Annotated in this window: 55 protein-coding genes and 1 pseudogene (1 of these 56 cut by a window edge); 18 read left to right on the forward strand and 38 right to left on the reverse strand. The window is 71.0% G+C overall.

The genetic code is table 11. The annotated features are described in order from the left end of the window. Positions 1-825: 825 nt before the first annotated feature. The 4 genes from ACFWXC_RS23360 to ACFWXC_RS23375 all read right to left on the reverse strand — a co-directional run bounded on the left by ACFWXC_RS23360 (position 826) and on the right by ACFWXC_RS23375 (position 4,954). Complete coding sequence (locus ACFWXC_RS23360) at positions 826-996, reverse strand: hypothetical protein (protein ID WP_384481553.1); 171 nt, start codon at positions 994-996, stop codon at positions 826-828. A gap of 42 nt (positions 997-1,038) precedes the next feature. After that, positions 1,039-1,587 (reverse strand): ester cyclase, encoded by a 549-nt coding sequence (locus ACFWXC_RS23365; protein WP_384481555.1) that lies wholly within the window; start codon positions 1,585-1,587, stop codon positions 1,039-1,041. Positions 1,588-1,742: 155 nt separating this feature from the next. After that, entirely contained in the window at positions 1,743-2,246 is a 504-nt protein-coding gene (locus ACFWXC_RS23370) for a YceI family protein (RefSeq protein WP_384481557.1), read from the reverse strand. 35 nt (positions 2,247-2,281) lie between these two features. Beyond that, complete coding sequence (locus tag ACFWXC_RS23375; RefSeq protein ID WP_384481559.1) at positions 2,282-4,954, reverse strand: ATP-binding protein; 2,673 nt, start codon at positions 4,952-4,954, stop codon at positions 2,282-2,284. 435 nt (positions 4,955-5,389) lie between these two features. Here ACFWXC_RS23375 and ACFWXC_RS23380 point away from each other — a divergent pair, with 435 nt between their 5' ends. Next, a complete protein-coding gene (locus ACFWXC_RS23380) occupies positions 5,390-5,953 on the forward strand; it encodes a DUF317 domain-containing protein (RefSeq protein ID WP_384481561.1) in 564 nt (187 codons plus the stop codon). A gap of 15 nt (positions 5,954-5,968) precedes the next feature. Continuing rightward, positions 5,969-6,202, forward strand: a complete 234-nt coding sequence (locus tag ACFWXC_RS23385) for a DUF317 domain-containing protein (protein ID WP_384481835.1) — start codon at positions 5,969-5,971, stop codon at positions 6,200-6,202. A gap of 154 nt (positions 6,203-6,356) precedes the next feature. On the opposite strand, the gene ACFWXC_RS23390 is transcribed toward ACFWXC_RS23385, so the two are convergent. The 3 genes from ACFWXC_RS23390 to ACFWXC_RS23400 all read right to left on the reverse strand — a co-directional run bounded on the left by ACFWXC_RS23390 (position 6,357) and on the right by ACFWXC_RS23400 (position 8,526). Beyond that, positions 6,357-6,959, reverse strand: a complete 603-nt coding sequence (locus ACFWXC_RS23390) for a DUF6308 family protein (RefSeq protein WP_384481563.1) — start codon at positions 6,957-6,959, stop codon at positions 6,357-6,359. A 346-nt stretch (positions 6,960-7,305) separates the two neighbouring features. After that, positions 7,306-8,310 carry a transposase gene (locus tag ACFWXC_RS23395; RefSeq protein WP_384481837.1) on the reverse strand — a complete coding sequence of 335 codons (1,005 nt, stop codon included), beginning with the start codon at positions 8,308-8,310 and terminating at the stop codon, positions 7,306-7,308. Between the two features lie 42 nt (positions 8,311-8,352). Continuing rightward, a complete protein-coding gene (locus ACFWXC_RS23400) occupies positions 8,353-8,526 on the reverse strand; it encodes a hypothetical protein (protein ID WP_384481565.1) in 174 nt (57 codons plus the stop codon). A 291-nt stretch (positions 8,527-8,817) separates the two neighbouring features. Here ACFWXC_RS23400 and ACFWXC_RS23405 point away from each other — a divergent pair, with 291 nt between their 5' ends. After that, entirely contained in the window at positions 8,818-9,726 is a 909-nt protein-coding gene (locus tag ACFWXC_RS23405; RefSeq protein WP_384481567.1) for an aminoglycoside phosphotransferase family protein, read from the forward strand. A 198-nt stretch (positions 9,727-9,924) separates the two neighbouring features. Then, a pseudogene (locus ACFWXC_RS23410) lies at positions 9,925-10,266 on the forward strand (hypothetical protein); the annotation flags it as partial. Between the two features lie 29 nt (positions 10,267-10,295). Here ACFWXC_RS23410 and ACFWXC_RS23415 read toward each other — a convergent pair. Then, positions 10,296-10,925 carry a TetR/AcrR family transcriptional regulator gene (locus ACFWXC_RS23415; protein ID WP_384481569.1) on the reverse strand — a complete coding sequence of 210 codons (630 nt, stop codon included), beginning with the start codon at positions 10,923-10,925 and terminating at the stop codon, positions 10,296-10,298. 70 nt (positions 10,926-10,995) lie between these two features. Here ACFWXC_RS23415 and ACFWXC_RS23420 point away from each other — a divergent pair, with 70 nt between their 5' ends. Next, complete coding sequence (locus ACFWXC_RS23420) at positions 10,996-11,865, forward strand: ketopantoate reductase family protein (RefSeq protein ID WP_384481571.1); 870 nt, start codon at positions 10,996-10,998, stop codon at positions 11,863-11,865. Between the two features lie 405 nt (positions 11,866-12,270). On the opposite strand, the gene ACFWXC_RS23425 is transcribed toward ACFWXC_RS23420, so the two are convergent. The 9 genes from ACFWXC_RS23425 to ACFWXC_RS23465 form a co-directional block, all read right to left on the reverse strand. Further along, on the reverse strand, positions 12,271-12,774 hold the full coding sequence (locus ACFWXC_RS23425; RefSeq protein ID WP_384481573.1) for an SRPBCC domain-containing protein: 504 nt from the start codon (positions 12,772-12,774) through the stop codon (positions 12,271-12,273). Continuing rightward, entirely contained in the window at positions 12,771-13,127 is a 357-nt protein-coding gene (locus ACFWXC_RS23430) for an ArsR/SmtB family transcription factor (RefSeq protein WP_384481575.1), read from the reverse strand. The genes ACFWXC_RS23425 and ACFWXC_RS23430 overlap by 4 nt, the downstream gene beginning before the upstream one ends. Before the next feature lie 5 nt (positions 13,128-13,132). Beyond that, positions 13,133-13,507 carry a VOC family protein gene (locus ACFWXC_RS23435; RefSeq protein WP_384481577.1) on the reverse strand — a complete coding sequence of 125 codons (375 nt, stop codon included), beginning with the start codon at positions 13,505-13,507 and terminating at the stop codon, positions 13,133-13,135. Positions 13,508-13,859: 352 nt separating this feature from the next. Continuing rightward, the gene (locus ACFWXC_RS23440; protein ID WP_384481579.1) at positions 13,860-14,708 is read right to left on the reverse strand and encodes a MaoC/PaaZ C-terminal domain-containing protein; all 849 of its coding nucleotides are present in this window, start codon (positions 14,706-14,708) and stop codon (positions 13,860-13,862) included. Next, on the reverse strand, positions 14,705-15,616 hold the full coding sequence (locus ACFWXC_RS23445; RefSeq protein WP_384481581.1) for an SDR family oxidoreductase: 912 nt from the start codon (positions 15,614-15,616) through the stop codon (positions 14,705-14,707). The genes ACFWXC_RS23440 and ACFWXC_RS23445 overlap by 4 nt, the downstream gene beginning before the upstream one ends. 28 nt (positions 15,617-15,644) lie before the next feature. Continuing rightward, entirely contained in the window at positions 15,645-17,222 is a 1,578-nt protein-coding gene (locus tag ACFWXC_RS23450) for an AMP-binding protein (protein ID WP_384481582.1), read from the reverse strand. Next, entirely contained in the window at positions 17,219-18,721 is a 1,503-nt protein-coding gene (locus ACFWXC_RS23455) for an MFS transporter (protein ID WP_384481584.1), read from the reverse strand. The genes ACFWXC_RS23450 and ACFWXC_RS23455 overlap by 4 nt, the downstream gene beginning before the upstream one ends. Before the next feature lie 2 nt (positions 18,722-18,723). Further along, positions 18,724-19,878, reverse strand: coding sequence for a thiolase (locus ACFWXC_RS23460; RefSeq protein ID WP_384481586.1), 1,155 nt, complete (start codon positions 19,876-19,878; stop codon positions 18,724-18,726). 5 nt (positions 19,879-19,883) lie between these two features. After that, positions 19,884-20,294, reverse strand: a complete 411-nt coding sequence (locus ACFWXC_RS23465) for a Zn-ribbon domain-containing OB-fold protein (RefSeq protein ID WP_384481588.1) — start codon at positions 20,292-20,294, stop codon at positions 19,884-19,886. 129 nt (positions 20,295-20,423) lie between these two features. On the opposite strand from ACFWXC_RS23465, the gene ACFWXC_RS23470 reads away from it, so the two are divergent. The 3 genes from ACFWXC_RS23470 (at position 20,424) to ACFWXC_RS23480 (ending at position 23,839) form a co-directional block, all read left to right on the forward strand. Then, positions 20,424-21,086 (forward strand): TetR/AcrR family transcriptional regulator, encoded by a 663-nt coding sequence (locus tag ACFWXC_RS23470; protein ID WP_384481590.1) that lies wholly within the window; start codon positions 20,424-20,426, stop codon positions 21,084-21,086. A 126-nt stretch (positions 21,087-21,212) separates the two neighbouring features. Further along, positions 21,213-22,724, forward strand: coding sequence for an MFS transporter (locus ACFWXC_RS23475; RefSeq protein WP_384481592.1), 1,512 nt, complete (start codon positions 21,213-21,215; stop codon positions 22,722-22,724). A gap of 56 nt (positions 22,725-22,780) precedes the next feature. Beyond that, a complete protein-coding gene (locus ACFWXC_RS23480; protein WP_384481594.1) occupies positions 22,781-23,839 on the forward strand; it encodes an alpha/beta hydrolase in 1,059 nt (352 codons plus the stop codon). 594 nt (positions 23,840-24,433) lie between these two features. Here the strand turns inward: ACFWXC_RS23480 and ACFWXC_RS23485 are convergent. Continuing rightward, entirely contained in the window at positions 24,434-24,790 is a 357-nt protein-coding gene (locus ACFWXC_RS23485) for a hypothetical protein (RefSeq protein ID WP_384481595.1), read from the reverse strand. 51 nt (positions 24,791-24,841) lie between these two features. On the opposite strand from ACFWXC_RS23485, the gene ACFWXC_RS23490 reads away from it, so the two are divergent. After that, entirely contained in the window at positions 24,842-25,645 is an 804-nt protein-coding gene (locus ACFWXC_RS23490) for an SDR family NAD(P)-dependent oxidoreductase (protein WP_384481597.1), read from the forward strand. 16 nt (positions 25,646-25,661) lie between these two features. After that, positions 25,662-26,411: an SDR family NAD(P)-dependent oxidoreductase gene (locus tag ACFWXC_RS23495; RefSeq protein WP_384481839.1), complete on the forward strand. Its 750-nt coding sequence runs from the start codon at positions 25,662-25,664 to the stop codon at positions 26,409-26,411. Here the strand turns inward: ACFWXC_RS23495 and ACFWXC_RS23500 are convergent. From ACFWXC_RS23500 to ACFWXC_RS23580, 17 genes are all read right to left on the reverse strand, one after another. Further along, a complete protein-coding gene (locus ACFWXC_RS23500; RefSeq protein ID WP_384481598.1) occupies positions 26,408-27,475 on the reverse strand; it encodes an MBL fold metallo-hydrolase in 1,068 nt (355 codons plus the stop codon). The genes ACFWXC_RS23495 and ACFWXC_RS23500 overlap by 4 nt on opposite strands. Beyond that, positions 27,472-29,022: a class I adenylate-forming enzyme family protein gene (locus tag ACFWXC_RS23505; protein WP_384481600.1), complete on the reverse strand. Its 1,551-nt coding sequence runs from the start codon at positions 29,020-29,022 to the stop codon at positions 27,472-27,474. The genes ACFWXC_RS23500 and ACFWXC_RS23505 overlap by 4 nt, the downstream gene beginning before the upstream one ends. A 63-nt stretch (positions 29,023-29,085) precedes the next feature. Next, positions 29,086-29,406: an EthD family reductase gene (locus tag ACFWXC_RS23510; protein ID WP_384481602.1), complete on the reverse strand. Its 321-nt coding sequence runs from the start codon at positions 29,404-29,406 to the stop codon at positions 29,086-29,088. A gap of 19 nt (positions 29,407-29,425) precedes the next feature. Further along, positions 29,426-29,809: a nuclear transport factor 2 family protein gene (locus tag ACFWXC_RS23515; protein WP_384481604.1), complete on the reverse strand. Its 384-nt coding sequence runs from the start codon at positions 29,807-29,809 to the stop codon at positions 29,426-29,428. Beyond that, positions 29,806-30,156: a nuclear transport factor 2 family protein gene (locus ACFWXC_RS23520; RefSeq protein WP_384481606.1), complete on the reverse strand. Its 351-nt coding sequence runs from the start codon at positions 30,154-30,156 to the stop codon at positions 29,806-29,808. Before ACFWXC_RS23520 ends, ACFWXC_RS23515 begins: the two co-directional genes overlap by 4 nt. Positions 30,157-30,261: 105 nt before the next feature. Further along, complete coding sequence (locus ACFWXC_RS23525; protein ID WP_384481608.1) at positions 30,262-30,888, reverse strand: TetR/AcrR family transcriptional regulator; 627 nt, start codon at positions 30,886-30,888, stop codon at positions 30,262-30,264. Positions 30,889-31,004: 116 nt separating this feature from the next. Next, positions 31,005-31,790, reverse strand: coding sequence for an enoyl-CoA hydratase/isomerase family protein (locus ACFWXC_RS23530; RefSeq protein WP_384481609.1), 786 nt, complete (start codon positions 31,788-31,790; stop codon positions 31,005-31,007). Further along, positions 31,787-32,542, reverse strand: coding sequence for an SDR family NAD(P)-dependent oxidoreductase (locus ACFWXC_RS23535; RefSeq protein WP_384481611.1), 756 nt, complete (start codon positions 32,540-32,542; stop codon positions 31,787-31,789). The genes ACFWXC_RS23530 and ACFWXC_RS23535 overlap by 4 nt, the downstream gene beginning before the upstream one ends. An 11-nt stretch (positions 32,543-32,553) precedes the next feature. After that, entirely contained in the window at positions 32,554-33,345 is a 792-nt protein-coding gene (locus ACFWXC_RS23540; RefSeq protein WP_384481613.1) for an SDR family oxidoreductase, read from the reverse strand. Beyond that, positions 33,342-34,556, reverse strand: coding sequence for an acyl-CoA dehydrogenase family protein (locus ACFWXC_RS23545; protein ID WP_384481615.1), 1,215 nt, complete (start codon positions 34,554-34,556; stop codon positions 33,342-33,344). The genes ACFWXC_RS23540 and ACFWXC_RS23545 overlap by 4 nt, the downstream gene beginning before the upstream one ends. Before the next feature lie 12 nt (positions 34,557-34,568). Then, positions 34,569-35,549 carry a phosphotransferase family protein gene (locus tag ACFWXC_RS23550; RefSeq protein WP_384481617.1) on the reverse strand — a complete coding sequence of 327 codons (981 nt, stop codon included), beginning with the start codon at positions 35,547-35,549 and terminating at the stop codon, positions 34,569-34,571. Next, entirely contained in the window at positions 35,546-36,757 is a 1,212-nt protein-coding gene (locus tag ACFWXC_RS23555) for an acyl-CoA dehydrogenase family protein (RefSeq protein WP_384481619.1), read from the reverse strand. The genes ACFWXC_RS23550 and ACFWXC_RS23555 overlap by 4 nt, the downstream gene beginning before the upstream one ends. 42 nt (positions 36,758-36,799) lie before the next feature. Further along, positions 36,800-37,948 (reverse strand): thiolase family protein, encoded by a 1,149-nt coding sequence (locus ACFWXC_RS23560; protein WP_384481620.1) that lies wholly within the window; start codon positions 37,946-37,948, stop codon positions 36,800-36,802. Beyond that, on the reverse strand, positions 37,945-38,316 hold the full coding sequence (locus ACFWXC_RS23565) for a Zn-ribbon domain-containing OB-fold protein (RefSeq protein WP_384481621.1): 372 nt from the start codon (positions 38,314-38,316) through the stop codon (positions 37,945-37,947). The genes ACFWXC_RS23560 and ACFWXC_RS23565 overlap by 4 nt, the downstream gene beginning before the upstream one ends. After that, a complete protein-coding gene (locus tag ACFWXC_RS23570) occupies positions 38,301-39,089 on the reverse strand; it encodes an enoyl-CoA hydratase/isomerase family protein (RefSeq protein WP_351492692.1) in 789 nt (262 codons plus the stop codon). The genes ACFWXC_RS23565 and ACFWXC_RS23570 overlap by 16 nt, the downstream gene beginning before the upstream one ends. A 91-nt stretch (positions 39,090-39,180) precedes the next feature. Beyond that, positions 39,181-40,314: an acyl-CoA dehydrogenase family protein gene (locus tag ACFWXC_RS23575; protein ID WP_384481623.1), complete on the reverse strand. Its 1,134-nt coding sequence runs from the start codon at positions 40,312-40,314 to the stop codon at positions 39,181-39,183. A gap of 11 nt (positions 40,315-40,325) precedes the next feature. Continuing rightward, positions 40,326-41,132 (reverse strand): SDR family NAD(P)-dependent oxidoreductase, encoded by an 807-nt coding sequence (locus ACFWXC_RS23580; RefSeq protein WP_384481625.1) that lies wholly within the window; start codon positions 41,130-41,132, stop codon positions 40,326-40,328. A gap of 64 nt (positions 41,133-41,196) precedes the next feature. Here ACFWXC_RS23580 and ACFWXC_RS23585 point away from each other — a divergent pair, with 64 nt between their 5' ends. The 5 genes from ACFWXC_RS23585 to ACFWXC_RS23605 all read left to right on the forward strand — a co-directional run bounded on the left by ACFWXC_RS23585 (position 41,197) and on the right by ACFWXC_RS23605 (position 48,667). Beyond that, entirely contained in the window at positions 41,197-42,288 is a 1,092-nt protein-coding gene (locus ACFWXC_RS23585) for an NAD(P)-dependent alcohol dehydrogenase (protein ID WP_384481627.1), read from the forward strand. A gap of 189 nt (positions 42,289-42,477) precedes the next feature. Beyond that, complete coding sequence (locus ACFWXC_RS23590) at positions 42,478-43,848, forward strand: FAD-dependent oxidoreductase (protein WP_384481628.1); 1,371 nt, start codon at positions 42,478-42,480, stop codon at positions 43,846-43,848. 163 nt (positions 43,849-44,011) lie between these two features. After that, a complete protein-coding gene (locus tag ACFWXC_RS23595) occupies positions 44,012-44,881 on the forward strand; it encodes a branched-chain amino acid ABC transporter permease (RefSeq protein WP_384481630.1) in 870 nt (289 codons plus the stop codon). A 12-nt stretch (positions 44,882-44,893) separates the two neighbouring features. Beyond that, complete coding sequence (locus ACFWXC_RS23600) at positions 44,894-47,425, forward strand: ATP-binding cassette domain-containing protein (RefSeq protein WP_384481632.1); 2,532 nt, start codon at positions 44,894-44,896, stop codon at positions 47,423-47,425. Positions 47,426-47,488: 63 nt separating this feature from the next. Continuing rightward, positions 47,489-48,667: an ABC transporter substrate-binding protein gene (locus ACFWXC_RS23605; protein WP_384481634.1), complete on the forward strand. Its 1,179-nt coding sequence runs from the start codon at positions 47,489-47,491 to the stop codon at positions 48,665-48,667. Between the two features lie 578 nt (positions 48,668-49,245). Here the strand turns inward: ACFWXC_RS23605 and ACFWXC_RS23610 are convergent. Beyond that, entirely contained in the window at positions 49,246-50,724 is a 1,479-nt protein-coding gene (locus ACFWXC_RS23610) for a DUF2079 domain-containing protein (protein WP_384481636.1), read from the reverse strand. Between the two features lie 174 nt (positions 50,725-50,898). Between ACFWXC_RS23610 and ACFWXC_RS23615 the strand changes: the two genes are divergently transcribed. From ACFWXC_RS23615 to ACFWXC_RS23625, 3 genes are all read left to right on the forward strand, one after another. Next, positions 50,899-51,645: a response regulator transcription factor gene (locus ACFWXC_RS23615; protein ID WP_384481637.1), complete on the forward strand. Its 747-nt coding sequence runs from the start codon at positions 50,899-50,901 to the stop codon at positions 51,643-51,645. Beyond that, positions 51,638-53,260, forward strand: a complete 1,623-nt coding sequence (locus ACFWXC_RS23620) for a sensor histidine kinase (protein ID WP_384481639.1) — start codon at positions 51,638-51,640, stop codon at positions 53,258-53,260. Before ACFWXC_RS23615 ends, ACFWXC_RS23620 begins: the two co-directional genes overlap by 8 nt. 230 nt (positions 53,261-53,490) lie before the next feature. After that, on the forward strand, positions 53,491-53,907 hold the full coding sequence (locus ACFWXC_RS23625; protein ID WP_384481641.1) for a hypothetical protein: 417 nt from the start codon (positions 53,491-53,493) through the stop codon (positions 53,905-53,907). 9 nt (positions 53,908-53,916) lie between these two features. On the opposite strand, the gene ACFWXC_RS23630 is transcribed toward ACFWXC_RS23625, so the two are convergent. Both ACFWXC_RS23630 and ACFWXC_RS23635 read right to left on the reverse strand, forming a co-directional pair. Continuing rightward, positions 53,917-54,618, reverse strand: coding sequence for an IS5 family transposase (locus ACFWXC_RS23630; protein WP_384481841.1), 702 nt, complete (start codon positions 54,616-54,618; stop codon positions 53,917-53,919). 9 nt (positions 54,619-54,627) lie between these two features. Beyond that, positions 54,628-55,771, reverse strand: partial view of an aldehyde dehydrogenase gene (locus tag ACFWXC_RS23635; protein WP_384481643.1) — the 3' portion only. It continues 305 nt past the right edge of the window; the window shows 1,144 of its 1,449 coding nt (coding positions 306-1,449); its start codon lies beyond the right edge, outside the window; the stop codon is at positions 54,628-54,630.

The raw sequence follows: 55,771 nt of genomic DNA on the forward strand, positions 1-55,771 counted from the left end.
CCGCTCATTTTCAGTTTGTACTAACTGACCAACAGGCCACCACACAGCTGCCTTGGCCCTCAACGGCTCACAAAACAGCAGGCGTTCCCGACCGGGAAACCCCGGCCGGGAACACCTGACGTATTTTCAGTAGCCGCCCCCACCCCAACCGTCGCCACCACCGCCGTGACCGCCGCCATGAGCCGAGTAGCCGACGTCGTGACTCTGCTCAGCCGCCGACGCCGCGCCGACCCCAATACCGGTGCAGACCAGGACGAATACAGCAGAGGCGACAGCAGCCAGGCGACCAATGCGGGAAATATGTGCGCTCATAACGTCTTCCTCTCAGAACTGAGTAACCAGCGGATACGGAGGCGACGTACCTTTGTCGACTACGCGTTCAGCCACGCGTCCATTACTTTCGCGAGGGTGGGTGTTCACGTAGCCGATGCCACAGAATCGTGGGTACATCCTCCGTGCTGTCCACCACGCTACGAACGGACGCGAGGCAATCCATCGGACGCAGAGCACGAGAAAGTCAAAACCGTTCGTATCCGGGACCCAGTACTTCTCCGGCAGGTGAACCCACTGGATTCCGGTCTGGAACTTGAACGCGATCGCGTCGATCATCTCCCGGTGATCACGCCACCGGACTTCGGAGTCCGATCCGCGAGCAATGGCTCGATTCGCGTCCACTGCACATCAGTTAACGGCACGTCCGAACCAACGACCGACTGATCCAAACGAAACTGCCAAGATGGAACCCAAGCCCACCGAGGCGGGACCTTCGGTCGTCGTACGTCACACTCCGCTAGGCCGCGGGCGGATCGGTGCACAGCGCGTGCATCAGCCCTTTTGGGGCCTCATCATTCGCTCTCCCATCCGGGCCATCACCGAGCGCGGCAGGACACGAGGCACCTCGCTGGTGATCTTCCAGGTGATGCCGACGACGACGTATGGCCGGTTCCGCTCGATGGCGCGCAGCGCGGCCCGCGCCACGCCCACCGGCCAACCCACGCGGCGGTCGTCAGGATCTCTGGCGGGCTGGCGGTGGGGGTGTCAGGCGATCCAGGGTGCCTTGTAGGCGCCGGTGTCGTTGAGGAACGCGACGTAGTCCTCGCCGGCCCATTCCTCGCTGATCTTGCCGTTGTGCAGGTGGTACAGGTCGATCGCGTCCCACTGCACGTGCCGTCCGCTGGCGGGGACGCCCAGCAGTGGGCCTGTCTGGGTGCCGGAAACGACCAGGCGGACGACGACCTTGTCGCCCTGAGCGAAGATGTCCTTGACCTCGGTGTGCAGGTCCGGGATCGATGTGACCACGCTGGTCATCAGGCCGGCGACGTTGTCGCGGCCGGTGACGGTGCCGACCGTGCCGGAGTGCCAAGTCATGCCCGGGGTCAGGTAGCGCACGGCCCGATCGCCGTGGTGACCGTTGAGGACATCCTGCATGAACGCCAGAACGACCCGCTTGTTCGCCGCCACATTGGCGGGCCTGCCGTGCGACGGGTGGTTCTCCTGCGCGTTCGCGGCGCCGTTGGCCATCGTCACGCCACCCGCGGTAGCGAGGGCCAGCGTCGTGACAAGAGCGGCGCGCTGCCACTGCTTCATGATTTTCTCCTTCATGTTCGGTCCCCGAGGCCACAGGCCTCGATCGCTGCTGTGCGTACGTATTCGATACGGCGTGTGCTGCCGCGGACTGCGTCGATCCCTGTCGGTCGGGCCAGGTACTTCCCCGAGGGGTGCCTGGCCGGCCTGCGGCTGCCTCAGGAGGCGCTGACCACCACTTCGAGGGTGAATCGGACCTTCCGGGCGACCATTCCGCGACCGGCTTTGACTCCGGCGGTGATCCGGTCGATTTCGGTCGTTGCCAACGCGTGGTAGCCGTTCTCAGTGGGCGCCCAGCTGGTGATATTCAGGGTGACCGGCGAGTCGGTGCCGCGTACGCTCAACACACCGGTGATACGGCGGTCGTTGATCCCGGTGCTGCGGAACGCGATCTGCGGGTAGCGTGCGGCGTTCAAAAATCGCTTGGTGACATCGCGGTCCCGTTGCCGGCTGCCGCTGTTGAACGAGGCCGCCGCGAGCGTCGCCGAGGCCGTGTAACGGGCCGGGTCGGTGGTGAGGGTGACGGTGCCGCCGCTGATTGCGACGGTCGCATTGACCGGCATGAGGCCGAAGGCGTGGGTGACGACCAGGCTGCAGGTCGACCTCGACGAGTCGATGGTGTAGGTACCGGGGCGGATCTCGGTGCTCAGTTCGGTGTTCATGCCCCCAAGATTCGGCCGTCCGGGGCGCCGGCGCCTCAGTACCGGTACTGAGGATCAGCACGTAGCTCGGCGCGGCTCGCCAGCCCGAGCTTGCCGAGCAGGTTACGCACGTGCGTCTCGACGGTGCGCTCGGACAGCACCAGCCGCTCGGCGATCACCCGGTTGGCCAACCCGTCGGCGACCAGCCCGGCGATCTCCCGCTCCCGCGCGGTCAGCGGGTCGCGGCCCAGCGCCGTCGCCTCCGCGGCGACCGTCGGCATACCGAGCCGCCGGGCGGTGGCAAGTGCCTGTTCGGCAAGTCGCCGGGCCGCGCGGTGGTCCCGCTTGCCGACCACCCTTGCGTACGCGACCCGTGCCTGAGCCAGGAAGGGCGGTGAGCCGAGGCGCTCCTCCAGCCGGACCGCGGCGGCCAGATGCTCCTCGGCCGCATGCATCTCGCCCAGCCCGGCCGCGAACTCGCCGAGGATCCGGTCGATAGCGCCGTGACAGACCGTGGCCGAGTTCGCGAACCGCCCGGAGTAGCCGGCCGTGCGCCGGTAACAGTCCCGGACCGTGTCGAGGTCGCCCAGCCAGAGCGCGATCTCGCCGGTGACGAGCTGGATATAGCCGCGCCGGGAGTCTGCCGGCAGGCTGGGCAGGACCACCCTCAACCGAGCCAGGCAGGACTCGCCGACCGAACGGTCGCCGGACTCCCTGGCCAGCCGACCGATCTGGACCATGGCGATCGGGCTCCCCGCGGACCGCGCCTGCATCCCAGCCAGGTCAGCCGGCCGGTGCGCGGCGTCCCCGGTGTGCCAGGCCAACGCGCCGGCGAAGACCAGCCAGAGGAACGGCGCCGACGCGTCCTGCGAGCGGGCAGCGAGGTCACGGGCTTCGGCGGCAGCGCCGGCCGCGTCGGCGAAACGGCCGTCGAGCAGGGCAGCGGTCGCATCGGCCCGCAGCCGGTGCCAGTGCGCGACCGGTCGGCCGAGCCGTTCGGCCAGGTCGGCGAGCTGGGCCCGGCCGACCTCGAACGCGGTCCGGTCGCCGGTGACCAGGGCACAGTCGATCTGCCAGTTGCGGCCCCACAACTCTGCGTCCGGCCGACGGCTGGCCTGCGACAGATCGCAGATACGGCCGGCCAGCCGTTCGGTCTCGGCCACGTCGACGATCGGGTCGAGCACGGCGTGCCGGGCGTTGATCGCGGCGACCAGCGCGGCGGGGTCACCGGACGCCTCGGCCAGCACCATCGCCTCCCGGCTGACCGGGCCCGCTCGCTCCGCTGACGAGTTCTCAGTCAGCAGGTACGCGTACTGGGCCAGCACCTGTGCCCGGGCGGCGGGCCCGGGGTCGAGGTCGAGCGCGTCCTCGCAGAGCCGCTGCAGCGGCCGCGCGATCGGCCCGCCCAGGCCGCGGATCACGTAGGCACCGCGCGGATCCCCGGCATCGACCGCGGCCCGGCCGTCCGCGAGCGCCACATCCAGCCGCCCGTCCCGGTAGGCCGCCTCGGCCCGGCCGAGCAGCAGCTCAACGTCTCCCGGCGCGAGTTCGAGCGCCCGCCCGTACCAGTGCACGGCCTCCTCGTGATCGAGTCCCCGCCCGGCCGCCTCGGCCGCCGCGACGCAGGCCCCGACCGCGACCCGCCGCGACGCGTCGTCGGCAGCCGCCCGTATCCGGTGCCGAGCGATTTCAGCCGCCCCCGCCCCACCCGCAACCACCCCCGCGGCGACGATCTCCCCGCGCGATCCGGTCCCAGGAGCCGCTGCCCCGCTGAGTACGTCGGCGATCCGGGCATGCGCACCGATCCGCTCGTCCCGGGGCAGGTCCTGGTAGAGAGCCTGCCGGACCAGGTCGTGGGCGAAGCGCAGGGCCTGCGGAGTCCACGGGTCGTCGATGAGAATGCCCGCCTCCACCGCGTCTGCCAAGGCCGACGGAGGCAGCGGACCGGTCGCCCGGGCCAGCACGGTCACGTCGATCTCCGACCCCAGCGCCGACGCCACCGCGAGCAGCTGCCGGGTCACCGCAGACAGGCCTGCGGTCCGCCGGCCAACCAGCCGCCGCAGGCCGTCGGGGAGATCGATGTCGCCGGCCGGGTACGCCAGGCGGTCCTGGGCAGCCAGCAGGCGGACCAACTCGCGGGTGTAGAGCGGGCTTCCGCCCCCCAGCCGGTGGACGACCTCGGACCAGGTGCCGTGGACCGGGCCACCCGCGTACACCCGCAGATAGGCGCCGACAGCGCCGACGTCCCAGGCACCCAGGGTGAGCACCTCAGCCTCGGGAAGGTCCGGGCCGGGCGGCCGGCTGGTCGCCAACACGAAGATGCCACTGCCCGCGATCTCCCGGCACAGCGCGCCGAGCAGCGCCAACGAAGCCTGGTCGGCCCAATGCAGATCCTCCAGCACCAGCATCAACGGCCCGGCGGCAGCCGCATTCCGGAGCGCGCCGACCGTCGCGTGGATCGCCCGGAACCGCGCCACCGTCGCCGACTCGCCCTCATCCACCAGGCTCAGCAGAGCGGGGGACAGACCGCCGACCGCGGACTCGAGCAAGCGCAGCCACGGCCAGAACGCGGGCGCGCCCTCATCAGGGTCCGCCCGGCCGAACAGGACCCGGCAGTCGCCGGCCCGGGACACCGCCTCCTCAACCAGCGCGGTCTTGCCGATGCCCGCCTCGCCGACCAGCAGCACCGCTGCCCCGCCCGCCGCCCGCAGCCGATCGAGAGTGACCACTTCGGACACCCGCCCGATCAAACCCAATCGCACACTGGCCTCCATGCCCCAGAGCCTGCCACATCGTCAAGAACGCCCTGGCCTCGATCGTTCATGAGTCTCCGGCAGCTTGCTGACGGGGACTCTGAGTTGGTGTGGTGCGGTCTTTTCGGGGCCGGCGCAGGCTGGGAGCCCGGCTTTCGGGTCGGGTGAGCGCCGGGTTCCACTTCACCGGTGCGGTAATGCAGGTTGCCGGGACGGTGAGGTGGCTGTTCAGCCGGGGTTCGGCAAGGGTGTGGAGCCTTTCGATCGCGTGGCTGTCTGCGAGGGGGCCGTACGGCAGGTGACCGGTCCACCGGTACTGACAATCCGAGCACCGGCTCGTGGCCGTCCTGGTCCCAGGAGGGCTCTACCGCATGGTCCAAGTGCACACGGAGCCCGCCGCGGGGGAACCGGATGTCCACCACCGAGCCGATCGGCACCCCGTCCGGCTGGACGAACTCGAAGCCGGCCTGCTGGTCCCGGCTTCGGAACCAGGCGACGGCCGCCGACTTCACATACAGGTGGTCGGCGCTGCTGACGCCGCGGGCGCGACGGCCGCACAGGTGCGGGTGCCCGTCGGGGCCCGGGCGGTGGGAGAAGTGGCGGACCTGGTCAGACGACACGACCCACGCCATCCACGAGTCCCGGACCCTGCGCATCGAGCGCGTCCACGAAACGCCCGCTCACGAAACAGCGTGGACCGTCGCCGCCTACGAAACACCCGTCTCCGACCGCATGTGGGTCATCACCGCGACCGGCGCCACCCCCGCCCCAGTGCTGGAGGAACTGCTGAACCACCTCGCCGACGCTGACAGTTGGGACACGGCCATCGGCACCCCGGTGGACGAGAATGTGGTCACCGCGGCCACCCAGCCCCTCTCCGATGCCGGATGGAAGCACCCCGTAGACGGTCGATGGATTCGCTGGACATCCCCCGCCGGGGACGCGGGCGTCCAGTTCGACGCCTTCACCGCCTAGCACCCGAGCCAGGACCTGGCCACCTGGACCGTCTGGGCCGGCCCCGGCCCTGACCGGCCCACCTGGACCGTCACCGCCTCCCGGCACACCCCGAGTTCACTGCTGGCCGATCTCTCCGAGACCCTCGCCCACGAAACCAGCATCCGCCGCCCACAGACCGCAACCTCCGAACGCAGGACGAGCCTCGTCACCCGCCCGCCGGCCACCCCCGCGGTCGCGGCCACCCCCGCCGCCAGCCGTACACGCTGATCATCAGCACGCAAGAGCGGGGCGATACAGCGCGGGATCGCCGGTTAGCCAAACCGGCGATCCCGCGCATCATTGGTAGTCCACCGCCACGCCCTACTCGCACGTCGAAAGGCACCACCCCACGACCACAGAGCAGCCAGAAGGCGGCGGACGATCACGCCGCCGCGTAGCCGGCCCGGAACAGATCCTGCTCCCGCTCCACGTCTCGCGGCGTACGCAGCTGCACCTCCAGATCACCCGTCCCGTGGTGACCAGGACCGGACACGTCCCGGGTCAAACCCGGAACGAGGTCAACGACCTGCGGGTCTACCTTCAGGTAGACAAGCAGCTTGCTCCGCTGCGGCGGGCACAGGCACGCGAAGTTCCGCAGCCGCTGATACGCCCGGTACTGCTTGCGCTCAACGCGGTTCACACCGTCCCCAAGCTCGAGCAGTGCCTCATCGACAGCGTTCGCCGGCTCCACCATCGACGCGCCCTGGACACCGGCCGCCACCCGTGCAACCGCCTGACGGCGTGCCCGGCGTGGTACCTGCATGCCGCCGCTCACGGACGCCACGGTTTCAAGGCCGAGCAGGTCGCTGCCGAAGAGTCGGTAGCGGACCAGGCCGATCGACCGCCGGTGCTCCCGCACGGCATGCACGTCGTAGATGGGGATGAGGTGGGGACGCTTACGAGCCAGCAATTTGCCCGCGACAACCGGGCCGCTGCCGTCGGGCTTGCCGGGGTGCTGCTTGCTGCCGGCCAGGCGTTCCCACAACTCCTAGGCGGGTCCGCCCTCCTCCATGAGCGCATCGCTTCCAGGATTCTCCAAGCGCGCGTCACGAGGGACAAGCGACAGCAGGCGCGCCCAGTGCCCGTCTGGGTCGAGGTCTCGGAGTAGGTGGAGTGCGAAGCCGGCGAGGCCGGGCAGTTGGCCGGCGTCGACGGCGTCGATCCAGGCGGGGAGCCTGCCGCCGAGGCGGCTGGTGAGTATCTCGCCGAAGTCGCGGACATGCCCGGCTGCCGTGTCCAGTTCGGGACAGCGGGCCAGGACGTCCTGACGTCCTGCAAATCGGCGCGGTCCTCTTCGTTCAGGGCCGCGGGGTGGCGGGTGAGCCGGCCGGTCACCTGCCGCACCTTCGGCGGTGGGGGTGGCGTGCCTGGCGGTGTGGTGCGCAGGTTGGCGATGTGGGGGGCGGACCATGGCGTAGGTGACGGGGGCGTGCTCGGCAAGCAGTTCGCTGTGCAGCTGGGTGACGCTGGTGCATCCCGCGGCGAACCGTCGCTCCCAGTAGGGCTTGTAGGGATCCAGCCTGCCGGGCCGGGGACGGTTCTCGCGAAAGGTGTCCTGCCGGCGTGCGGCGGTCGCCTACCGGAGCACGGTGTTGAGGCCCCAGCCCAGGTGTCGGGCGATCGCCCGGCGGGAGTGGCCTTGGGCGAGTAACTCGTGGACCAGGGCGTGTGCGGCCTCTTTGCGCTCGGCTCGCCGGCCGACAGGATCCCCGGCCGGGAAGCTCCGCGTCATCTTGCGGCGTGTCAACGTTTGACAGCTCGGGCGGCGTCGGAGCGCGCAGACACTCACGCTGGGCAGCGACACAGGCCTCCAGTGCACGGCCGAGGCCCTGCCACAGGCGGAACCGATCAGCAACCTGGTGAGCATCGGGGGCGCCGCGTCGGGCACCCTCGGCGTAGGCACCTGCCCGGTCCCGACAGATGATCTCCACGCCCGGGTGGCTGGTTAGCCACGCGGCCAGCGGCCCCGCTTCGCGTGTGGGGAGCACGTCGACCACGCGATGGGATTCTCCGCAGGTCAAGACGGTGGAGTACGTCTGCCCCCGGCGGATCGCGAAATCGTCCACGCCCAGCACGCGCGGCGTGCTGAACTGCGGATCGGGCAGCGTCATGACCCTGCGCACCAAGGTCATCCGCCCTGCGCCGAAGCCCAGTTGGGCGGTCAGCCGGGCGCCGGCCCGTCCGGCCAGTGCGAGCCCGACTCGCTCCAGGACGTGGTTGAGCCGAGTAGTGAACCGTGCGTACGGGGCGGTCAACTGGGTGAACGGCTCCGCGAACGTGCGGCGCCGGCAGTCATCCGCTCCACAGATGAAACGCCGGACCGTCAACAGGATCACGACGCTCTGTTCACCGAGCGGGAGATCCTTCAATCTGCGCTGCTAGCAGTCGTGCACCCGGCCCGAAGTTCGACCGCAGTCCGAACATGCTGCCTCGGCCGCCCGGCCTCTCGCCACCACATCGACGGTGCCGAGGGCAGCGGTCACCCCCTCGACGTCCACGTCGTCGATCCTGGCGAACACGAGGGAATCCCAGAACGATGCGTCGACCTTCATAACGGCACCGTCACCGATCACAGCCAAGAACGGCGTGGGAAAGCCCAAGACCTGATGGAGCGTCACACTCACCTGCGTGGCGGCGGGGCGTGCGCGGCCTCTCGCGCGAGTGTGCCGTCGCCTGCCACCTGCTTTGATGTCGCTAAAGCTCCATGCCCCCTGAGCCGCTGTCTAACTGATTCCGCCCGGTGGCCTGCTCGGCTTCCCGGTCGGCGCGTCCTTGTCTCAGCGAACATGCCTCATTCAGAAAGTCACTGGCTTCCCGTTCCCTCGTGCGGTCAGATTTTCGACGTGACACTTCACGAGAATGAGATCCCAGTCGACGAGACGCTAGTCCGGTCGCTGCTGAAGGCACAGCGCCCAGAGTGGGCCGAGCTGCCGTTGTCGCCCGCAGGTGCGGGCACGGACAACACCATGTACCGGCTGGGCGATGACCTGCTTGTACGAATTCCACGAACCGCCGACAAGGGACAGTCCGTGCGAAAGGAGCAGGAATGGCTTCCTCGCCTGGCGCCCTTCCTTGCATGTCCGATTCCCGATCCCGTCCACGCCGGGACGCCCACCGACGTCTTCCCTCTAGTCTGGTCGGTCTACCGCTGGATTGACGGTGACGAGGCCGGCCCTGCCAGCGTCCAGGACTGGGCCGCCTTCGGAGCCGACCTGGCGGCGGTCGTGAGGGAACTCCACGGCATTGACCTCATGGGAGCGACTCGCGCAGATGACCTCAGTTGGTACCGCGGAGGCAGCTTGAGGCCATGTGACCAGTGGATCGCCAGGTGTCTCGACGATTGCCGGACCACTGTGGGTTCCGAGCTCGACGTTGACTCTCTGGAACAGATGTGGCGAGCCGCGCTCGCACTGCCCGAGCCCTCCGAACCCCACGTGTGGCTCCACGGCGACCTCAAGCCGACCAACCTCTTGGTCCGGGAAGGCAAGCTCCACGCAGTCATCGACTTCGGAGGACTCTCGGTCGGCTTTCCCGACGCCGAGCACTCCACACTCTGGGACCTGCCGCCACAAGCACGACAGGCCTACTGGGACACCTTGAACCTCGACGATGTGACCTGGGCTCGCGCCCGCGCCTGGGCGATCGCGGTGGGCGTCAGCGGCATCTCCTATTACTGGCACACCTTCCCCGCGTTCGTCGCCGAGTGCCGAGCACGACTTCGGGCAATCCTCATTGACGCCGCTACGCGTTGAGTGGCCCTCCCCAAGTCACCTCGAAATGACTCCCGCGAAGGGCTCTGGTCCACTTCGCGTGGTCGCGTACGCAACGTGACCGTCAAGGAGCTGGTAGTCGCTTCGGCACATGCCGGTCGCGGAAACCTTCAGGAGAATCTCGTCAAGCCCGGGCTCGGGCACCGGAACCTCTTCGGCCGAAGGGGTTCCAGCACGTTGCTGGAATCCTGCCGCTACCTGCGCTCGCTGCACCCGGCGGACGTACGCATCGCGATCGTCTGCGACAACTACTCGCCGCACGTGACGACCAAGCGCTGCCAGCGGGTCGGCGCGTGGGCGGCTGCCCATATCGCCGAGATCGTCTGCACCCCGACCAACAGCTCCTGGCTGAACAGGATCGAGGCCCAGTTCACCGCCCTTCGCTACTTCGCCCTCGACGGCACCGACCACCCGACCCACAAGGCCCAGGGCAGTACGATCCGCCGCTACATCATCTGGCGGAACAAGAACGCCGCCGACAAGCGCCTCACTGCCCTCGTCCACAGGGCGAACACCGCCTGACCCGCGCCGCCGGCGTCTGTCCTGGGTCGTCAGGGCCGGATCGGCGGCGCACTCATCGCTGCCGTCAGGAACGTGATCGCCCATCGCCGGGCCGCCTCGCCCACGACCGGGGACACGCAGCCAGGAGAGGGCTGCTGGTGGACCTGGAGGCGGTCGACGGCCGTCACGGCAAAGATCCCCCGCATCCGGAACCACAGCTCCTCCGGGGAAAGTCCGGGCAGTACGCGCGCGAAGGCTGCGAAGTATCGCTCACGGACCGAGTCCTCGGCCGGCCCGGTCCAGCTGCGTGCCTCCTCGGCCGGGTCGCTGAGGATCGTCACCATCAGCCGGGACGTCCGGGCGCCGCCCTCGTCGCCGGCCGGCATCTCGTCGAACAGCGGCCCCGCGAATGCCTCCACCAGTTCGCCGACCGATGGGTCGGGGGTCCGGGCGAGCAATGTGTCGAGCCCGGTGCACTGGGCAGCGGTGATGGGCTCGACCACGCGGCGGACGACCGCGGCCATCAGCTCCGCCTTCGAGCCGAAGTGGTAGCCGACGGCGGCCAGGTTCGCTCCGGCGAGTTTGGTGATCGCGCGGACCGAGGTGCCGCGGTATCCGTGCTCGGCGAAGAGGTGCTCGGCCGCGTCGAGGATCTGGGTGCGGGTGTCTGGGGTCGCCACACGAGGGACTATACATATGCTTGAATGAAACGAACGTATGAATCAAACAGACGTATGAAAGAGGACTGTCATGAAGCTGCTCGTGTACGGCGCCGGGGTCTGTGGCAGCCTGTTCGCCGCCCGCATGCACGAGGCCGGCCACGACGTCTCGCTCCTCGCCCGCGGCGAGCGCCTGACCGCCCTGCGCCGGCAGGGAGTGCAGCTCGCCGAGGAAAACGGCCCTGTCAGGCGGGTACCGGTACCGGTGACAGAGCACCCGGACGGCGGGTACGACCTGATCACCGTCTTCGTCCGCACCCACCAGGTGGAGGCAGTGCTGGAATCACTCGCCGCTGTCCAAGGTGACGTGCTGTTCCTGCTCAACTGGGCAGCCGGCCCGGAGACGCTGGGTGCGGTGATCGGCGACGAGCGGGTGCTGCTCGGATTCCCCACGACCGGCGGCACGATGGACGGCGACGTGGTCCGCTACCGCAAGACCAATTTCATCACCCGCCGGGTCGCGATGCCGATCGGCGAGCCCGACGGCCGTACCACCCCGCGACTGGAACGGATCGTGGAGACATTCCGTACCGCCGGGATCAACGCCAAGGCCGAGCCGCAGATGGATGCCTGGCTCAGGACGCACGCCGCTTTCGAGGTCCCGCTCGGTCAGGCGGTACACGCGGCGGGCGGCCCGGTAGCGCTGGCCGACCACCCGGACGCGGTCCGCGGCATGCTCCACCTCATACGGCAGAACCTCGCCGCGATGGAGACGCCGCCGGTACCTCGCGCGTTCGCCGCGTTGCGGGCTCTGCCGCAAGGGCTCCTCGTGGCCGTGCTCCGGCGCTTCCTGAAGAGCCCGACGGCCGTGCACAGCGGACTCAACGACCCCTCGGCTGCCACGGCGGCCGAACTCGAGCGGCTGGCCGAACAGCTCCGCGCCCCTGCGGGAACCCGCTGAGCGACCCAGGACGGCGAAAACCTCACCACGCACACCACCGCCAGTCCCACAGTCCTCGAACCCAGCTCCGCCGGCTCCACGACCGGCAACCGCTGACCTCATGACCGTTTCGGTAGCAATGGAGCGGGCAGCCTTCGGAGTTGGCCTGGCTTGCTCCCCCCCTTGGGGCCACGCCCTTCAAAGAGCGCGGCACTGAAGGGCGAACGTTGGTTGATGCGGCACTAGAAGGCGTTTTCGTGAGCACTGGCGCCTGCAGCGATGGCATTTCCCGCGCGTCATGAGCACTGCTCGCGCGCGTGGATCACGAGCAGAAGGCGTCAGTGACGATCCACGATGACAAAGGAAGTCCCGCGCTGACAGACGATCTTGGCCTACAGCTCCACACGTACGTCTTCGGTGCCTCCGTCAGCACGTTCCCAGTACGTTCTCCAGTGCGCTGATGACGTAGGAACGCCAGCCTCCGCCCATGATCCGGTGCGCCATCCGCTGGGCCGGGTCGTCCGGGTCGAAGCCTGCGTGCACAAGGAAGAGACGTGTGCCGCGGCCCTCTGGCTCCAGGGTCCAGGTGATGGTCCAGTCGGCGGCGTTCCCCTGACTCTCGACGGCGTCCTGCCAACGGACGCTCAGCATCCGCTCCTCGTCAAAGGCGAGGACCTCGGCCCGGATGGTGCCGGAGAAGTTGGTGTTGGGACGGGGGACCGCGGTCATCGTGTAGCGGTGGCCGACCTCCAGGCGGAAGGTGTCATCAGCCGCTCCGCGGCGGGCGCCGGGCATCATCCACTGGGCGATCAGCTCGGGCTCGGTCAGGGCCCGCCAGACCTTGGCGGGCGGGTGGGCCAGAAAGTGATCGACCCTGATCGTGGTGAGGTCGTCCTCATCCGGTCCGTCGGGCGCCTGGGGCATCGTCATGCCTCATCGTCCGGCATGCGGTCGAGCAGATCGCCAAGGCCCTTCAGCTTCTCGCGCCAGAACCGCTCGTACGGATGGAGCCAGTCCTGCACCTCCGCGAGCGGGGCCGCCTCCAGGCGGTAGATGCGCTGTCTGCCCTGGCGCTCCTCGGAGACGAGGCCGGCCTCCCGGAGCACCTTCAGATGCTCCGAGAGACTGGGGCGGCGCATGGCGAAGTGGTCCGCGAGCGCCTGGACCGACTGAGGGCCCTGGTCACGCAACAGGCGCAGCACCTCGCGCCGCGTCGCGTTCGCGAGGGCGGCGAAGAGTTGGTCCTGGTCTTGGCCCTCGTCCTGGGCGCTCCGGGTGACCACTTCGGTCAGAAGCCTTCCTTCTCGGTGAGCAGCATCAGGCCGTTACCGTCGGGGTCCTGAAAGCCGGCCATACGTCCCCAGGGCAGATCGGTCGGGCCGTCCACGGTGACTCCGGCTTGGGTGAGCCTGGCGCAGTCCGTGTCCACGTCTGTCGTAACGAACATGATCCCTCTTGCGGTTCCGGGCGTGAAATCGCCCATGCCGGGGCCGGAGAGCGTGAGCACGGTCTGGGCGCCCTTCGGGGCGACCTGGAGCCAGCGGCCGGGGGGCATCTGGAGGTCCGCGGTGACCTCGAAGCCGAGCACGTCCGTGTAGAAGCGGAGGGCCTTGTCCTGGTCGGAGACCGGGACCGTGATGAAGGAGGCGTGGGTGATGGTCATGCCACCACAATAGGTAGGAGATTTCCTACGCGTCAAGTGTAGGAAATCTCCTACCGGTGGAAGGTGCGGATCCACGATCGCCGACGCGGCAGACAGGGAGGCCACCGGTGCCACCCAGTCAGCCGACCGCGAGCGCCGTCCCGGCCGGGAGCGGGCAGAGTGGGCGCGCCTCGCCGAGCTCGAGATCCCCGCGTCCTGAGCCCCGTATCCCCGGCATGCTCCGAGCGGAGGCGTTCCGGTGCCGGGTGGTAGGCAGGGGACGGCCTGCCACCCGGCGTGATCCGTATACGAGGCTCACGGTCGGTGCGGGAACCTGGAGCCGGCCTCCACCACAACGACCCGACCGGCCAGGTCAGTTCTTCCTCGTGAGGACCCCCCTGTCGAGGACGACTGTGTCGCCCACCCTTGTCTGGAACATGAACACCCCACCGTGGTCCCAGATATGGACGTCGAGTGGCTGCCCGGGCAGGACCGGCGCGGAGAAGCGCGCGGACATGCTTCCGAACGACGCCGGCCGCGCGTCGCAGACCGCGTGCAGCAGCGCGCGTCCGGTGACACCGTAGGTGCACAGCCCGTGCAGGATCGGGCGGTCGAAGCCCGCTCTCGCGGCGAGCCATGGATCGGAGTGCAACGGGTTGCGGTCGCCGGAGAGCCTGTAGAGCAGCGCCTGGTCGGTGCGGGTCGGGCAGGTGACGACGTGGTCGGCCGGGCGGTTCGGTGGGGTCCAGGGCTCGCTGCTGCCCCGTTCGCCGCCGAAGCCTCCCTCGCCGCGGACGAACAGCGTGGTCCGGGTCTCGGCGAGCGGTTCGCCGGTGGCGGCGTCGACGCTGGACGACTCCAGCACGATCAGCGCGTCGGCGCCCTTGTCGTAGAACCCGGCCAGGCGGCCGCTCGTACGGGAGGTTCCCGAAGGGGGCAGTTCGCCGTGCAGGGTCACGGACTGTTCCGCGTGCAGGAGTTGGGCCAGGTCGAAGTCGCCCAGGCGGGGTTGGCCGGTGCCGTTGCCGCCGATCATCACGGCGAAGGTGGGCAGTACCTTCTGGTCGACGCCGTGCGAGTTCTCCGTGGTGAACTCCAGCTCGCCGAGCGGATCGGCCGTCCCGGCGCCGACTCCGAGTGCGTAGAGGATGGTGTCGGTGGAGGTCCAGCTCCGGTCGCCAGCGTCCCATTCGGTGCCGGCGGCCTTGAGGTTCAGCGTCATCGGCCGGCCTCCGCGGGCACCGTGCCGGTCATGTCCACGTTGGGGGCGGCCTTGGCCACCAACCCCGGTATGACCGAACCGAGTTCGGAGGCCTCCCAGCGTCCCTGTCGGGTCACCTCGGGTCCGAGTCGCCAGGACTCCGCGACGCCGATGCGGCCGCCGGCGATGTCGAAGATCCGTCCGGTCACTTCCTGACTCCCGACACTGGCGAGCCATGCGACCACGGGTGAGATGTGCTCCGGGCCGAGGTTCCTCGCGTACTCCTCCGGCATGAGTGCCTCCGTGAGGCGGGTGTGCGCGGCCGGGGCGACGGCGTTCGCGGTCGCCCCACAACTCGCCAGTTCCTGCGCCGCGATGAGGGTGAAGCTCGCGACTCCCCCCTTGGCCGCGCCGTAGTTGGACTGGCCGAAGTTGCCGTAAATCCCGGATGCCGACGTCGTGTTGATCAACCGGGCGTGTGTCGGGCGCCCGGTTTCCTTGGCGCGGGCCCGCCAGTACGCCGCCGCGAAGCGGGTCGGGGCGACAGTGCCGCGCAGATGGACCCGGATCACGGCGTCCCACTCGTCCTCGGTCATCGAGGCGATGGTGCGGTCGCGCAGGATGCCGGCGTTGTTCACCAGCACGTCGAGCCCGCCGAACTCGGAGACGGCGTGGGCGATCAGCCGCTCGGCGCCGGCCCAGTCGGAGACGTCCTCACCGTTGACGACCGCCCTCCCGCCCGCCGCGAGGATCTCGTCGACGACCTGCCGCGCCGGGCTGGTGTCCGCACCGGTGCCGTCCGGGCCGCCGCCGAGGTCGTTGACGACGACGCTCGCGCCCTGCCGGGCCAGTTCCAGGGCGTGTTCACGGCCGATGCCACGGCCCGCGCCCGTGACGACGGCCACCCGGCCTTCACAGATTCCGCTCATGCAGGTTTCTCCTCCGGATTTCAGTGGCTCAGTGGTGGGTCGGAAGCTCGCCGGGGTGTTCCCCGGCATAGACCTCGCGGAGCTTGCGGCGCTGGAGCTTCCCGGTCTCGGTGCGCGGGAAGTCGGTGACGAACTCGATGCGCCGCGGCCGCTTGAAGGAGGCCAGGTTCTCGGTGCAGTAGGCGAGGAGCGCGGTGGCCAACGCCTCGTCGGCATCGACGCCGGGGCTCGCTTGTACGACGGCGAGGACGCTCTGTCCCCACTCGGGGTCGGGCACGCCGATGACGGCGACGTCGTTCACGGCGGGATGGCTGATCAGGGTCCGCTCGATCTCGGCGGGGTAGATGTTCACGCCGCCGGAGATGATCAGGTCGGTGCGCCGGTCGAGGAGGAACAGATAGCCGTCCTCGTCGAGGTAGCCGTAGTCGCCGACCGTGACGAGATCGCCGTGCCGGCCGGCCGCCGTCTTGTCGGGATCGCCGTGGTACTCGAACGACGGCGGCTGTCCGGTCCGGCCGAAGTAGATCGTCCCGGCCGTGCCCCGGGGTGTCTCCTCGCCGGCCGCGTCCAGGATCTTCACGGTCATCCCGGGTTGCGGCCGTCCCACCGTGCCCGGTCTGGCCAGCCACTCCGGCGAGCCGACCCGGCACACCCAGCCCTCGGTCGAACCCAGGTACTCCCACACGATCGGGCCGAGCCACTCGATCATCCGGTGTTTGAGCGGCACCGGACACGGCGCCCCGGCGTGGATCACCGCCTCCAGGCTGGAGAGGTCGTACTTGGCCCGGACCTCCTCCGGCAGGCGGAGGAGACGGTGGAAGTGGGTCGGGACCATGTGCACGGTGGTCACCCGGTGCTCCTCGACGGCGCGCAGGACGCTCTCGGGATCGAACTTCGCCTGGACGACGAGGGCGTGGCCGGCGTGCAGGAAGGCGAGCGCGTGTCCTCCGGGGGCGGAGTGGTAGAGCGGGGAACAGACGAGGTGGGTGGCGTATCGCGAGGTGATCCCATAGCCCGCGACGAGGTCGAGATAGGCATCGGTGAAGGCCTCGGGAGCCAGGTCCGGCAGTGCCGACCGCACCCCTTTCGGATGGCCCGTGGTGCCGGACGTGTAGCCCATGAGGCCGCCGATCCGGCGGTCGGGCGGTGCGGTGTCGGGCTCGTCGGCGCCCAATCCGGCGAACGGCTCCCAGCCGGGCACCGGGTCACCGACCACGAATCGGTGCACCGGCAGGCTGTCGAGTGCGAGGGCGCCCGCCTGCTCGGCATCGGCGACCACCAGTTTCGCCGCACTGTCGCGGATGATGTACAGCATCTCGTCGGGGGAAAGCCGCCAGTTGACCGGCACCAGGTACATCCCGGCCTGCCCGACCGCCAGGACCAGCTCCACGTACTCGTGACCGTTGTGCACCACCGCCGCGACGACGTCACCGGACCCGAGGCCTCGCGAACGAAGCGCCCGCGACAGGCGGTTGACCCGCGCCAGCAGTTCGCCGCGCGTGCAGGTGGAACCGTCCGGATCCACGACGGCCACCGGCCCGGGATCGGCCGCGGCCAGTGAGAAGAAACCGGCCGCCGCATCGGGTGTGCGATCAGTCGAGGTCATCGTTGAACCCCTTCCGTCGATGGTGTGCCTGCCGGGACAGCGGCGCTGTTCCCGTCAGAAGCCTGCGAGGCGCGCGCCTCCGGGTGGCCTCGCCCGGCGTGCCGGCGGGCGGGGATGATCAGCGCGGCCCCGGCGGCGAGCACGGAGACCGCGGCGCACAGCAGGAAGCCTGCGGTGAACGTGGAGTCGGCAGGCGCACCGCCCGCGTCGACGCGCGAGCCGAGTACGGCGGCTACGACAGCGGCGCCGATGCTGCTGCCGACGGACCGCGCGAGCGTGTTGACGCCCGTCGCGACACCGGTGTACCTGGGCTCGACGTGCTCGATGACGGCGTTGGCCAGCGCGGCGTAGGCGAGCCCCAGCCCGATGCCGCTGCCCACCCCGCAGGCGAGCAATTGCCACTCCTGGTCGTGCGCGACCGTCGGCACGGCGAACGACACCGCGCTGACGAGGCCGCCGAGGACGAGTGGGACGCGTGCGCCGACCGCGCGGGTGATCACGCCGGACAGCGACCCGAACACCACCATCATCAGCGAGCCCGGCAGCAGGAACAGACCCGCCGCGGTGATCGACCGTCCGAAGCCGTACCCGGTACCGGACGGCAGCTCCAGCAGCTGAGGAATGAGCAGGAAGCTGCCGAACATGCAGAACCCGAAGGCCAGCGCCGAGAGGTCGGCCGCCCACACGGGCCGTTGTCCCAGCACGCGCATGTCGACGAGCGGATGACGCGCCCGCAGTTCGACGACCACCCACAGCGCGATCAGCACCGCACCCGCGCCCGTCAGCGACAGCACCACCGGATCGGACCAGCCCCACTCCGGGGCCTTGCTCACGCCGAGCAGCACGCACACCAGCCAGGCCGCGAGCAGCACACCGCCCGACGCAGACATACGGCCGGCCGGATCGGTCGGCGACTCGGGAAGTCTCGTCGCGCCGACGATCGAGACGACGGTCAGCAGCAGCGGGAACCAGAAGATCCACTGCCAGCCCAGATGCGACACGATCGGCCCGGCCAGCACGATCCCGACACCACCGCCGACCCCGAGAATCGCCGAGAGCAGACCGATGAACGTACTCACCCGACCGGCCGGGAAGTTGTCCCGCACCAGCCCGTACGCCAGCGGGAACATCGCCCCGCCGACACCCTGGACGACCCGCCCGGCGACGAGCACCGGCAGCGACGTGGCCAGTCCCGCGATCACACAACCGGTCGCCAGCAGGACCAGTACGGCGACGAGCACCCGGCGTTTGCCCCACAGGTCGCCCATCCGGCCGGCGATCGGGGTCGCGACCGCGGCCGACAACAGATACCCGGTGACGATCCAGCCGGTGCCGGCCGGAGAGGCGGCGAGGTCCCGTCCCATCGTCGTCAGGGCGGGAGCCACCATCGACTGCAGGACGGAGAACGCGATACCGGCCGACGCGAGCACGGCGAAGATCGCGGTGTGCCCCGCGACGGGACGGCGGGAGACTCGGGCGCTCTCGCCTTCGGGCGCCATCGCTACGGCCTGAAGTTCGAGAGGACGAGGCTGCCCGCCGCGGCGAAGTACAGGCCCACTCCCTGGACGAAGCTCACCCGGGCGTCCGGCACCTGTGCGGCGGCCTCGCCGCGCAGCTGCCGTACGGCCTCCTGGATGGCGAACATGCCGTACATCCCGGTGTGGGTGTAGGAGAGACCGCCGCCGTTGGTGTTCATCGGCAGCTTTCCGCCGGGCCGGGTCGCGCCCGAGGCGATGAACTCCCCGGACTCGCCGTGCCCGACGAAGCCGAGGTCCTCCAGCATGTAGAGGGGCAGGTGCGCGAACGCGTCGTAGCACATGAGGTGGTCGATGTCCCCGTGGCCGACCCCGGCCGTGGCGAAGGCCTCTGCGCTCGCCTGTCGGAACGCGCCGAAGGATCCGAGGTCCCGCATCTGCGACATGATCGGCGACTCGGCGGCCTCGCCGGACCCGAGCAGGAACACCGCACGGTCGGCGGAGGGCAGGTCCGCCGCGCGCTCCGCCGAGGTCAGGACCAGCGCGCCGCCGCCGTCGGTGACGACACAGCACATGTCCCGGGTGAAGGGGTAGGCCACCGGCGGGGAGCTGTTCAGCACCTCGTCGACGCTGATCGGCTTGCGGCGGAACGCACGCGGATTCCGCCCGGCCCACTCCCGCTGGGCGACCACCACCTCGGCGAGATCCGTACGGCTCATACCGCGGTCGTGCAGGAAGCGGAGGGCCGGAACAGTGAACGTCGCGTACGGCATCAGCGCCCCGTACGGCACCTCGAACTGACCGGACACGCTGTCGGGGGCCATCGCCTCGTACCGGCTCATGCCGATCCGGGACCGTCCCGACTCGCCGTGGGTGATCAGTACGGTGGTGGCCGCGCCGGCGGCGATCGCGGCCGCCGCGTGCCGGACGTGGAGCATGAAGCTGCAGCCGCCCACCATCGTGCCGTCCACCCACCGCGGAGTGACCCCCAGATAGTGGGAGACCTCCATGGGCATCGGCCCCGCGGTGGCCAGCCCGTCGATGTCGGGCGGTTCCAGCCCGGCGTCGGCCAGCGCGTTGCGGGCCGCCTCCGCGTGCAGCTGGATCATCGAGGCGTCCGGCCTGACGCCGATCCCGGTCGTCTCGGCCGCGCCGACGACGGCGATGTTCCCGTGGTGCATGGAGTTCACTGGGCATCGACCAATCGGAAGACGGGCAGCTTGAAGTCGCCGCGCTGCTGGAACGCCACGGAGACCGGGGTGTCGAGTGGCAGGGCGTCCGGCTCGGGAGCCGTGTCGACGATGTTCGTCAGCAACCGCACGCCCTCCTCCAGCTCCACGAGTGCGATGACCTGGGGCTCCGCCCCCTCGGTGGGAGGCATCGGCCGGTAGTTGATGACGTAGGACACCAGGCGCCCACGGCCCGACACCTCGTCCCACTCGACGTCGGCGGAGGCGCAGTTCGGACAGAACGGGCGTGGATAGAAATAGTGGCGCACACATGACCGGCACCGTTGGATCAGCAGGCGTTCGCCCTTGGCCGCTTCCCAGAACGGGGCGGTGTCGGGGGTGGGGGTGGGAGTTGGTCGATCCGCCATGGCATCCTCCGGCTCCTGCGACGGCCATGAACCACTCGCCCATCACAAAATCAGAATCGCCTTTCGTTTTCAACCCCCGTCACCACGACATCGAAGGGCCTGCGATCATGGGGTCAGGGAGGAACCGACGTGAGTGAAGCCACCGCGACGCCGAAGCAGCCCACCACGGCAGCGCAGCGAGCACGGGTCCGCCGCATCCTCGACGTGGCCACCACGCTCGTCACGGGCGGTGGCGAGGAAGCGCTGCAGATGAGCGACCTGCCGGAGCTGGCCGACGTCTCACTGGCGGCCCTCTACCGGTACTTCCCGTCCAAGCAGCACCTGCTCTTCGCGGTGGTCGAGAACCACCTCGGCTCGATCCTGGCCCGGACCGAGCCACAGGAGAGCGCCACCGCCTCGGCGCGCGAGCGCATCGCCGCCCACCTGCTCCGCGGCTTCCATGTCGACCAGCGGGTACCGGGATTCGGCCTGACCGTGCGTCGGCTGAGCACCCTTGCCGACCCGGCCTTCAGCGCCGAACGCCAACGGCTCGCGCAGCTGCACGCGGACATCGTGCTGCGGGCCGTGGGGCCGATCACCGAGCGCCAGAACGAAACCCTCGGGGTCGTGCTGACCGCGTCCAACGCGGCGGTCGTGCACTGGTTCGCCGGCATCATCACGGCCGACGAGGCCCGCTTCCAGATTCTCCTGGCCTGCCGGCTGCTCGATCTGCCGGAGGAGCAGATCGCCGCGGACCGCAACACCGCGGAGCGCGGAGCGCGCCAGGTGTCGAGCGGATCTTCCGTTACCTGATCGCAACAACGGCGAAATTGAGCCAACTCTTGCGTGCCCCATGACGCCCTCCTATGTTCCGAGAACCGCTTCTGGTTTTTCCTTCCCCGTCGCCATCGGGCCACGGCTCTCGGAAAGGTCATCGCCATGTCGAACCCGCTCCACGAAGCCGTACCTCCTGTGGAACGAAGGCTGCGGGCCACCCGGATGCAGATGGAGACCGCCATCGCGGTCGTCGGCTGTCTGATCGTCCTCGTCGCCGACACCCAGTCGCTGTCCCTGATTCCGCTGCTTCCGCAACTGGAGAAGCAGTACGGACTCACCCCGAGCCAGGCGGGCTGGGCGCTGTCCGCGGTCGGACTCGCCGGCGCGGCCTGGGCTCCCACCCTCACCCGGCTCGGCGACCGGCTGGGGATGCGCCGTCTCCTGCTGGCGGGCCTGGCCGTCAGCCTGCTCGGCAACCTCCTCTCCGCGGTCGCCCACGGCTTCCCGCTCTTCCTCGTCAGCCGAGCCCTGCTGGGACTGAGCGCCGCGGGACCTCTCGTCTACGCGATCCTTCGCGCCCGGAGCACGAGCGAGCAGCGGACCAGTCGCGGAGTGGGAATCCTGACCGTCGCCATAGGCCTGGGCATCGCCGTCTCGTATCTGCTCAGCGGCGCCATCATCCAGGCGAACGGAAGCGTACGGACCGTGCTCTGGGTGACCACCGCACTCAGCGCGGTGGCGCTGCTGGCCGCCTGGGCGATCCTGCCGGACGCCGAGGCCCGCTCCACGGACCCGATCGACTGGGTGGGCGCGGCCGGGGTCAGCGCCGGACTCTTCTGCATCGTCCTGGCCCTCGGCGAGGGCAACACCTGGGGCTGGTCGTCGGGCCGGATCATCGCGCTGCTGGCCGGCGGTGCGCTGATCTTCGCCGTGTGGGCCTGGTACGAGGGCCGTCACGCCCACCCCCTCATCAACATCCGCCGCGTGCTCAACCGCACGGCGACCCCGGCGTTCTTCGTCGCCGGCCTGTGCAGCGCACTCGCCGTCTACACCAACCTCGCGCAGGTCGTGTACCTCCAGATGCCCAGGGCAGCGGCCGGCTACGGCCTGAGCCAGACCGTGCTCCAGGTCGCCTACGTCCTGAGCGCGATCTCGGTCGCGGTGGTGATCGGCGGTTTCGTCACCGGACCGCTGGTCACCCGCTTCGGCCCGCGTGCCGTCGTCAGCGGCGCCGCGATCCTGGCGGCGGCGGGCTTCTTCTTCCTCGCGGCGGACCACGACCAGACCTGGCAGTACGTCGTCGCGAACATCCTGTGGGGCTTCGCGTTCGCCTTCGCCTACGGCGGCGCCAGCGCGGCCTACCTGATCGACGCGACGCCGTCCGAGGCAGCCATGTACGCGTCGGCGAACACCGTGATCAGCGCCGGGATCGGCAGCCTCGGCGCCGGTGTCTTCACCGCGATCCTCACCTCCGCCCCGACGATCCCGAAGACGCCCATCCCCCAACCCGCCGTCTTCGACCGGCTGTTCCTGTACGCGGGCCTCGTGAGCCTCGTCATGCTCGGCCTCGCACTCGTCATGCGGCGCCCCCGGTTCGTACCCGCCGACCCGTCGACGGACCTCGCCGCGGACATGGAGCCCGGCGCCGGTCCCGCTCCGGTCCCGACGGCATGAGTGGTGCGCGGCCCGAGCACCGAGTGAGCATCCGAACCCGAGCTGGAAGGGACGTCGTGAAGGACCACGGATACGACAACGGGCAGCGTGCGGGCGTCGTGCGTGGGCGCGCTGTGCCCGAGGCCGCGCTGGAAGTGCCGCCGCGGGTGATTCCCCTCCCCGCGTCGGTGAGTCACGAAGCGCGCGCGTTCCTGGCTTCGCCCCCGATGCCGTCACCCGACTATCCCGCACCCGACGATCCCGCCGGCTGGCGTGCGCTGGCCGAGGCGCACGAGGAGGTCCTGCTCCGCCACATGTCGCGCCGGAACGTCGACGGAGTCGAGGTCGGACACGTCCACGTCGACGACGCCCGCGTCTACGTGATCACCCCGCCGGATGCGGACCAGGACGATCCGCGGGTCTACCTCGACATCCACGGCGGTGCGTTGTTCGTCGGAGGCGGCGACTGCTGCCGTGCGACGGGAACCTCCACCGCCCAGCGAGTCCGGATGCGTACCTGGGCGGTCGACTACCGCATGCCGCCCGATCACCCCTATCCGGCCGCGCTCGACGACTGCGTCACCGTCTACCGGGCCCTGCTCAAGGAACGCAGCCCGCAAGAGATCGTCGTAGGGGGTGCGTCCGCCGGCGGCAATCTCGTGGCCGCACTCCTGCTGCGGGCCAGGGACGAAGGACTCCCCCTGCCGGCCGCCGCGCTCCTCCTCAGTCCCGAACTCGATCTCACCGAATCCGGCGACTCCTTCCGCACCAACCTCGGCGTCGACACCGTGCTCACCCGAGGCACCATGGCCGCGAACCTGCTCTACGCAGGCGACCACGACCTGACCGATCCGTACCTCTCGCCCCTCTTCGGCGACTTCTCCGCGGGGTTTCCGCCCACCCTGCTGGCGAGCGGCACCCGGGACCTGTTCCTGTCCAACGCGGTACGGATGCACCGCGCGCTGCGAGCGGCGGGGATCCCGGCTGACCTCCATGTGGGGGAAGCCGCGCCCCATGGGCTGATGCCGCCGGGCACACCGGAAGACGAGGAACTTCTCCGGGAAATACGCCGATTCATCGAGGTCAACTGCCCTGCGCCCCGCTCAGGAGGCCGCGTTCACCAGATCGACCGCTGACTGCTGGCGGGGGGCGTCGGCCTCCTTGAGCAGACGCCCATACCGTTCGCCCGCTCCGCCCGAAGAGCGCCGGGGCGGGCGAACGAACGACTCCGGAGGCGGTGGTGGTACGTCCCTCGGGGTCCCGCAGCCGGGGGGCACGGGGCCATGCCAGTAGGCACCGGCACATCACACACGATCCGTGACGGGGCTGTTCGATTCCGGACCGTGAGCCGGGGTACGCCCCGCCGTGATACGCGGATCATGACGCTCCGTCATGTCCCGGTGGGGAGCGCTGAACCGTGCCGTCGGCGTCGACGGCATGAACCACGGCGAACTCACCTGGCAGGAGGTGCTGTTCGGAGGTCGGTGAGCCGCGTCTTGACCTTGTCGTGCCCGGTTGCCGGCGAGGCGTTGGTCGCGGAAGCGGCTGAAGGGGCAGTTGGCTCCGCCGACCTCGTACGGGACCCCGTGGTGCGGGTGCGGGGCTCCGGTCCGAGAGCCGTGACCGTCACGGCCGCATCGACGGCAACGGCGTCCGGCCATCACGTGCTGGTGCAAGTGTGTTGGCGTAGGCGGGCCTTGGCGGCCAAGTAGTCGAAGTCCTTCATCACCTCACGGTGGCCGCACCGCTCGCAGACCACGGCGGGCATGTCTTCGTCGGACGGCCAGGGGGACCAGAAGGAACAAGGCGAGTATCCCGCCGAGAATCGCGCTCACCACCGCGAACACCCACACATCACTCACGCCCACGTCGGGAAGCGTGCTCGCGAGGACCACCCCGCCGATGGCCAGTGCCCCGGCCAACGCGGTGAGCGCCCACCACACCGCCCGCCGCCGACGGGTCGTGCGGACGCTGTGCACCCGTCTCCGGCGCACGTCCATCCCCCCGCGTGCCGGACCGCTCGGCGGCCGGCGCTCGCACGCCCACCCCTTGTCGCCCTCACCGTCGGAACCTAGACTCCTGAACATGAAGTGAAGTTGGTTCAGTTCGGGATCCTCTCGGGCGGAAGGGAACGGACCATGGATGGTTCCCTCAAGGACAAGGTCGCTCTCGTCACCGGCGCGGGCCAGGGCATCGGCCGGGCCATCGCGGTGGAGCTGGCCCGGCAGGGCGCCGCGGCCGTGGCCGTCGCCGACCTGAACGGAGCGGCCGTCAGCGAGACCGCCGGGATGGTGCGTGCCGAGGGGGCGAAGGCCGAGGCGGTCGTGTGCGATCTGCGGGTGCGCGACGACATCGAGGCCATGGTGACGCGGTCGGCCGAGCGCTTCGGCGGCCTTGACGTGCTGGTCAACAACGCCGGAGTGATCGACACCGCGTTCACGACCGGCCAGGACCACGGCGTCGGTTCGCTCCCCGAGGAGGTCTGGGACGCCGTCTACGAGGTCAATCTCAAGGCCGTCTGGCTGACGACCAAGTTCGCGGCACCGTACCTCCGCCGCTCCGCCCGCGGCCCGGCCATCGTCAACACCGCCTCCGTCTCCGGCCTCGTCGGCTTCCCCAACTGCCCCGCCTACGGCGTCACCAAGGCCGGTGTCATCCATCTGACCAAGGTCACCGCGGTCGACCTGGCCCCGGTGCGCTGCAACTGCTTCTGTCCCGGCGTCATCGACACACAGCTGACGCGGGAGTACTTCGCCGCGGCCGAGGATCGCGAGGCGATGGCACGGGAACTGGTGGCCCCGCAGCTGGTGGACCGGCTGGGACGGCCGGAGGAGGTGGCGCGGCTCGCCTGCTTCCTGGCTTCGGACAGCGCGGCGTTCATCACGGGCGCCGCCTACGTGATCGACGGCGGCGCGCTGGCCTGGCGCGGCGTCAAGGGCTGAAGGAGGGACGGGTGTGATGGAGGCGAGGCTGGAAGGCCGGGTGGCCCTGGTGACCGGCGCGACCGGAGGCATCGGCGACGCCGTCGTACGACGGCTCGCGGCCGAAGGCGCCACGGTGGTGGTGACGGACGTCGACGCGGAGGGCTGCGAGAAGCTCGCCGACGAGGTCGGAGGCGGGGCTGTCGGGCTGGCACTGGACGTGAGTGACGAGTCGGCCTGGGAGGCTGTCGTGGACCGGGTGACCGGCCGGCTCGGCTCCCTGTCCGTGCTGGTGAACAATGCCGGTATCGCCGCGATGCGCACCGTCGAGACGGAGACCCGGGAGTCCTGGGACCAGGTGATCGCCGTTACCCAGACCGGAGTCTGGCTCGGTATGAAGCACGCCGGCGCGGCGATCGAGCGCTCCGGCGGCGGCTCCGTCGTCAACGTCGCGTCGATCTTCGGTACGGTCGGCGGCTTCGGCTCCCAGTTCTCGTACCACGCGGCCAAGGGCGCCGTACGTCTCATGACGAAGAACGCCGCACTGCACTGGGCGAGGCGCGGTGTCCGGGTCAACTCCCTGCATCCCGGTTTCATCGAGACGCCCCGGTCCCGTGAACTGTGGCGGGGCACAGCGCGGCTGGCCGCAATGCTCGACGGCACACCGCTCGGCCGGCTCGGTACGCCCGAGGAGGTCGCGGCGGCCGTGGCGTTCCTGGCCTCCGACGACGCGAGCTTCATGACCGGCTCGGAGCTGTATGTCGACGGAGGCTGGACGGCACGCTAGCCGACGGCGGTGCCGGCGAGCGCGGTGTAGTGGTCGACGCCGTCGCCCGACCGGGTGCGCCGGACGTGTCCGCGGGCCACCAGCACGTCGAGGTGGGCCGCGGTCTCGTTGACCGCGAGCATCTGGTTGAAGGCGTTCAGGTCGGCGAAGGACACCTTGCGCCGCGTCCACCCCAACTCCCCGGCCACGTCATGGGCGTTGAGCGTACGGTCGCCGAGGACCGCCAGGGTCTGGGCGAGCCGGTCGTCGTGATGGGCCAGCAGCTCACCGACCCGGCCGTGCACACTGTCGCCCACCGGACCATGCGCGGGCAGCAGCCGGGCGTCCGTGAGCGTCGTCAGCATCCGCAGCGAGTCGAGGTAGTCGCCCAACGGCAGCTCGGCCGGGCCGAGTTCGAAGCCGATCGACGGGGTGATGTGCGGTAGGACATGGTCCCCGGAGAACAGCAGGCCTCGGGCCTGGTCCAGGTAGACGACGTGTCCCCGGGTGTGGCCCGGGGTCGGGATGACCTGCAACCTCGCTTCGCCGAACCGGAGTTCCTCCGCCTCCAGCCAGCGATCCGGAGCCTCCCACACGCTCGGGTCGAAGTCGCCGTGGTCCATCGCGGCCACGCGCTCGGCGAGTTCGCCCGCGCCGGACCGCGCCAGGGTCTCCAGCGAACCGGCCGGCTGCGTCGTACGCAGTGATCCGAGCAGTTCCAGGCCGCGGCGTTCGCCGGAGCCCAGGTAGACCCGGGAGCCGAGCAGCCTGCGCAGCGTCACGGCCTGGGTGTAGTGGTCGCGGTGGATGTGGGTGACCAGGATGTGGCTGATCTCGCCGAGGTCGTGGCCGAGGTCGGCGAGCGCCTCCTCAAGTGCCTTGCGGGACTCGGGGATCGACCAGCCCCCGTCGATCAGGACCAGCCCGTCCGCGAGGCCTTCCAGCGCGTACACGTTGACCGCCCGCAGACCGTCGTCCGGCAGCGGGAGCGGGATGCGGTGGACGCCGGGCCGTACGGTCTCGGCTCCCGCCTCCGCCCACCGGCCGCGGTCGAAGCGGGGGGTGCGGGGCGTGGGGGTGCTCATGCGTCTCCTTGCCGATGCGGTTGCCGGTGCGGCTGTGGGGTCGGCTCCGGGGAAAGCCGGGTGTGCAGCTCGTGAGCGAGTCCGCGGGCTCCTGAGCGGTCCAGCTTGCCCACCGTGGTCTGGGGCAACTCGGCCACGGTGAAGGCGAATTCGGGCCATTTGGCCTTGGACAGGCCGGTGCGGTCGAGGTGTGCGGTGATGTCGTCGAGGCCGATGCCGTCGTGACCGTCCTCCGTGACCACGAGCACGGCCGCCCGTTCGCCGAGCAGCGGGTCGGGTACGGGCACCACACATGCGCGGGCGATACCCGGGTGGGCGGCGACGGCGCGTTCGATCTCGGTGATGTCGAGGTTGCGGCCGCCCCGGATGATGACGTCCTTCTCCCGGCCCATGATGGTGACCGTCCCGTCGTCGCCGGTCACCAGCAGGTCCCCGGTGGGGAAGAAGCCGTCCGGGGTGAGAGCGGGTGGCTCGGCCTTGCCGTCCCGGGCATAGCCCACGAACAGGGAGGGGCCGCGGACCTCGGCCCTGCCGGTCCGGCCGGGGCCCAGGACGGTGCCGTCGGCGCCGACCGCGCGCAACTCGGTGCCGGGGAACGGGCGTCCGTCCCGGCCCAGCCGGATCTCCTCGGGGTCGTCGGGACGCGGGGAGGTGTGCCCGAGGCATTCGGACATGCCGAAGACGCGCAGGATCCGGGTCCCGAGCGAGCGTTCGGCACGGGCGAGTGCACCGCGGTCCATCGGACCGCCGCCGACGGTGAGGGAGCGGACGCCGTCGAGGACCCGTGATCCCGCGGCCGCGGCGCCCATCTGAAGGGCCATGGTCGGCACGCACATGGTCCACCGGACGTCGTTCGCGGACATCCGCGCCAGCGCCTCCTCGCGGTCCCACCGGCCGCTGAGGACGAGCGGGCCGCCCAGCATCAGTGCCATGCCCACACCGAAGCAGTACGCGGCGGTCGAGGAGAGGGGCACGATCGCGGCCACCGCGTCGCCGTCGCGCAGCCCGTTGATCTCCGCGGTGCGGGCGCATGCGTAGCGCAGGGCGCTCTCGGACTGGACCACGCCCTTGGGCCGCCCGGTGGAGCCGGACGTGAGGCCGATGAGCGTGCCGCCGGACCAGCGGGAGGCATCGCGCGGGCCGTGGCCGGCGAGGACCTCCCAGCCGTCGAGGGCCTCGGCCGTCCGCGCACCCTCGACACCCTCCCGCGCCCGCCATCCCTCGGCCGCGGCCGGTTCGGCGATGATCGCGTCAGGGCGGATGTCCTCCAGCGCCACCGCGAACTCGGCCTCGGTCGTGTGCCGGTTGACCAGTGCCAGGACCCCGTCTGTCAGCCCCACGGCGAGGGTCGCGGCGACGGTGCGCCAGGAGTTGTCGGCCTGGAGCAGGACGGTCCCGCCGGGCGTTCCGTCCGGTGCCATGACGTCGGCCAGTTCGGCCGCGTGCGCCAGCAGGTCGCGCGCGCCGTGCCGGCCGAAGTCGTCGACGACGGCTGTGAAGTCGGTGTTCGCCGCGCGTTCCTGGAACTCCCGCACTGTCTGTCGCATCCGCTGCTTCCTCGCCTCTTCGCGCGAAAGGTGGTGGTGACTGTCCGTCCCGGACGGGCGTGTTCAGCCCGGGTACATCTCCGTCTCGCCGCCCATGACGGCGATCCGCCGGCCCCGCATGTCCCCGACCTGGGCGACCGCGGCCGCCCACGCGGGGCTGGCCAGTGCCTTGCGGAGGTCCTCTGCGGTGTCGAAGCCCAGGACGGAGACCCCGTCCCAGCCCTCGGAACGCGGTTCGAGGGCCGTGTCGATGTCGGTGTGCCGCCAGGACCGCAGCCCGGGCAGGGTACGGGTGAGTTCGGCGTGCTCGCCGCGCCACCAGCCGATGAAACGCTCGTGCGTCCACTCGGGCGGCCGGGCTGCCAGCAGGATCAGGTTGTACATGGCGCCCTCCTCGGGCTTCTCAGGTGAACAGCACCTCGGGCGAGCGTCCGATCATCAGCCGTCGTAGCCGGCCGGTGTCGTCGAGCCGGGCGCCTGCCACGAAGGTGGCCTCCGGCACCCCGGAGCGCCGTACCTCGCCGAGGAACAGTTCGTCCCGGCCGGCGGTGCCCGCGGTGAGCAGGTGGTGCGTGCGGACGCCCACCTCGCGCTGGGCGAGGTAGCCCTCCAGCTCGGCCCGGCCGCCGTGGAAGTCGGTCGCACCGCCGCCACCGGTCGAGAAGAGGATGGAGAAGGAGAAGTCGTCGCTGATCAGGTCGAGGATGCGGTCGGCGTCCTCGCTGTCGAGGAGGGCGAACCACCGGGTCAGGAACGCCGCGGTGGACTGCGCGGCCGGGGTGGTCACGGCCGGTCCACCAGGTCGAAGTCGGTGGTGAAGAAGGACTGGTAGCGGGCCATCAGCCCGGCGGGCGAGACCTGTACCGCGGAGAGGAACGCCCCCGTGGTGATCCCCTGCTCGACGACGAAGCCGTACGCCGTCTCGACGTCGCCGTCGACCGCGTACCTCTTGATCTCATGGATACGGTCCACGGCCTGGCGCCCTGCTATGTACGCGGCGAACTCCTCCCGCGAGGTCCCGCTCCGCTCGCCGCCGGGCAGGGCGATCAGGAAGCGGAATCCGGGCTCCACCAACTCCAGGGCCTTCTCCGGATCCTGGCCGTCCATACGGGCCATGTATTCGCGCAGCACCATTGCCGATCGCTCTCCCTCGCACCCCTGGAAACAACCTGAGTTCAGTTCAGTTTGACTGTAGGACGACCGCCCCGGCCCCGACAAGAGGCGGGACGGAGCCGGAGGCTATTCGGCGACCATGCGCACCACGCACCCCTCGATCATCTCGCTGATCTCGGCGAGGGGAATCGCTCCGGTCGGGCGGTACCAGCGCCAGACGCTGACGATCATGCCGAGCACGGACAGGCCGAGGGTGTGGGCGTCGCGCAGCGGGAAGGCGCCCTTGGACATGCCCCGCATCAGCAGGTTCGTCCAGTCCCGCTCGACCATCTGGACCAGCTGGCGTGCCGCGACCCGTTCGGTCTCCTCCCGCTTGGACTTGCGGGGGTTGGCCAGCAGGGACATGTTGGCCTGGAGGATGCGCATCTGGCGGATCTCCTGCTCGGTGACCGCGAAGGCGGCGCGTACCGCCTCGCGCACTTCCTCGACCGGTTCCGTCATGTCCTTGGTGGCCTCGACGAACTGGTCGTGGGAGCGCTGGAGCTCCAGGCGCATGATGGTGAGCAGGCAGTGGGCCTTGGACTCGAAGTAGTGGTAGAGCGCCGTCTGGCCGATGCCGACCCGGTCGGCCACCTCGGACCACTTGGTGCTCTCGTAGCCGTCCTCCCCGAACCGCTCCACCGCGGCCACCAGGATGGCGGCCCGCTTCGACCTGGGCCCCTCCTCCGGATCCACGATCCGTGCCCTTGCCATCGCCTCTCCCTCTGTTCCACGGCCGGTTCCGATCACCGTCCGGTCGTCCGAGAGTAGACCCAAGTTCAGGTTGGCTTCGAATCGACGGGACGCAAGCCCACGGGCGGCCCCGCTCGTCACCGCGTTGCCGCATACACGAAGTCCGCCCGCCGCCCGTCGAGGAACGCGGCCATGCCCTCCCGCCCCTCCCCGGACACCGCGGCTCCGGCCAGCCGGCAGGCCTCCGCGTCGAGCTGTTCGTCCAGCCCTGCCGAGAACGCTCCGGCGACCAGCCGCCGCGTCACGCCGTAGGCCCCGGTGGCCCCGCGCGCCAGTGCCCTCGCGGCGCCCGCGGCCTCCTCCCGGAGCCGATCGGGTGCGACGACCCTGCTCACGAGCCCGATCTCCAGCGCTTCCGCGGCAGGCACCCGCCGGTTGGTCAGCAGCAGGTCCAGCGCCCGCCTGGGGCCGACAAGGCGGGGCAGCAGCCAGCTCACCCCGGCGTCCGGCGAGTACCCGATCGCGGTGTACGCGGCCGTGAAACCGGCGTCCGTGGCGGCGAAGCCGAGGTCGGCGGCCATGGCGAGCCCGAGTCCGGCTCCGGCGACGGCCCCCTGCACGGCCGCCACCAACGGCGCGTCAAGGCCGGCGAAGATCCGCAGCGCCCCGTGCAGTGCGTCGGTGACGTCGGTGAGATGCCCGGCCAGCCGCTCTCCGGGCAGGGCGGCGAACTCCTTCAGGTCGCCGCCCACGCAGAAGGAGCGCCCCCGCCCGGTGAGCAGCACCGCCCGTACCCCGGCCGCCTCGCACTCCCGTGCCGCCTCCAGCAGCCCCCTGGCCATCGCGAGGTCGATCGCGTTGCCCGATCCCCGGCACATCTCGACGTGGGCCACCCCGTCGTCGATCTCGACCGTGACCCTCATCGCGCCGTCCACCCGCCGTCCACGGTGAGCACCTGGCCGGTGCAGTACGAGGACGCGTCCGAGGCCAGGTAGAGCAGCGCCCCGTCGAGCTCGCCCGGTGCGCCTCCGCGCCCGAGCATCGTGCCGCGCTCCACCCAGCGCCGGGAGCGCTCGTCGGCGAACAGCCCTTCGGTCATCTCGGAGCGGAACCAGCCGGGGGCGAGGGCGTTGACGCGTACCCCCGACCCTCCCCACTGTCCGGCCAGCTCGCGGGTCAGCCCGAGGAGCCCGGCCTTGGAGGCGGCGTAGGCGGCCCCTCCGAGCGGAGCACCGGAGACGAGCCCGAGGACGGACGAGACATTGACGACCGATCTCGTACGGTCATGATCGCGCCGTGCCTCGGCGAGCAGCCGGGCCAGGTGGAACGGTGCCACGAGGTTCACGGCCAGGACGCCCGCGAAGTCACCGGGGCTCTCGTCCCGCGCCCGTACGGCACCGGACGCCCCCGCGTTGTTGACCAGCACGTCGAGCCTGCCGCTGTGCTCAAGGGCGGTCTCGGTCAGCCGGACGCGATCCGATTCCCTCGCCACGTCGCAGACGACCGGGTGGATGCGAGGGTCGGCGTCGGCCAGTTCCTTCAGCCGGTCCGGTCGCCTGGCCGCCGCGAACACGGTGGCCCCGGCTGCCGCGAGCACCGTGGCGAAACGCGCGCCCAGCCCCGACGAGGCCCCGGTGACCACGGCCGTCCGGCCGTCCAGTGAGAACAGATCCACGGCCGCGCCGCTCACCCTTCCACCCCGATCGGCAGCGCGGTCGCCCCGCCGTCCAGGACGAGCGTCTGGCCGGTCATCCAGGACGAGGCGCCGGACGCGAGGAACACGGCCGCGTTCGCCACGTCCTCGACCGTTCCCAGCCTGCGCAGGGGCAGCTTCGCGGTCAGGATCGGCTCCCTCGGCTCCCATACGGCCCGTGCCAGTTCGGTCTTGATCAGGCCGGGTGCGATCGCGTTGACACGGGCGTGCGGCCCGAGTTCGTAGGCCAGTTGGCGGGTGAGATGGAGCATCGCCGCCTTGGTGGCGTTGTACCAGCCGATGTGCGGATCGACGACCAGGCCGCCGACGGAGGCGATGTTGACGACGGCTCCCCCGTGCTCCCGCATCCATGCCCGCCAGGCGTACCGGGTCCACACGACCATGCCGTACTGGTTGACCTCCACGGTCTTCCGGGCGCGCGGTGGGTCGAGGTCGAGGAGGGGCCCCATGTACGGGTTGGTGGCCGCGTTGTTGACGAGCACGTCGAGCCGGCCGAACCGGTCCATGGTCTCCTCGACACACCGCTCGGCGTCCTCCGGCCGGCCTGCGTGGGCGACCACCTCGTGCACCTCGCCGTCGCCCTTGACCCGCAGCAGCTCCTCGCGGGCGGCGGCCAGTCCGTCCGGCTTGCGGGCGGCGATCACCACCTGGGCGCCCGCCTCCCGGTACGCCTTCGCGATGCCGAGACCGATCCCCCGGGAGCCGCCGGTGATCACGGCCACCCGTCCGTCCAGTACCCGCGCTTTCCTTGCCTGTGCGTTCATGCCGACTCCTCGGGATACCTGGCCAGTTCGCGCCGTGCGACGGTGCGCAGGTGCACCTCGTCCGGTCCGTCCGCGATCCGCAGCGCCCGGGTGATGGCGTACAGACGCGCCAGCACGGTGTCGTCGCTGACCCCGGCCGCCCCGTGCGCCTGGACCGCGCGGTCGACCACCCGGTGGGCCACCTCCAGCGCGGCCACCTTGATCGCGGCGACTTCGGTACGGGCGGCCGCGTTGCCCGAGGTGTCCATCAGCCAGGCCGACTTCAGGATCAGCAGGCGCAGTTGCTCGATCTCGATGCGGCTGCGGGCGATCCATTCGCGCACGACGCCCTGTTCGGCGAGCGGTCCGCCGAAGGCGCTTCGGGTCAGGGCCCGGCGGCACATCAGCTCCAGGGCGCGTTCGGCGAATCCGACCGCGCGCATGGCGTAGTGCATACGGCCGGGCCCCAGCCGCCCCTGGGCCAGGGCGAATCCCTCCCCCTCGCCGCCGAGCAGCGCGGACGCGGGCACGCGCACGTCCTTGAAGAGCACGTCGCCGTGGCCGCAGCGGTCGGTGTAGCCGAACATCGGCAGATCGCGCAGGACCGTGATGCCGGGGGTGTCGCGCGGGATCAGCAGCATGCTCTGCCGGCGATAGGTGGGAGCGTCCGGGTTGGAGACCCCCATCAGGATGATCAGCCGGCAGTCCGGGTCGAGGATCCCGGAGGTGTACCACTTGTGGCCGTTGACGAGGTACTCGTCGCCGTCCCGGGTGATGCGGGTGCGGATGTTGCGTGCGTCGGAGCTGGCCACCTCGGGCTCGGTCATGGCGAAGCAGGAGCGGATCTCGGCCGCCAGGAGTGGTCGCAGCCAGCGGTCCTGCTGCTCCGGTGTCCCGAAGAGGGCGAGGAGTTCCATGTTGCCGGTGTCCGGGGCCGAGCAGTTGAAGACCTCGGGGCCGATGACGGAGCGCCCCGCAAGCTCGGCGAGTGGCGCGTATTCAAGGTTGGTGAGGCCCGCTCCCCAGTCGCCATGGGCGAGGAAGAGGTTCCACAGCCCCTCGGCGCGCGCCTTCTCCTTCAGCTCCCGCATGATCGGGGGGAGTTGGTGCGGGTCGTCCGCTTCGGCGAGCTGGCGGTCGTAGACGGGCTCGGCGGGCAGGACGTGATCCGCCATGAACGCGGCCATGCGCGAACGGAGTTCCTCGGCCCTCGGCGAGAGTCCGAAATCCATGCTGCGGCTCCTTCAGGACGGTCGGGACCGTTGGGCGAGGATGTCGCCGGCCGTGCGGATCATCGCCGCGATGGTCGGCGGCAGCCGTTCCTGGTCGGGGTCGTGGTGCTTGCCCTCGCGGTGCCTGCGCAGGTTGTGGCCCATGATCGCGGCCATCTTGGTGCGGGCCAGGGCGCGGAACCAGTCGAGGGCGGGCGGTTCGGGCCGGCCGTCGAGGTAGGCGGTGAGCAGCTCTTCCTCGGTGGGCAGGCCGGGGACCGCGCGGCCGAGGCGGGGGAAGTTGCGGTGGTCGGTGAAGAGGAGGAACCACGCGAGGTCGGTGCGCGGATCGCCGTACCCCCAGATCTCCCAGTCGACGACGGCCGCCGGCCGTTCCCCCCGGCACAGGACGTTGCCGAGACGGAAGTCGCCGTGGGTGAGGGTGGGGGCCGTGCCGGCGGGGATGTGTGCCGCCAGGGTGCTCAGCAGTTCTTCGGCGTCGGGGCGGAGTTCGCGTGGAACCGCCCGCATGGTGCGGCTCCACCGCTCCAGCTCCCCCGCCGGGTCGAGGGATCGGGGGACCTCCCTACGCGCCGACCCGTGCAGATCCCGCAGCACTCCGGCCAGTGCCAGCATGCGGGTCCGGCACAGTCCGGGATCCAGGCGGTGCTCGTCGAGGACCGGCTCGACGGCCTCGCCGTCCACGAACTCCATGGCGAACCAGGCGGGTTCGGTCTCGTCCACGGCGACGACGGCCGGGACGGGCACCGGTGACCCGGCGAGGGCGCGCAGGATCCGGGCCTGCCGCAGCACGTCGTTGCGGCCGACGGCGCGCTGTCCGGGTGGCACCGCCTTCACGACGTACGAGACCGCTCCCGCCGTGACGGAGTAGGTGAGGCCCGAGTGCCCGCCGGGCAGGGTGCGCAGGTCACCCAACGGCTCGTGCGGATGCCGGTCGGCGAGCCGTTCACGGACCCGCCGCCCGAGTTCGGCCACTTCGGTCGTCGTACTCAACTTCCCGTTCCCTTCGGCTCCTTGGGCAGCCGGAGCACGCGCTCGGCCAGGATGTTGCGCTGGATCTCGTCGCTGCCGCCGGCGATGCGGTAACCGGGGGCGCCGAGCAGATGCTCGGTCCAGGCGAACGTGCCCCACTCCCCCGTGTCGGCGGCCAGCCTCGGTCCGAGGAGTTGCTGGACGAGATCGGTGGTGGCACGCATGGTCGCGGTGGCGTGCAGTTTGCCGACCGAGGCCTCGGCGCCCGGTTCGCGGCCGGCCGCCAGGGCCGCCGTCACCCTGAGCCCGGTGAGCCGCTGGACGAGGCCGCGGACGTACAGGGCGGCCGCCTGCTGCTGTTCCCCGTCGGTGAGCGGGCGGGGCAGGTGCCGGGCGAGGTCGAGGGCGCGTTCGGCGTTGTCCAGGCCGAGGCCGCCGGAGTCGAGGCGTTCGGCGGCGAGCACGGTGAGGGTGACCCGCCAGCCCTCGCCGACCGGACCGAGCCGGTCGGTGTCGGGCACGAACACGTCGTCCAGATAGACCTCGTTGAAGCTGGAGCCGCCGGTCATCTGCCGGATGGGCCGTACGGTCACGCCCGGCGCGTCCATCCGGACCAGGAGGACGGTGATACCGGCGTGCTTGGGGACGTCGGGGTCGGTACGGCACACGGCCACGCCCCAGGTGGCGACCCGGGCGCCGGACGTCCAGACCTTGTGGCCGCGCACCACCCAGCCGTCGCCTTCCCGTACGGCCCGGGTACGGACGCCGGCCAGGTCGGAACCGGCCTCGGTCTCCGAGAAGAGCTGGCAGGCGAGTTCGTCGGTACGGAGCATGGGGCGCAGCCAGCGCCGCTTCTGTCCGTCGGTGCCCCAGATGCGGATGGCGGGGGCGACGAGCTGCTGGGTGACGGGGAAGACCTCGGTGCGCCGCGGCACCTCGAAGGCCGCCTCCTCGGCGCGGTACAACTGCTCGTAATGCGACGGCAGTTCACGGCCCCCGTACTCCGGTGGCCAGCCGAGGGCGCCCCAGCCCTGGTCGTACCGGGTGCGCTCCCACTGCCGTATCAGGTCGGTGTGGGCACGCTCTTCGGGCTCGGTCCAGTTCTCGAAGACCGCCACCGAGTCGTCGCCCCGGCCCCAGTCCTGGTGCGCGGTGCGCTCCTTCGCCACACCGGTCAGCCAGTTCCGGGCCTCGGCGCGGAACTCCGCGGTCTCGGGAATGCCGCTCATGGTGCTCCGACCTCCCTTCTTCTCCTCGGTTCCGCAATCGGGTCAGCGGGTCAGCACGGTGCAGGCGCTGACGCCCGGCGCTCCGTACACATGGGTGAAGCCGGCCGCCGGATCGCCCGGCACCTGGCGTTCGCCCGCCCGGCCACGCAACTGCTGGACGATCTCGTGGACCTGGCGCAGCCCGGAGGCGCCGATGGGTTCGCCGTTGGCGATGCAGCCGCCGTCGGTGTTGACCGGCAGCGAGCCGCCGATCCCGGTCGCCCCGAACGGGATCAGCGACTCCTGTTCGCCGTGTGCGCAGAACCCGCACTCGGCCAGATGCATGACCTCTGCGCCGCTCTCGGTGTCCTGGAGCTGGCAGACGTCGATGTCGGCGGGTCCCAACCCGGCCTCTTCGAAGGCGTGTTGTGCGGCGTCGGCGCTCACGCTCGTCGGGATCCCGGGCGGCGCCCAGGGGCTGAACACCTCGAAGGAGCCGAACCGGCGGGTCCGTACGACAGCCGCCCGCAGGGTGACCGGTGCGCCGCCGACTTCGCGGGCCACGGCACGGCCGCACAGGACGAGGGCGACCGCGCCCTGGCCGGGCGAGCAGAACATGTACCGGGTCAGCGGGTCGTTGACCATGCCGGACGCGAGGATCTCGTCGGCGTCGAGCGGCTTGCGGCGCCAGGCGAGCGGGTTGAGCGCGCCGTTGGCGTACGCCTTCTCGGCGACCAGGGCGAGGGTGCGGGCGCTGATGCCGTGGTCGTGCATGTACCGCTGGATCTTCATCGCGAAGAACTGTGTGGTGACCATCAGCCCGTCGCGGCCGTAGGCGTCGCCGAGCCCCCAGTCGGCGGGCCGCGGGTCGAAGGCGCCGCGCGGGTGTTTGTCGAAGCCGACGGCGAGGGCCACGTCCGCCGCTCCCGACCGGATCGCGTGGACGGCCGACACCAGCGCGCTGCCGCCGGTCGCGCAGCCGTTGCGGACGTTGGTGAACGGCACGCCGGTCAGGCCGAGTTCGGAGACGAGTGTGTCGGCGTTGCCGGCGGCGTCGCTGCCGCCGTAGGCGGCCCGTACCCGCGACCAGGGCAGTCCGGCGTCGTGGAGAGCGGCGCGTACCGCCTGCACGGCCAGCTCGCGGCCGCTCGCCTCCGTCCGGGCGAAGGGGGTGATCCCGGCACCGCAGACGAGTACGTCCTCGCCGCTCATACGACGGCTCCCGCGGCCCTCGGCACACCGTCTCCCGCCGTGATCGTGACCGGCATGCCGATCTCGGCGTCCTCGGGCCGGATGTCGAGGGCGGCCAGCACCCGTACGCCTTCGGGGAGTTCGACGTATCCGACGGCGTACGGCGCGAATCCGGCGGCGGGCGGGACGTACGGCGGCGACTTGGGCGCGTACCGCTGCACGGTCCAGGTCCACAGCGTGCCCATGGCGGAGAGCACGACCGGCTCGGCCGGTCCCCCGCAGCGTGGGCACCCGGGGCCGGCCGGGTAGGCGGCCACCGCGCAGTCGGCGCACCGGGAGCCGCGCAGCCGGCTCCCGGTCTCCGCCGCGGTGCTCAGCGGCCCTTCCACTGCGGTTCCCGCTTCTCCAGGAAGGCCGCCACGCCCTCCGCCGCGTCCTCGGAGTTGAGCATCACGCCGACGGCGAGGTGTTCCATGACCATCAGGGACTGGATGTCCGCGTCGAGGCTCCGGTCGATTGTCATCTTGGTGATCCACATGGTGAACGGGCTCTTGTCGACCAACTGGTCGGCGAACTCCTCGACGGTGGCGTCGAGTTTGTCCGCGGGCGCGGAGGAGTTGATGAGCCCGAACTCGGCGGCCTCGACACCGGTGAGCAGCTTGCCGGTGAGCATGAGCTCCTTGGTCTTGCGGACGCCGATCATGCGCGGCACCCGGTAGATCGGCCCGGCTCCGCCGAACAGGGCGCGGCGGATGTGGAAGTCGCCGATCAGGGCGTCGTCCGCGGCGATCGCGAAGTCGCAGGAGATCATCAGCTCGAACCCGCCAGCGGTGACATGCCCTTCGAGGACGGCGATCGACGGGGTCTTCATCGAGTACAGCCGGTCGCAGACCTTGGCCGACAGCACGGCGACGTCGATCGCGTTGGACCTGCCGACGAAGTCGGCCTTGAGGCTGTCCAGGTCGAACCCGGAGCAGAAGGTGTTGCCACGCCCACGCAGCACCAGCACACGCAGTTCGGGGTCCGCGTCGACCTCGGTGATGATCTCGTCGAGGCGGTTGAGGATCGGCACGGTCACGCAGTTCTTCTTGTGCGGACGGTTCAGCCAGACCCGCGCCACCTGCCCGTCGCGCTCGAACTGGATCTCGTCTTCGACTGCCATGAGTCCCTCCAAACTGAACTGAATTGAGTTCGATTCTGGGGGCGTTAGATGCCCCTGTCAATGGTCTGGAACCTGACCGACCGGCTGATGATCAGCCACTGCGGCCGGCGAGGCCGAGCAGTCCGGCCAGCCGCAGGGCGTGGTCGTCCCCCGTGCCGAACAGCGCCTCGTCGGCCCTGGCACGGCGCACGTAGAGGTGCGCCGGATGCTCCCAGGTGAAGCCGATTCCGCCGTGGAGCTGGACGTATTCGGTGGCGGCCAGGCGATACGCAGGGGTGCAGGCGACCGCCGCGGCGCTCGCGGCGACGGGCAGCTCCGGCCGCCGTACGGCCAGGCAGGCGCTCGCGTACGACGACGCGGAGCGGGCGCCCTCGACCGCGACGAGGAGGTCGGCCAGCCGATGCTTGATCGCCTGGAACGAGCCGATGACCCGACCGAACTGAGTTCGGTGGGACACGTAGTCCAGGGCGGCGTCCAGCGCGTGCGCACTGCCTCCGACATGCTCGGCGGCCAGTGCCACCCGTCCGGCGTCCCGTACGGCGGCGGCTACCGCCGGGGCCTGCCCTGGATCGCCGACCGGCTCGGCCGCGGCACCCGTGAAGCTGACATGCGCCTGGCGCCGGGTGGGGTCGAGCAGGCGGCGAGCCGTACGACGGCAGGTCGCGGCGTCCGGGGTGCAGGCGAACAGCCGCGCGCCGTCCGGGGCACGGGCGGCGACCAGCAGCAGCTCGGCGCCCTCGCCGTCGGGCACGAAGTCCGCCTCGCCGCGCAGCACCCAGCCGTCGGGACCGCGCTCGGCCGTCACCCGGGCCGGGTGCAGCACCCCGGCGACGGTGGCCGTGCGGGTGCCGGACGCGATGCCGGGCAGCCAGCGTTCACAGGCCCGCCGATCACCGCTCGCCAGCAGGGCCTCGCCGGCCAGCACGACGGTCGGGAGCAGCGGTGCGGGGCACAGTGCGCGTCCCGTCTCCTCCAGGGCGACGGCGAGTTCGGCGAAGGTGTAGCCGGCGCCGCCGTACTCCTCGGGAACGGCGAGGCCGTGCACTCCGATCTCGCCGGCGAGCCTGTCCCACAGCGCCCGGTCGAATCCGCGCGGGCCCGCCGCCTGCTCGCGGACCCGCTCAGGCCCGCAGGCATCGGTGAGCACGTCCCGCAGAACCGCTCGTAGTTGGCGCTGCTCCTCGGTCTCCAGCAGCAGCGCGGGATCGACATCGAGCCGGACCATCCGAACCTCCCTCACACCGTGAACCGTCCGCCGTTGGCCAGCAGGACCGCGCCCACGAGATTCGCCGCGTCCTCGCTCGCCAGGAACAGCGCGATGTCGGCGATCTCCTCCGGCGTCGCGTACGGCCGGACCCGTGGGTCGGCGAAGCCCCGCCGAAGCGGCGCGGGCGTGCGCGCCGCCATGCCCGTCTCCGTCGGCCCCGGCGCCACCGTGTTGACCCGGACGCCGAACGCGATCGCCTCCTTGGCGACGGCCTGGCTCAGCGCGTGCGCGCCCGCCTTCGACGCCGCGTAGTGCGGATAGCCGACCACCGTGTCGAAGGCCGAGGAGGAGCCGACGGTGACGACCGCACCGGACCCGCGGGGCACCATGACGCGCAGTGCGGCGCGCAGCACATGGAAGGTGCCGTCGAGATTGACCCGCAGCACCTGCCGCCACGCGTCGTCGCCCAGCCGCGCGGTCACCTCGGGCGGCCGGTCGTCGAGCAGCGCCTCGGCGATCCACTCCTTCGCGACGGGGTCGTCGACACCGGCCGCGTGCACCACCACGTCCAGCCGCCCGTGCTCCCCGGCCGCCTCCGCGAACGCCCGGTCGACCTGCGCGCGGTCCGCGACGTCCACGGTCAGCGCGTGCGCGCCGGACAGGTCCTTGGTGACGGTCTCGACGGCGGTGCCGTCGATGTCGGCCGCGAAGACCTCCGCGCCCTGCGCGGCGAGCCGCCGGACCACCGCCGCTCCGATGCCGGAGCCCGCACCGGTGACCAGAGCGACCCGTCCGCCGAAGCGTCCCGCCCTCCCGTCACCGCGTTCGTCACCCACAGCGTCACCTCTCCCTTCCCCTTCGATCTACTGAACTGACTTCATTTTTGTTACCGTCTCCGTCATGTCAACAGGCAGGGCAGGAGCGGTGCCCACGGGCCGGACAAGAGCGGTCCGACTGACGCGCTGGGGTGGGCCACCCGTCCTCACCGAGCTGGCGCGACCTGCGCCCACAGGCGAGGAGGTGCTGGTCCGGGTCGAGGCGGCCGGGCTGTGCCGGTCGGACCTCCATGTCATCGACAGCGCTCCAGGGGGCCTCCCCTATCGAATTCCGTTCACCCTCGGGCACGAGGTCGCCGGCCGGGTGGCGGAGCGAGGCCCGCAGGCCGTGGGTCCGGCCGTCGGCGAGCGCGTGGTCGTGTACGGGCCCTGGGGCTGCGGGCGGTGCGCGCACTGCGCGTCGGGCGCCGAGAACTACTGCGACCTGCGAACGGCTCTCAACCAGGAGCTGACCGGTACCGGGGCGGGACTGGGCCGCGACGGCGGTATGGCCGACACCCTGCTCGTCCCGTCCGGGCGGTTGCTGGTCCCGGTGGGCGACCTGGACGCGGTCCAGGCGGCGCCGCTGACCGACGCCGGACTCACCGCATACCACGCCGTGACCGCCGTACGACATTCGCTCACGGCCGGCGCGAGCGTGGTGGTGATCGGGGTCGGGGGGCTGGGGCATCTCGCCGTCCAGATCCTGCGGGCGACGACGGCCGCGCACGTACTGGCCGTGGACGTACGGAACGAGGCGCTGGCCCTGGCCGACGCCTGCGGCGCGCACTTCGGGACGCTGCTGCGGTCCGACACCGCCCAGGTCCTGCGGGCCCGGACGAGCGGGGCCGGAGCGGTGGCCGTGCTCGACTTCGTCGGCAGCCGCTCCAGCCTCGAGCTCGCCGTCGCCGCATTGCGGGCGGACGGGGAACTGGCCGTGGTCGGAAGCGGGGGCGGCGAACTGACGGTCCGCAAGCCCGGGGCCCTCCCTCCCGGGACGCGGATCTCGCTGCCCTTCTGGGGAACCGTGCCCGAACTCGCACGGGTCGTCGCACTGGCCCGCGAGGGCTCCGTGCGGGTGGAGGTCGAGCGGTACGCACTGTCGAGCGCTTCGGAAGCGTTCGAGAGGCTGCGTGCGGGCGCGGTGCGGGGACGCGCCGTCGTCGTTCCCGACTGAGCTTTCCCGACCGTGTTCCCGGCTGAGTACTGAGCTTTCCCGACCGCGTTCCCGGCCGAGTTCCGGACTGAGGCGTCGACCCGGCAGAAACCGTACCGCCACAGCGCACCCGCACCGACCTCTCGACTACAGAAGTGAGTTCAATTAGCGTCATGTCTCACTCAGCGACGCAAAGGCGGTGGACTGCCCATGGGCGCGGACACAGTGGATCTGCTGGTGATTGGCGGTGGCATGGCCGGGCTCTCGGCAGCCGCCCGGGTGGCGGTCGAGGGCGGCTCGGTGGTGCTGGTGGAGAAGGCGGAGCGCACCGGCGGCTCCGCCCGCTTCGCCGGTTTCATCTGGACCGCCCCGACCGTCGAGGAGTTGCGCCGGGTCAATCCGGACGGCGACCCGGAGCTGGCCGCGGCCCTGGTCGACGGGTTCGCCGACGGTGTGGCCTGGGTCCGGTCGCTCGGCGTGGAGTGCAGGCCGCCGGTGCCCGTTCTCGGCTTCGGCCGCGGGCACCAGGTCGACACCGACCACTACCTCGACACCTGCGAACGGCTGCTCCGGGACCGGGGCCAGGAGGTGCTGACCGGCACCTGGACCCGCACCCTCCTGACGGAGAACGGCAGGGTGACGGGGGCCGAGTGCCTGATGCCGGACGGCTCGGCGCGCCGGATCGAGGCCACCTGGACCCTGCTCGCGACCGGCGGCTTCCAGGGCGACCCCGGCCTGCGCGCCCAGCACCTGCACCCGCAGGCCGCGGACATCGGCCTGCGGGCCAACTCTCACAGCCGTGGCGACGGACTCGCGCTCGGCCGGGCCGCGGGGGCGGAGTTCGGCAAGAAGGATGCCGGTTTCTACGGCCACCTGATGCCGGCGGGCGTCTCCCTCTCCGACCCCGCGCGCTTCGTCGGCCTCGCGCTCTATTACAGCGAGCACGCCCTGCTGTTCGACACCACCGGTGAGCGCTTCGTCGACGAGACGGTCGGCGACCACCTCACCGCCATGGCCCTGCTGGACCGGCCGCAGGCCCGCGGTCTGCTGGTCGCCGACGCGCGCGTGCACCAGGAGTGGATCAGCGCCTCGTACGTCGAAGGCATCCCCGGCGTCGACAAGTTCCAGCTGTGCCATCGCGCCGGGGCCCGCTGCGCGGTGGCGGACGACCTGGAGGACTTCGCGTCGATGCCCGAGGAGTGGGGCTATCCCGGCGCCGTGATCCGTGACCGCATCAAGGAGTTCAACGCCGCCACGGCATCGGGCGGCAACCCGGAACCCAGCCGCCTGCTGGACTCCCGCCCGTTGGACGAACCGCCCTTCTACGTCATCGAGGCCGCCCCGGCGGTCACGTTCACCTTCGCGGGCCTGCTGATCGACGCCGGGGCCCGCGTCCTGTCCGCGCGGGGAGACGGGGGCGCCGACGGGTGCGGTCGGGTTCCCGGACTGCTCGCGGCCGGCGCGGACGGGGGCGGGCTGTACCGGCGCGCCTACGCGGGCGGCCTCGCCCCCGCCCTGGTCTTCGGGCTGGCGGCGGCTCGTACCGCGCTCGCCGGGGCGCCGACGGCCGTCGGCCGCTGAGACGGCGCGGGCGGACACGCACAAATCCCGTGCACGAGTCTTGCCCGCCCGGCATCGCAGTGCCTAGCGTACTGAATTGAGTTCACTTTGATTTAGCGTCGCCTGCCGTGCCCGTGAGTTCCGCACGCTGGCGTGAAACGCGCTCTTCCCCGAGGGAGGGACTGTGAGTCAGTTCCTGCTTGTCCTGGTCAGCGGTGTGGCGAGTGGAGCCGTGTACGGCCTCATGGGCCTCGGGCTGGTCATCATCTACCGGGCCACGGACGTCGTGAACTTCGCGATGGCGTCGCTCGCAACGCTGGGCCTGTACGTGGCCGTGTCGCTCCACGACCGCGGTGTGGCGACGGTGTTCGGCCTGCTCGCCGCCATCGCGGTCACCGTCGCGGCGGGCCTGCTGGTGCGCGAGACCGTGATCCGGCCGCTGGGTCAGGGACAGCTGTTCTCCGCGCTGGTCGTGACCATGGGAGTCTCGCTGATCGCCGAGAACCTGGCGGGATCGGTCTGGGGCGAACAGCCCCGGGACTTCCCCAGCCTGGTGGACGGCACGGTGCGTTGGTCGGGCGCGGCGCTGCCGGTGCAGAGCCTGGTGACGATCGCTGTCGCCGCGGTGGCGATGGCGCTGGTGGGCTATCTGTTCGCCCGCACCACGCTCGGCTCGGCCATGCGTGCCGTGGCCGAGTCGCCCGGGACGGCCCGGGTCGTGGGCCTCGGTGCCCAGCGGCTCGCCCGGATCTCCTGGGCCCTCGGCCTCGGTCTCGCCGCGCTGGCCGCGTGCCTGTACGCGCCGCGCTCCGGCCTGGCCACCACGGCGCTCACCGCACCGCTGTTCCGGGCCTTCGCCGGGATCTTCCTGGGCGGTCTGACCAGCATGTACGGCGCTGTCGTCGGCGGGCTGGCCATCGGTGTCCTGGACAACCTGGCGGCGAACTACGTCTCCGCCAGCTTCCGCGACACGTTCGTGTTCTCGTTCACCGTGCTGGTGCTGCTGATCCGCCCCCAGGGGTTGTTCGGCACCCGCACCTTCCAGCGCGTCTGAGGGGTCGCATCCATGGTCTTCAACCGTTCCGTCCTGGCGAGGGCCGCCCTGGGACCGGCCGCCGGCGCGGTGCTCATGGTGTTCATGGCAGCCGGCGCGATCCCGGCGTACCAGATGTACTCGGTGGCGCTGGCGGCCGTGTACACGATCGTCGTGCTGTCGGTCGGCCTGCTCGCCGGCTGGTCCGGCATCTGGTCGGTCGGCCATCCCGCGTTCTTCGCCATCGGCGCCTACTTCGCCGCGTACGGCAGCGCACACGGCTGGGCCCTGGAGGCGGTGGTCCTGGGGGCGGTCGCGGTCGGCGCCGCCCTGGGCGCCTTCCTTGGGTACGCGGGAGCCCGGTTCTCGGTGCTCTACATCGCCCTGCTGACCCTCGCCTTCACCACGGTGACCCTGGAACTGGTCAACAGGTGGAGCAGCGTGACCGGGGGCGACCAGGGAGTCCCGGTGCTCCAGTTGCGCAGCGCCCTGGGCCTCGGCACGTACCCGGGCGGCGGCATGGAGGCCCAGTACCTCGCGGTGGGCGCGGCGGCCGTGGTCCTCGCCCTGGCCGTACCCGCCCGCGCCTCGGCGCTGCGGATGCGTCTGGTGGCCGCCAAGTCGCATCCCATGGCCGCCCGTACGGTCGGTATCGCGCCGGAGGCCCAGTCGTCGCTGTCGTTCGCGGTGAGCGGTGCGTGCACGAGCTGCGCGGGGGTGCTGCTCGGTCTGATCACCGGGTTCGTCAGCCCGGACCCGTTCTCGCTCGCCTTCGGCATCTCCCTGATCGCGGCGTGCGTACTCGGCGGGGTCGGCTCGGTCCTCGGCGCCGTGGCCGGCGGCATCTATCTGACCTGGAGCCCCTCGCTCTCCTCCACCGTGGGGATGCCCCAGCCCGTGGTGCAGGGCGTCGTGCTGATCGCGATCCTCCTCTTCCTGCCCGGAGGACTCGTACCGTTCCTCGCCGGGCCCGCGCGACAGGTCCTGAGGCACGTACTGCGACGGCCGGCGGCCGGACACCCGCCGTCCCCCGAGTCCGCCGAGCCGTCCGAGCCGGTCCCGGCGCTCGCGCCATCCTCCGAAGGCCCAGTCCTCCTGCACCTGGAGCACGTGTCCGTCTCCTACGGCGGACTCAAGGCCCTGGAAGACGCCTCGCTGTCCGTGCGGCAGGACGAGATCCTGGCTGTCATCGGGCCCAACGGGGCCGGAAAGACGACGCTGCTGAACGTGCTGTCCGGGCTGACCGGCAACGGGCGCGTGAGCGGGACCGCCGACTTCGCCGGCCGGCCGCTGCTGAAGGCCAGGGCGACCGCGCGTCGCCGGCTGGGGATCGGCCGTACCTTCCAGCACGCGGAGGTGTTCTCCGAACTCACCGTCGCCGAGAACGTGTTGTGCACCCGCCGCCGTGTCAGGGCCGACGACCGGGACGCCGTGGCGCGGCTGCTGCGCTCCGTGGGCCTCGCGGACGTGGCCGACCGTCGCCCCACGGAGCTGCCCTTCGGCCTCCAGAAGCGCCTCGACCTCGCGCGGGCGATGGCCGAGAGGCCACGGCTGCTGATCCTGGACGAGCCCTTCGGCGGGCTCGACGCGAGCGAACGGGCCTTGCTGGCCCAGCACATCAGGCGGCTGAACGCCGACGGCACCGCCGTGGTGGTCATCGACCACGTCCTCGACGACCTCTTCTCCGTCGCCCACCGGGTGCTCGCGTTCGACTTCGGCCGCACCATCGGCGACGGCACGCCGGACACCGTGCTCCAGGATCCGAAGGTGCGGTCGTCCTACTTGGGAACGATCGGCAACCGTGCCCAACTTCCCGACACCGTGGGCGAACAGAGCCTGATCCGCCTGCGCGGGACAGGTCACTCGTACGGCGGGGTGGTCGCCCTGCGGGACGTCGACCTCGACGTCCGTGAAGGAAGCGTGCTCGGTGTCGCGGGGGCCAACGGCGCGGGCAAGAGCACCCTCGCCGGCATCCTGCACGGCTCGCTCCGACCCGCCCACGGCGAACGACAGTCGGGCGGCTCCGTCCGCACCAGCCTCGCTCCCGAGGGCCGCGGACTGTTCAAGACGCTGTCGCTGCGCGAGAACCTCGAGGTCGCGGCGTACGCCGCCGGCGTCACCGGCTCGGCGCTGCGCGAACGCCTGGAGGAGACCGCCCAGTGGCTGCCGGCACGGCTGCGTGACCGGATGTCCGCCCCGGCCGCCGGGTTGTCGGGCGGCGAACAGCAGATGCTCGCCATCGCCCGCGCGCTGATCGTCCGGCCGGACGTCCTGATCGTCGACGAACCGGCTCTCGGTCTGGCCCCCGCCCTGGTGGACGAGGTCTACGACCGGCTGATCGGGCTGACCCACGACGGCCTGACGGTGGTGCTCCTTGAGCAGTCCCTCAGCCGGGCCATGGCCGTCTGCCACGAGGTGGCCGTCCTGCACGAGGGCGTCGTCGCCGCTCAAGGACGGCCGGGCGACGCGGAGTTCGCGGCCCTGGCGGAATCGGCGTATTTCGGCGGCGGCCTGGTGCCCGCCACGACCACGGCGGCCCCCGCCCGGACCTCCCAAGTGAAGTGAATCCCGTTGTGAACGTTGTGAACGAGGTGGACCGTGTTCCGGACAATCAGCAGATTCCGCCGCGTGGCGGGAACGACGGCCGTTCTCGCCGCGATGGCACTGACCGCAAGCGCGTGCGCCGGTCAGGACTCGGCGTCGGCGGGTAGCAACTCCTCCGAGATCCACATCGGCGCGTGGCTGCCCCTCACGGGCTCCACCGCCACGTACGGCGTGGCCGAGAAGGCGGGCGCAGACGCGTACTTCAAGATGCTCAACGCGCAGGGGGGCGTCAACGGCCGCAAGATCGAGTGGACCGTCAAGGACAACGCGGCCGATCCGCAGCAGACCGTGCAGATCGCACGTCAGCTCGTCGGCCAGGACAAGGTCGTGGCCATCGTCAACGCGAACGGCACCTCTCAGGCGGAGGCGGCCTTCCCGTTCGTCCTCAACCAGTCCAAGGTGCCGGTCCTCAACGAGGTGGGCGGCACCGAGAACTGGTACAAGCCGCCGCGCGCCGGCCTGTTCGGCACCCAGACCCTCTACGAGGACCAGGCCGCGGCGGTCGCCGCGTGGGCGGTGCAGGACGGCGCGAAGAAGATCCTCGTCGTGCACAGCGACCCGGCCGCGTTCGTGAACGTGGCCGAGCAGGTGGCGCCCGTCGCGAAGAAGGTGAACCCCTCCGTCGAGGTCGACCGGCTGCCGGTCAAGTACCAGACCACCGACTACACCCCGGTGATCAGCAAGGTGAAGTCGGCGAAACCGCAGGCGGTCATCCTGATCCTCACCTCACCCGAGGCGGCCGCCTTCCTCAAGGAGGCCAAGTTGCAGGGCCTCTCCCTGCCCACCTACGCCTACGCCCCGGTGGCCGCGGAGTCGACGATCGCCCTGGCCAAGGACGCCGCCGAGGGTCTCAAGGCCGTCCAGCTGGTCAAGGCGCCCTCGGACGACGACCCCGCGGTGAAGGAGTTCCGGACCGCGATGGCCAAGTACGAACCCGGCCAGACCGCGGGCTTCCTCGCTCTGTGGGGCTGGAGCAACGCCAAGGTCTTCGCCGAGATCGCGAAGACCGTCAAGGGGCCCGTCACAGCCCAGTCCCTCACCACCGCCTACCAGAAGGCGACCAAGGTGGACCCCAGGGTGTCGCCCGTCATGACATTCAGCGCGAGCAATCACCTGGGTACGCGCAGCGTGCAGAAAGTAGTGGTGAGGAACGGCGTCTGGACATCCGTCGGCGACTTCTACACACCCCCGGCACGCGACTGACCGCCTGTCTCGACACGGTGGTGCGGCCTGACCCGGTCACCGCGTCGACGAATCCGGCGACCGCAAGGACGGAAGGGCCACACCCATGTGGGCAAGCAGGACCCCGGCTCGGTCGGAAGGATCAACCGTGGTGTGGTCACCGTGACCTCCTCCTGGACGGACTTGCGCTGCTGCTACCCGGTGCAGGCCTGCTCTGGCCCGGCCCATCACTCCCCCGGTCAGCACCAACTGCAGATCGCAGCCGACCTGGCCGCCCGGGCCAAAGCGGCCGGGCTGGTCTTCCGGGCGGTAGCTGCTGACTGCGCCTACGCGGACCCGCGGCAGCCTCGCCGGGGCGGTCGTGCACACCGGCCACGGGGCCCAGTACACCCGCCGGTCCTTCGCCGACGCCTGCCGCAAGTCCGGTGTCCGCCAGTCCCTGAGCGCGCCCTCGGCACCTTCCCGGCGGACGCCACCGGACAGGCCCTCGGCCTCGGCGTCCGACGGCTCGCCCCGGTACTGGAACAGGGGCCGGCGCAGGCGTAGGACAGGCGTAGGAGGCGCCACGAGTTCCACGGCGTCGCCGGCCTGCGGCTCTGTCAGGGCCACCGCTGCAGGAGAACGTAGCCGTCCTGGTCAGCGACGGTCCGGTAGCGGCCGTTGTTCCGGACCTCGGACAGCAGCCTGCGGTCGTCGTCGGGTGAGATCGGCCAGCCCATCGGCTGCGCGTTGTCGTCGATGATCCACTCCGGGTCGGGACGGCTGCCCCCCAGGCCGAACACGCTGACCCGGGTGCGGTTGCTGAGCTGCGGGACCAGCCGGTTGGAGGCGGCGACGGTGGCGCCGTCCGGGATGCGGTCCATCAGCCGCCGGGCGGTCGCGAGCCGGGGGTCGGTGTGCCAGGTGGCGGGCTGCGTCAGCTGCCACAGCGGGAACTGGGGCAGCAGGAGCACGGTGACGGCCGCGCTCGCCGCCAGCGCGTACCGCACCGGTCCGGGCCGGGTCAGCGCGTCGACGAAGGCGGCGAACAGCACCGGCATCAGGATCGCGCTGTAGTGGTAGCCGGTTCCCCAGTAGGCCTGGTTGTCCGACGCGAAGCGCCACAGGAGCGTCGGCAGGGCCGCCCACAGGAGCGGGGAGCGCACGGCCAGGAACCCGGTCACGGACAGCAGGGCCAGCACCGTCTGCGCCTTGGTGTCCGGGGTGACCAGCCCCACCGTGTAGTGGAGGAGCAACTCGCCGACGCCCGGCGTGGCGGACCCCGCGCCGGGCACGCTGGAGCTGTAGGCGAACGTGCCGCCGGGGTTGAACGCCGGTATCACGACCAGCATCTCCAGGAAGGACCCGAGCACTCCGGCCAGGAACAGGGCACCCCCCGTCCTGCGGTCGTCGCGCTCGCCGGTGCGCGCGATCAGCAGACCCACGACCGCGACGGTCAGCCCGAGATCCTCCTTCACCAGCAGCAGCGGAAGCGCCCACAAGGCCGCGGCACGCGCCCTGCCACGGCCCACCGCCGTCAGGGAGAACGTCAGCAACGGCACCGCGAAGCACACCTCGTGGAAGTCGAACCCGACCGCCTGTGCGACACCCCAGGAGGCGCCGTAGCCGAGACCGACCACCAGCGCCGCCCGTCGGCCGCGTACCTCCTCGGCCCACCTGGCCAGGGGTATCACCGCCACCGCGAACAACGCGGCCTGCGCCACCAGCAGGACCACCGGCGTCGGCCAGACCCGGTACAGCGGTGCCAGCAGGGCCAGTACGGGCGAGAAGTGGTCGCCGAGCAGCGGGAACCCCGGTCCCTTGAGCTCGGCCACCGGCAGGTGCCCGTGCGCGTAGGACCGTACCGCCTGCTCGAAGATCCCCAGGTCGTAGCCGGTGGTCAGCATCCGCTGGTGCAGCCGCACGGACAGCGCCGTGTACGTCACGAAGCACACCAGGGCGAGCGACAGCGCGGTCGCCCAGCCGGGGGCGCCCCGCGATGGCCGGGCCGTTCCGGCGACGGGCCCGGCCGCGTCGTCGCGGGACGGCGGGCGGGACGCGCGGGGCGTAGCGAGGAGCGTGGTCAGGCGGGTCGGCATGTCGGGGCCTTTCGTCCGGCGGATCACCGGTGCGGCGCTCGCCGCGCGGGTGGGCCGGCGCGGCGAGCACCCTTCCGGGGCTCGGACACCGTGCCGGAGAGCCGCTGACCAGGCCCTGACCGAACCTGACGAAGCGGTCAGGGAGCCGCCGGAAGCCTGTGCCAGGCTGGTGGGGTGAGGATTCTGGTGGTGGAGGACGAGCGCGAGCTGGCGGAGACGCTGCGCCTCGGGCTGACGGCCGAGGGCTATCGCGTGGACGTGGCCCATGACGGCCGCGAGGGCCTGTGGAAGGCCCGCACGGGTGACTATGCGGCCGTCGTGCTCGACCTGCTGCTGCCGCTGCTCAACGGCTACCGGGTCTGCGCCCAGCTGCGCCGTGAGGGCATCACCACCCCCGTGCTGGTGCTCACCGCGAAGGACGGCGACTGGGACCAGGCCGAGGCCCTCGACACCGGCGCCGACGACTACGTCACCAAGCCGTTCACCTACCTGGTCCTGGTCGCACGGCTGCGCGCGCTCATGCGCCGGGCGCGGGGACCCGCCTCCCCGCTGCTGGCGGTGGGCGACCTGGTCCTGGACGTGGCGGCCAGGACCTGCCGCAGGTCGGGCGTCGCCGTACCGCTCACGCCCCGGGAGTTCGCAGTCGCCGAGGTGCTCGCGCGGCGGCCGGGCGAAGCGGTCACAAAGTCGGAGATCCTGCACCACGCGTGGCCGGACGAGGCCGAGGACCTCAACCTGGTCGAGGTCCGGGTCAGCGCCCTGCGCCGGAAGATCGACACGGCCTTCGGACGGCAGTCCCTCCTGACGGTGCGCGGGGTGGGCTACCGGTTGGTCGACGACCGCGGGGAGACGGAGGAACACGCCGTTCAGGAGCCCCCGGCCGGGCGGTGGGACGGTGTCGGACGGAACTCCGGTGACTGACGTTCCGAACGGCCGAGATCCGAGCGGGCGCCGCGCCTTGCTGCCCGCGCTCCCGCCCGGCGCGCTCCGCCGGCTGCGGCGCGCCCGCCTTCTCCCACGTTCGGTACGGGTTCTCCGCTCGGTGCGGGCGCGTTCCGCGCTGGCCGCCGCCTTCGCCGCGGCCGTGCTCTTCACCTCCGGGGCCCTGCTGATGCGGCATCAGCTGTACGACGAGCGGCTGCGGGCCACCTCGTCGGTGGCCCAGCAGCAGGTCGACACCCTGCTCAGCGCCACCGTCTACGCGTCCATCGGCGGCCCCTGGGGAACAGCACCGTACGAAATCGTCGCCGACGACGGCATGCTCCTGGCGTCCAGTCCCGACCTGGCGCCGTACGAGAAGGACGGCCGCGCGTTCCTCCCGGGCCCTGGCCGGGGCGGGAGCCTGCCCCTGTACACCAGACGCCGGTTCACGTTTCCCGCCGTGGCCGAGCCGGCGGCCCGCTCGCTGTCCGGACGGACCCTGACCACCGTCGACGGGACGGTGCCCGCCTCCTATCTGCCCGGCGAGACGCAGGGGCGCGGGGTGGCCGCCGACGCCCGGGTCCGGGTGTACGTCCTGATCGTCCCGGACGATGCCGAGCGGGCGGTCGGCGAACTCGACGGGGAACTCGTCGTGGCCGTTCCCGTCGCGACCGTGCTGGTGGCCGGGGTGGCCTGGCTGGCCACGCGGCGGGCGCTGCGGCCGGTCGAGGCGATCAGGGCGCGCACCGCCTCGGTGACCGCGACGGACCCCCGCGAACGGGTGGAGGTACCCGACACCGCCGACGAGGTGGCGGAACTGGCACTGACCATCAACGCCACCCTGCAGCGGTTGGAGGAGGCGGCCACGGCACAGCGCCGGTTCGTGGCGGACGCCGCGCACGAACTGCGCAGCCCGCTCGCCACCCTCCTCGCGGGGCTGGAGGTGGCGACCGCCTATCCCGACCGGACCGACTGGCCCGCCGTGGTGTCCGCGGCCGGCCGGCAGGCGCGGCGGCTGAGCGGTCTGACGGAGGAACTGCTCCTGCTGGCCCGGCTGGACGCGGGCGCCGCGCCGGCCCCCGCCGAACGGGTCGACGTGGCGGCACTGGCGGGCCGGCTCTCGGAGGAGTACGCGGAGCGCGCCGGGGGTTCCCCGAAGGTGGATCTCCTCGTCGCCGCGCCGGATGCCGCGACGACGGTGTTCGCGGCACCCGGTGACCTCGAACGGATCCTCCGGAACTTGCTCGACAACGCCCTGCGCCACGCCGTCGGCCGCGTACTGCTGACCGTGACCCGGGACTCGGCCGCACCCGGGTCGGTGCTGTGCACCGTCCGCGACGACGGGGCCGGCGTCGCGGAAGCCGACAGCGAACGGATATTTGAGCGGTTCACCCGCCTGGACGAGTCCCGCACCCGTACGGACGGCGGCACCGGCCTCGGTCTCGCCATAGCCCGCGACCTGGCGGCCCGGCACGGCGGCCTGCTCGTGCTGGCGGTGCAGCCGAAGGGTTCGGGGGCGTGCTTCGTCCTCCGCCTGCCCGCGGGAGACCCGATGTCGATACGGCCCCGCCCCTTCAAGGGTCGGGGGCGGTCCGCCAGGTCGCAGCGACCATGAAGGAACTCGCCGCGTAACCGCTGCCGTCCCGGCCCGGGGATCCCCGGGCCCCTGATGTTGCTTCCGCAGGTTGGCCTACGGCAGTCGGGGGGCACATCCGATTCGGCCTAGCCTAGCTAGGCCGTTTCGTTCGGATCACCGATCCCTTGGCATGTGAGGGCGCTCGTCGAGTGCGGCGCCTCCGGCGGCCTCTGTAGCCTGGCGGCGCTGTACGTCGGGGGGAGCTGACCGTGGAGAACATCCTGTCCGTGGCCATCGGAGCCGCTATCGGCCTCATAGGGGCGGTGTTCGGTTCGTGGTTCACCGCGCGCCGACGGGACCGCATGTGGCTCCGCGAACAGAAGCTCAAAGCCGGGATCGGCTTCGACACGGCCGTAGTTCAGCTGCTGGACTACCTGAAGGAAACACAGCTGAGTGACGACGGTCCCGGAGCAAACGAGTTGGCGAACCAGATGCAGGAAGCACGCTCAGCCCTCTACCTGCTCTGTGCCAGCGACACCGTCGATCTCGCCGATGCTCTCGCGCGTCGGGTCTGGAGCACCCGGCCCACCGACGGCAGGGACGACCGCCGGGCCGAGTTCCGAGAGACGTTGGACCTCCTGCGTCGCTTCACCCACCAGCTCCGGCAAGAAATCGCCAGATCGTAGTCCCCTGGATCAGTGGGCGGACCAGAGGAAGATGCCTGCGATGTGGAGTCCGGCCAGGTAGATGGTCGCGGTCTTCTCGTAGCGAGTCGCGATGCCCCGCCACTGCTTCAAGCGGTTGATACACCGCTCGACGGTACTGCGCTGCTTGTAGGCGTCACGATCGAAGGCCGGTGGTCTGCCGACTCGGCTGCCGCGACGGAGTCGATGACCTCGCTGGTCGGCCGGGACGGGGATCACCGCTCGGATGCCGCGCTTGCGCAGGTGCTCGCGGATCGCGCGGGAGGAGTGTGCCTTGTCGGCCAGGACCACCTCCGGCCTGGTCCGGGGGCGTCCTCGGCGCCGGGGAACGCGCAAGCGGGCCATGCCGTCAATGAAGGCAGGTGCGTCGCCGGCCTGTCCGGCAGTGAGGACGAAGGCCAGGGGCGGCAGCAGGTGTCGGCGACGAGGTGGATCTTCGTGGTCAGTCCGCCGCGGGACCGTCCGATGGCGTGGTCGTCCGGCTCGCCGGCTGGGGCCCTTTTTGCGGGCCCCAGCGGCGTGCTGATGGGCCCGCACGATGGTGGAGTCCACCGAGACGGCCCAGCTCAGGTCGTCTTCGGCGTCGGCCTGGGCCATCAGCGTCGTGAACACCCGCTCCCAGGTGCCGTCGATAGCCCACATCCGCAGCCGGTTGTAGACGCCTCGCCAAAGAGTGTTTGCCCAGGTCAGCAGTGCCCCAGGTCAGGCCCCCGATGCCGCCAAGGTGACGGTCTTGTGCTCGACATACTGGGCGAGCCCCACCGCCCCGTACTCGCGGCCGATCCCGCTGGCCTTGTAGCCGCCGAACGGGCCGTCGAAGGAGAAGGCCGCGCCGTTGACGGTGACCGTGCCGGTCCGCAGCCGGCGGGCGACCGCCAGCGCGTGCGCCTCGTCGGCGGACCAGACGCCGCCCGAGAGCCCGTACTCCGAGTCGTTGGCGATCCGTACGGCGTCGTCCTCGTCGTCGTAGGGGATGACCACGAGGACCGGGCCGAAGATCTCCTCCTGGGCGATCCGCATGGAGTTGTCGACGTCGGCGAACACGGTCGGGGTCACGTAGTTGCCGTTCTCCAGCCCGGGCGGGATCCCGGGGCCGCCGGTGACGAGGCGGGCCCCCTCCGCGATGCCTGCCTCGATGTAGTCGCGCACGCGCTGCTGCTGGTCGCGGCGGATCATCGGGCCGATGAAGGTGTCGGGGTCGGCCGGGTCACCGACCTTGAGCGACTCCACGAGATCCTTGAGGCCGGTGACGACCTCGTCGTACCGGACGCGCGGGGCGAGGACGCGGGTCTGGGCGATGCACGACTCGCCGTTGTTGAGGAGGGAGGCGAACTTCAGCCCGAGCACCGCCCGGTCGACGTCGGCGTCCGGCAGGATGATCGCGGCCGACTTGCCGCCCAGCTCCAGGCTGACCCGCTTGAGCTGCTCGCCCGCGATGGCGGCGATCCGGCGCCCGGCCCGGGTCGAGCCGGTGAACGCGATCTTGTCGATGTCGCGGTGCGACACCAGGTACTCGCTGGTCTCCCGGTCGGCCGGGAGCACGCTGATCACCCCTTCCGGCAGACCGGCCCGCTCCAGCAGCTCGGCGAGGACCCCCATGCTCAGCGAGTTCTCCGGCGACACCTTCAGGACGACCGTGTTGCCGGCCAGCAGCGCCGGGATGATCTTCGCCATGGCCGCCGAGAACGGGGAGTTCCAGGGAATGACGGCGGCGACGACACCGACGGGCTCGCGGCGTACGACGGCGCGGACCGCGGAACCGGACTCCAGCGTCTCCTCCCAGCCGAACTTCTCCGCGGCCCTGAGGTAGGCCTCGGCCTGCCGGGTGAGCCCCGGCTGTCCGGCC

The organism is Streptomyces sp. NPDC058683 (assembly GCF_042716195.1).
Lineage (GTDB): Bacteria > Actinomycetota > Actinomycetes > Streptomycetales > Streptomycetaceae > Streptomyces.

What these genes read in the sequence shown, in the direction of transcription:
- ACFWXC_RS23365 (WP_384481555.1), bottom strand. Translation starts at nt 1,587, where the DNA reads ATGAAGCAGTGGCAGCGCGCCGCTCTTGTCACGACGCTGGCCCTCGCT.
- ACFWXC_RS23370 (WP_384481557.1), bottom strand. Translation starts at nt 2,246, where the DNA reads ATGAACACCGAACTGAGCACCGAGATCCGCCCCGGTACCTACACCATC.
- ACFWXC_RS23380 (WP_384481561.1), top strand. Translation starts at nt 5,390, where the DNA reads ATGTCCACCACCGAGCCGATCGGCACCCCGTCCGGCTGGACGAACTCG.
- ACFWXC_RS23400 (WP_384481565.1), bottom strand. Translation starts at nt 8,526, where the DNA reads ATGAAGGTCGACGCATCGTTCTGGGATTCCCTCGTGTTCGCCAGGATC.
- ACFWXC_RS23420 (WP_384481571.1), top strand. Translation starts at nt 10,996, where the DNA reads ATGAAGCTGCTCGTGTACGGCGCCGGGGTCTGTGGCAGCCTGTTCGCC.
- ACFWXC_RS23425 (WP_384481573.1), bottom strand. Translation starts at nt 12,774, where the DNA reads ATGACGATGCCCCAGGCGCCCGACGGACCGGATGAGGACGACCTCACC.
- ACFWXC_RS23435 (WP_384481577.1), bottom strand. Translation starts at nt 13,507, where the DNA reads ATGACCATCACCCACGCCTCCTTCATCACGGTCCCGGTCTCCGACCAG.
- ACFWXC_RS23440 (WP_384481579.1), bottom strand. Translation starts at nt 14,708, where the DNA reads ATGACGCTGAACCTCAAGGCCGCCGGCACCGAATGGGACGCTGGCGAC.
- ACFWXC_RS23445 (WP_384481581.1), bottom strand. Translation starts at nt 15,616, where the DNA reads ATGAGCGGAATCTGTGAAGGCCGGGTGGCCGTCGTCACGGGCGCGGGC.
- ACFWXC_RS23450 (WP_384481582.1), bottom strand. Translation starts at nt 17,222, where the DNA reads ATGACCTCGACTGATCGCACACCCGATGCGGCGGCCGGTTTCTTCTCA.
- ACFWXC_RS23455 (WP_384481584.1), bottom strand. Translation starts at nt 18,721, where the DNA reads ATGGCGCCCGAAGGCGAGAGCGCCCGAGTCTCCCGCCGTCCCGTCGCG.
- ACFWXC_RS23460 (WP_384481586.1), bottom strand. Translation starts at nt 19,878, where the DNA reads ATGCACCACGGGAACATCGCCGTCGTCGGCGCGGCCGAGACGACCGGG.
- ACFWXC_RS23465 (WP_384481588.1), bottom strand. Translation starts at nt 20,294, where the DNA reads ATGGCGGATCGACCAACTCCCACCCCCACCCCCGACACCGCCCCGTTC.
- ACFWXC_RS23475 (WP_384481592.1), top strand. Translation starts at nt 21,213, where the DNA reads ATGTCGAACCCGCTCCACGAAGCCGTACCTCCTGTGGAACGAAGGCTG.
- ACFWXC_RS23485 (WP_384481595.1), bottom strand. Translation starts at nt 24,790, where the DNA reads ATGTTCAGGAGTCTAGGTTCCGACGGTGAGGGCGACAAGGGGTGGGCG.
- ACFWXC_RS23490 (WP_384481597.1), top strand. Translation starts at nt 24,842, where the DNA reads ATGGATGGTTCCCTCAAGGACAAGGTCGCTCTCGTCACCGGCGCGGGC.
- ACFWXC_RS23495 (WP_384481839.1), top strand. Translation starts at nt 25,662, where the DNA reads ATGGAGGCGAGGCTGGAAGGCCGGGTGGCCCTGGTGACCGGCGCGACC.
- ACFWXC_RS23500 (WP_384481598.1), bottom strand. Translation starts at nt 27,475, where the DNA reads ATGAGCACCCCCACGCCCCGCACCCCCCGCTTCGACCGCGGCCGGTGG.
- ACFWXC_RS23505 (WP_384481600.1), bottom strand. Translation starts at nt 29,022, where the DNA reads ATGCGACAGACAGTGCGGGAGTTCCAGGAACGCGCGGCGAACACCGAC.
- ACFWXC_RS23510 (WP_384481602.1), bottom strand. Translation starts at nt 29,406, where the DNA reads ATGTACAACCTGATCCTGCTGGCAGCCCGGCCGCCCGAGTGGACGCAC.
- ACFWXC_RS23520 (WP_384481606.1), bottom strand. Translation starts at nt 30,156, where the DNA reads ATGGTGCTGCGCGAATACATGGCCCGTATGGACGGCCAGGATCCGGAG.
- ACFWXC_RS23525 (WP_384481608.1), bottom strand. Translation starts at nt 30,888, where the DNA reads ATGGCAAGGGCACGGATCGTGGATCCGGAGGAGGGGCCCAGGTCGAAG.
- ACFWXC_RS23530 (WP_384481609.1), bottom strand. Translation starts at nt 31,790, where the DNA reads ATGAGGGTCACGGTCGAGATCGACGACGGGGTGGCCCACGTCGAGATG.
- ACFWXC_RS23540 (WP_384481613.1), bottom strand. Translation starts at nt 33,345, where the DNA reads ATGAACGCACAGGCAAGGAAAGCGCGGGTACTGGACGGACGGGTGGCC.
- ACFWXC_RS23545 (WP_384481615.1), bottom strand. Translation starts at nt 34,556, where the DNA reads ATGGATTTCGGACTCTCGCCGAGGGCCGAGGAACTCCGTTCGCGCATG.
- ACFWXC_RS23555 (WP_384481619.1), bottom strand. Translation starts at nt 36,757, where the DNA reads ATGAGCGGCATTCCCGAGACCGCGGAGTTCCGCGCCGAGGCCCGGAAC.
- ACFWXC_RS23560 (WP_384481620.1), bottom strand. Translation starts at nt 37,948, where the DNA reads ATGAGCGGCGAGGACGTACTCGTCTGCGGTGCCGGGATCACCCCCTTC.
- ACFWXC_RS23570 (WP_351492692.1), bottom strand. Translation starts at nt 39,089, where the DNA reads ATGGCAGTCGAAGACGAGATCCAGTTCGAGCGCGACGGGCAGGTGGCG.
- ACFWXC_RS23575 (WP_384481623.1), bottom strand. Translation starts at nt 40,314, where the DNA reads ATGGTCCGGCTCGATGTCGATCCCGCGCTGCTGCTGGAGACCGAGGAG.
- ACFWXC_RS23585 (WP_384481627.1), top strand. Translation starts at nt 41,197, where the DNA reads ATGTCAACAGGCAGGGCAGGAGCGGTGCCCACGGGCCGGACAAGAGCG.
- ACFWXC_RS23590 (WP_384481628.1), top strand. Translation starts at nt 42,478, where the DNA reads ATGGGCGCGGACACAGTGGATCTGCTGGTGATTGGCGGTGGCATGGCC.
- ACFWXC_RS23600 (WP_384481632.1), top strand. Translation starts at nt 44,894, where the DNA reads ATGGTCTTCAACCGTTCCGTCCTGGCGAGGGCCGCCCTGGGACCGGCC.
- ACFWXC_RS23610 (WP_384481636.1), bottom strand. Translation starts at nt 50,724, where the DNA reads ATGCCGACCCGCCTGACCACGCTCCTCGCTACGCCCCGCGCGTCCCGC.